At 44.9% G+C, this 50,916-nt stretch carries 41 protein-coding genes, 1 tRNA gene and 1 other RNA gene; 38 read left to right on the top strand and 5 right to left on the bottom strand.

Features of this window, described 5'->3' with window-relative positions; genetic code table 11:
- The first annotated feature begins 237 nt into the window (after positions 1–237).
- The 10 genes from rapZ to AAEO50_RS15585 all read left to right on the top strand — a co-directional run bounded on the left by rapZ (position 238) and on the right by AAEO50_RS15585 (position 14,208).
- Entirely contained in the window at positions 238–1,134 is an 897-nt protein-coding gene (gene rapZ / locus AAEO50_RS15630; protein WP_341985231.1) for an RNase adapter RapZ, read from the top strand.
- Positions 1,131–2,093 carry a YvcK family protein gene (locus AAEO50_RS15625; RefSeq protein ID WP_341985229.1) on the top strand — a complete coding sequence of 321 codons (963 nt, stop codon included), beginning with the start codon at positions 1,131–1,133 and terminating at the stop codon, positions 2,091–2,093. Before rapZ ends, AAEO50_RS15625 begins: the two co-directional genes overlap by 4 nt.
- Before the next feature lie 57 nt (positions 2,094–2,150).
- Positions 2,151–3,098: a DNA-binding protein WhiA gene (whiA, locus tag AAEO50_RS15620; protein WP_341985227.1), complete on the top strand. Its 948-nt coding sequence runs from the start codon at positions 2,151–2,153 to the stop codon at positions 3,096–3,098.
- Positions 3,099–3,121: 23 nt separating this feature from the next.
- A complete protein-coding gene (locus tag AAEO50_RS15615; RefSeq protein WP_341985226.1) occupies positions 3,122–3,379 on the top strand; it encodes an HPr family phosphocarrier protein in 258 nt (85 codons plus the stop codon).
- A gap of 331 nt (positions 3,380–3,710) precedes the next feature.
- Entirely contained in the window at positions 3,711–5,312 is a 1,602-nt protein-coding gene (locus AAEO50_RS15610; RefSeq protein ID WP_341985225.1) for a diguanylate cyclase, read from the top strand.
- Between the two features lie 5 nt (positions 5,313–5,317).
- On the top strand, positions 5,318–6,358 hold the full coding sequence (locus AAEO50_RS15605; RefSeq protein WP_341985222.1) for a HEAT repeat domain-containing protein: 1,041 nt from the start codon (positions 5,318–5,320) through the stop codon (positions 6,356–6,358).
- Between the two features lie 32 nt (positions 6,359–6,390).
- Positions 6,391–7,770, top strand: coding sequence for a glycosyltransferase family 2 protein (locus AAEO50_RS15600; protein WP_425383208.1), 1,380 nt, complete (start codon positions 6,391–6,393; stop codon positions 7,768–7,770).
- Positions 7,767–10,985, top strand: coding sequence for a hypothetical protein (locus AAEO50_RS15595; RefSeq protein WP_341985218.1), 3,219 nt, complete (start codon positions 7,767–7,769; stop codon positions 10,983–10,985). The genes AAEO50_RS15600 and AAEO50_RS15595 overlap by 4 nt, the downstream gene beginning before the upstream one ends.
- A gap of 3 nt (positions 10,986–10,988) precedes the next feature.
- Complete coding sequence (locus tag AAEO50_RS15590; protein WP_341985217.1) at positions 10,989–11,360, top strand: response regulator; 372 nt, start codon at positions 10,989–10,991, stop codon at positions 11,358–11,360.
- Complete coding sequence (locus tag AAEO50_RS15585) at positions 11,347–14,208, top strand: ATP-binding protein (RefSeq protein ID WP_341985216.1); 2,862 nt, start codon at positions 11,347–11,349, stop codon at positions 14,206–14,208. The genes AAEO50_RS15590 and AAEO50_RS15585 overlap by 14 nt, the downstream gene beginning before the upstream one ends.
- A 432-nt stretch (positions 14,209–14,640) precedes the next feature.
- Here the strand turns inward: AAEO50_RS15585 and clpP are convergent, their stop codons facing one another.
- Positions 14,641–15,282: an ATP-dependent Clp endopeptidase proteolytic subunit ClpP gene (clpP, locus tag AAEO50_RS15580; protein ID WP_341985215.1), complete on the bottom strand. Its 642-nt coding sequence runs from the start codon at positions 15,280–15,282 to the stop codon at positions 14,641–14,643.
- 195 nt (positions 15,283–15,477) lie between these two features.
- On the opposite strand from clpP, the gene AAEO50_RS15575 reads away from it, so the two are divergent.
- The 16 genes from AAEO50_RS15575 to AAEO50_RS15500 all read left to right on the top strand — a co-directional run bounded on the left by AAEO50_RS15575 (position 15,478) and on the right by AAEO50_RS15500 (position 33,483).
- Positions 15,478–15,549, top strand: a tRNA-Arg gene (locus AAEO50_RS15575).
- Between the two features lie 595 nt (positions 15,550–16,144).
- Complete coding sequence (rpoN, locus tag AAEO50_RS15570; RefSeq protein ID WP_341985214.1) at positions 16,145–17,467, top strand: RNA polymerase factor sigma-54; 1,323 nt, start codon at positions 16,145–16,147, stop codon at positions 17,465–17,467.
- A 347-nt stretch (positions 17,468–17,814) separates the two neighbouring features.
- The gene (locus AAEO50_RS15565; RefSeq protein WP_341985213.1) at positions 17,815–18,060 is read left to right on the top strand and encodes a glutaredoxin family protein; all 246 of its coding nucleotides are present in this window, start codon (positions 17,815–17,817) and stop codon (positions 18,058–18,060) included.
- Positions 18,061–18,276: 216 nt separating this feature from the next.
- Positions 18,277–19,299 carry a sugar-binding transcriptional regulator gene (locus AAEO50_RS15560; RefSeq protein WP_341985211.1) on the top strand — a complete coding sequence of 341 codons (1,023 nt, stop codon included), beginning with the start codon at positions 18,277–18,279 and terminating at the stop codon, positions 19,297–19,299.
- Between the two features lie 57 nt (positions 19,300–19,356).
- Entirely contained in the window at positions 19,357–20,364 is a 1,008-nt protein-coding gene (gene gap / locus AAEO50_RS15555; RefSeq protein WP_341985210.1) for a type I glyceraldehyde-3-phosphate dehydrogenase, read from the top strand.
- A 176-nt stretch (positions 20,365–20,540) separates the two neighbouring features.
- Complete coding sequence (locus AAEO50_RS15550; RefSeq protein WP_341985209.1) at positions 20,541–21,725, top strand: phosphoglycerate kinase; 1,185 nt, start codon at positions 20,541–20,543, stop codon at positions 21,723–21,725.
- Positions 21,726–21,764: 39 nt separating this feature from the next.
- Positions 21,765–22,526 carry a triose-phosphate isomerase gene (tpiA, locus tag AAEO50_RS15545; RefSeq protein WP_341985208.1) on the top strand — a complete coding sequence of 254 codons (762 nt, stop codon included), beginning with the start codon at positions 21,765–21,767 and terminating at the stop codon, positions 22,524–22,526.
- The gene (gpmI, locus tag AAEO50_RS15540; RefSeq protein WP_341985207.1) at positions 22,519–24,054 is read left to right on the top strand and encodes a 2,3-bisphosphoglycerate-independent phosphoglycerate mutase; all 1,536 of its coding nucleotides are present in this window, start codon (positions 22,519–22,521) and stop codon (positions 24,052–24,054) included. The genes tpiA and gpmI overlap by 8 nt, the downstream gene beginning before the upstream one ends.
- A gap of 228 nt (positions 24,055–24,282) precedes the next feature.
- A complete protein-coding gene (eno, locus tag AAEO50_RS15535) occupies positions 24,283–25,575 on the top strand; it encodes a phosphopyruvate hydratase (RefSeq protein ID WP_341985206.1) in 1,293 nt (430 codons plus the stop codon).
- A gap of 552 nt (positions 25,576–26,127) precedes the next feature.
- Positions 26,128–26,355, top strand: coding sequence for a preprotein translocase subunit SecG (gene secG, locus AAEO50_RS15530; protein WP_341985205.1), 228 nt, complete (start codon positions 26,128–26,130; stop codon positions 26,353–26,355).
- A 498-nt stretch (positions 26,356–26,853) separates the two neighbouring features.
- Entirely contained in the window at positions 26,854–27,600 is a 747-nt protein-coding gene (locus AAEO50_RS15525) for a carboxylesterase (RefSeq protein ID WP_341985204.1), read from the top strand.
- Positions 27,601–27,627: 27 nt separating this feature from the next.
- Positions 27,628–29,955 (top strand): ribonuclease R, encoded by a 2,328-nt coding sequence (gene rnr, locus AAEO50_RS15520; RefSeq protein WP_341985203.1) that lies wholly within the window; start codon positions 27,628–27,630, stop codon positions 29,953–29,955.
- Positions 29,956–30,313: 358 nt separating this feature from the next.
- Entirely contained in the window at positions 30,314–30,784 is a 471-nt protein-coding gene (gene smpB / locus AAEO50_RS15515; RefSeq protein WP_341985202.1) for an SsrA-binding protein SmpB, read from the top strand.
- A gap of 158 nt (positions 30,785–30,942) precedes the next feature.
- Positions 30,943–31,283, top strand: a transfer-messenger RNA (tmRNA) gene (gene ssrA / locus AAEO50_RS15510).
- A gap of 530 nt (positions 31,284–31,813) precedes the next feature.
- Positions 31,814–32,776, top strand: a complete 963-nt coding sequence (locus tag AAEO50_RS15505; RefSeq protein WP_341985201.1) for a YafY family protein — start codon at positions 31,814–31,816, stop codon at positions 32,774–32,776.
- A gap of 74 nt (positions 32,777–32,850) precedes the next feature.
- Positions 32,851–33,483: a type 1 glutamine amidotransferase family protein gene (locus tag AAEO50_RS15500; RefSeq protein WP_341985200.1), complete on the top strand. Its 633-nt coding sequence runs from the start codon at positions 32,851–32,853 to the stop codon at positions 33,481–33,483.
- A gap of 401 nt (positions 33,484–33,884) precedes the next feature.
- On the opposite strand, the gene AAEO50_RS15495 is transcribed toward AAEO50_RS15500, so the two are convergent.
- On the bottom strand, positions 33,885–35,453 hold the full coding sequence (locus AAEO50_RS15495; protein ID WP_341985199.1) for an alkaline phosphatase family protein: 1,569 nt from the start codon (positions 35,451–35,453) through the stop codon (positions 33,885–33,887).
- Between the two features lie 142 nt (positions 35,454–35,595).
- Between AAEO50_RS15495 and AAEO50_RS15490 the strand changes: the two genes are divergently transcribed.
- The 3 genes from AAEO50_RS15490 to AAEO50_RS15480 all read left to right on the top strand — a co-directional run bounded on the left by AAEO50_RS15490 (position 35,596) and on the right by AAEO50_RS15480 (position 36,901).
- Positions 35,596–35,733, top strand: coding sequence for a hypothetical protein (locus AAEO50_RS15490; protein ID WP_341985197.1), 138 nt, complete (start codon positions 35,596–35,598; stop codon positions 35,731–35,733).
- Positions 35,734–35,827: 94 nt separating this feature from the next.
- Positions 35,828–36,214 carry a cupredoxin domain-containing protein gene (locus AAEO50_RS15485; protein ID WP_341985195.1) on the top strand — a complete coding sequence of 129 codons (387 nt, stop codon included), beginning with the start codon at positions 35,828–35,830 and terminating at the stop codon, positions 36,212–36,214.
- A 126-nt stretch (positions 36,215–36,340) separates the two neighbouring features.
- Positions 36,341–36,901 carry a hypothetical protein gene (locus tag AAEO50_RS15480; protein ID WP_341985194.1) on the top strand — a complete coding sequence of 187 codons (561 nt, stop codon included), beginning with the start codon at positions 36,341–36,343 and terminating at the stop codon, positions 36,899–36,901.
- A gap of 3 nt (positions 36,902–36,904) precedes the next feature.
- Here the strand turns inward: AAEO50_RS15480 and AAEO50_RS15475 are convergent, their stop codons facing one another.
- Positions 36,905–38,317: a PQQ-dependent sugar dehydrogenase gene (locus AAEO50_RS15475; RefSeq protein WP_341985193.1), complete on the bottom strand. Its 1,413-nt coding sequence runs from the start codon at positions 38,315–38,317 to the stop codon at positions 36,905–36,907.
- A gap of 300 nt (positions 38,318–38,617) precedes the next feature.
- Between AAEO50_RS15475 and AAEO50_RS15470 the strand changes: the two genes are divergently transcribed.
- The 3 genes from AAEO50_RS15470 to AAEO50_RS15460 all read left to right on the top strand — a co-directional run bounded on the left by AAEO50_RS15470 (position 38,618) and on the right by AAEO50_RS15460 (position 41,670).
- Positions 38,618–39,394 (top strand): LysM peptidoglycan-binding domain-containing protein, encoded by a 777-nt coding sequence (locus AAEO50_RS15470; RefSeq protein WP_341985192.1) that lies wholly within the window; start codon positions 38,618–38,620, stop codon positions 39,392–39,394.
- 142 nt (positions 39,395–39,536) lie between these two features.
- Positions 39,537–40,967: an aspartate ammonia-lyase gene (gene aspA, locus AAEO50_RS15465; protein WP_341985190.1), complete on the top strand. Its 1,431-nt coding sequence runs from the start codon at positions 39,537–39,539 to the stop codon at positions 40,965–40,967.
- A 205-nt stretch (positions 40,968–41,172) separates the two neighbouring features.
- Positions 41,173–41,670, top strand: a complete 498-nt coding sequence (locus tag AAEO50_RS15460) for an undecaprenyl-diphosphatase (protein ID WP_341985189.1) — start codon at positions 41,173–41,175, stop codon at positions 41,668–41,670.
- A gap of 445 nt (positions 41,671–42,115) precedes the next feature.
- Here the strand turns inward: AAEO50_RS15460 and AAEO50_RS15455 are convergent, their stop codons facing one another.
- The gene (locus tag AAEO50_RS15455) at positions 42,116–43,030 is read right to left on the bottom strand and encodes a superoxide dismutase (protein WP_341985188.1); all 915 of its coding nucleotides are present in this window, start codon (positions 43,028–43,030) and stop codon (positions 42,116–42,118) included.
- Between the two features lie 266 nt (positions 43,031–43,296).
- Between AAEO50_RS15455 and AAEO50_RS15450 the strand changes: the two genes are divergently transcribed.
- Complete coding sequence (locus tag AAEO50_RS15450) at positions 43,297–44,832, top strand: BCCT family transporter (RefSeq protein WP_341985187.1); 1,536 nt, start codon at positions 43,297–43,299, stop codon at positions 44,830–44,832.
- Positions 44,833–44,891: 59 nt separating this feature from the next.
- Here the strand turns inward: AAEO50_RS15450 and AAEO50_RS15445 are convergent, their stop codons facing one another.
- Complete coding sequence (locus AAEO50_RS15445) at positions 44,892–45,383, bottom strand: hypothetical protein (protein WP_341985186.1); 492 nt, start codon at positions 45,381–45,383, stop codon at positions 44,892–44,894.
- A gap of 161 nt (positions 45,384–45,544) precedes the next feature.
- On the opposite strand from AAEO50_RS15445, the gene AAEO50_RS15440 reads away from it, so the two are divergent.
- The 5 genes from AAEO50_RS15440 (at position 45,545) to qoxD (ending at position 50,563) form a co-directional block, all read left to right on the top strand.
- Positions 45,545–46,372, top strand: a complete 828-nt coding sequence (locus AAEO50_RS15440; RefSeq protein WP_341985185.1) for a DUF2935 domain-containing protein — start codon at positions 45,545–45,547, stop codon at positions 46,370–46,372.
- A 269-nt stretch (positions 46,373–46,641) separates the two neighbouring features.
- Positions 46,642–47,664 (top strand): cytochrome aa3 quinol oxidase subunit II, encoded by a 1,023-nt coding sequence (gene qoxA / locus AAEO50_RS15435; RefSeq protein ID WP_341985184.1) that lies wholly within the window; start codon positions 46,642–46,644, stop codon positions 47,662–47,664.
- 19 nt (positions 47,665–47,683) lie between these two features.
- On the top strand, positions 47,684–49,648 hold the full coding sequence (gene qoxB, locus AAEO50_RS15430) for a cytochrome aa3 quinol oxidase subunit I (RefSeq protein ID WP_341985182.1): 1,965 nt from the start codon (positions 47,684–47,686) through the stop codon (positions 49,646–49,648).
- A gap of 2 nt (positions 49,649–49,650) precedes the next feature.
- Positions 49,651–50,262 (top strand): cytochrome aa3 quinol oxidase subunit III, encoded by a 612-nt coding sequence (gene qoxC, locus AAEO50_RS15425; protein WP_341985181.1) that lies wholly within the window; start codon positions 49,651–49,653, stop codon positions 50,260–50,262.
- A gap of 1 nt (position 50,263) precedes the next feature.
- Positions 50,264–50,563, top strand: a complete 300-nt coding sequence (qoxD, locus tag AAEO50_RS15420) for a cytochrome aa3 quinol oxidase subunit IV (RefSeq protein WP_341985180.1) — start codon at positions 50,264–50,266, stop codon at positions 50,561–50,563.
- Positions 50,564–50,916: the final 353 nt, after the last annotated feature.

The raw sequence follows: 50,916 nt of genomic DNA, 5'->3' as shown, positions 1-50,916 counted from the left end.
GCTCTGGGGCTTAGAGGCACATGTCATAAGTCAAACCGACCAAGAAGGCAAAGAACGCCTTCGTGGTCGATTCGCCTTATGCCACCCGCCTCTGATCAAAGCCCCTCCGCTTTTCGGCCCGCAGGCGTAGCCGAGGAGGCTCACGGGTCACCCGCGGAAAGCGAAGCCTTGGACGGAAATCAACTGCGGTATTGAGAAGTGCTAAACATAAATTTTAAAATAAAGCGGGGGAAGAGTATGAGTACAGGTTCTACGAATGAGGTACAATTGGTGATCATAACAGGAATGAGCGGGGCCGGGAAAACAGTCGCCATTCAAAGCTTTGAAGATTTAGGTTTTTTCTGCGTAGATAATTTACCGCCGACTCTTCTGCCTAAATTTCTTGAACTGATGAAAGAGTCCGGCAATAAAATGAATAAGGTCGCGCTTGTAATGGATCTTCGCGGAAGGGAATTCTTTGATCATCTCTTCAAGGCCCTTGATGAATTAGCGGAAACGTCCTGGGTGACACCGCAGATTCTCTATCTGGATGCAGATGATTCTTCTCTTGTCAGACGTTACAAGGAAACGCGCCGTTCACATCCTCTTGCGCCTTCGGGACTCCCTCTTGAGGGAATCCGCCAGGAACGTGAACTGCTCGAAGAATTGAAAGGCCGCGCACAGTTGATTTATACCACATCAACAATGAAGCCGAGAGAACTGCGCGAAAAAATCCTCACAGAGTTCTCTGTGAACAAGAAATCGATTTTTACGGTGAATGTGATTTCATTCGGATTCAAGCATGGGATCCCGATCGATGCGGATCTCGTATTCGATGTGAGATTCCTGCCGAATCCTCACTATATCGATCATATGCGTCCGAAAACCGGGCTTGATGAAGAGGTTTCAACCTACGTGCTGAAATGGAATGAAACCCATAAATTCCTTGAGAAAGTAACCGATTTGCTTTCGTTCATGCTTCCTCATTATAAACGTGAAGGGAAGAGCCAGCTCGTGGTGGCCATCGGCTGTACAGGCGGGCAGCATCGCTCGGTTGCTTTAGCGGAACACATCGGCCATCATTTCCAAGGGGATTATCATACGAAAATCTCTCACCGCGATATCGAGAAGAGAAAGGCTGTTCAGACACCATGACAAAGCTGCCAAATGTTGTCGTCATCGGAGGGGGAACAGGTCTCCCTGTCCTCCTGCGCGGACTGAAGCGTCATCCGGTCGATATCTCGGCGATGGTGACAGTCGCGGATGACGGCGGAAGTTCAGGACGGCTGAGGAATTCGCTGGACATCCCTCCGCCCGGGGATATCCGGAATGTGCTGGCCGCACTATCAGAGGTGGAACCACTTGTGGAACAGATGTTTCAGCATCGTTTCGAAACAGAGAACGAGTTATCAGGGCATGCATTGGGAAACCTGATCATAGCCGCTCTTGCTTCGATTACGGGTGATTTTGTACATGCGATTCAGGAAATGAGCCGGGTCCTGAATGTAAAAGGCAAGGTCCTCCCTTCTGCGAATCAAAGCGTCATTTTAAATGCCGAGATGGAAGATGGCACGATCGTGACAGGGGAATCGACTATTCCGAAGGCAGGCAAAAAAATCGAGCGGGTCTTTTTAAAACCTGATAACATCAAGCCGCTCGCAGAAACGATTCGGGTCCTCAAAGAGGCCGATTTGATTGTCATGGGACCGGGCAGCCTTTATACAAGCATCATACCGAATCTCCTCGTACCGGGGATCGGTGAAGCTGTCTGCCAGTCTAAGGCCAAGAAACTGTATATTTGCAATATCATGACTCAGATGGGTGAAACCCTCGGGTACACGGCAAGTGATCACGTGGAGGCCCTGTATAAACACATGGATGCTTCCTGCATTGATGCGATCCTCGTCAATAACAAGCAGGTGCCTGATGATGTGCAAGCCCGTTATGATGAAGAACAGGCGAGTCCGGTACATTTTGATATGGATCGTTTGAATTCCATGGGACTAGAGGTTCTTGCCCATGATATTCTCTCATATAATAATGGACTGGTACGTCATAATACGGAAAAAGTAGCAAGAATCATTCATTCCTATATGGATTCATTCAATAAATGACAATAGAAAATTTCTGTTGTATTAGGTTGTGCAAGCGTTTGCTAGGAGGTGATGGGGATGTCGTTTGCGTCAGAAACAAAAAAAGAACTTACCAATATTGAAGTCAAAGATTGTTGTGCGAATGCTGAATTATCAGCGCTCATCCGGATGAATGGCTCACTCTCCTTCTCGAACCAGATGCTGGTTGTCAATATCCAGACGGAGAACGCCGCGATTGCCAGAAGGATCTATACATTGATTAAAAAGGGATACGACACCCCAGTGGAGCTTTTAGTGCGGAAGAAAATGCGTCTGAAAAAGAACAACGTCTACATCGTGCGGATAAAAGAAGATACGAAAAAAATCCTCGAGGACCTGAAGATCCTTGGCGAAGGATTTACGTTTATCCATAATATTTCAGAGGACCTCATCAAAAAGAAGTGCTGCAGGCGCTCCTATTTAAGAGGAGCTTTTCTGGCAGGGGGATCGGTGAACAACCCGGAAACCTCTTCCTACCATCTGGAGATTTTCTCCCTTTATGCCGAACACAACGAAGCGTTGTCGGAGTTAATGAACACCTTTGGATTGAACAGTAAGACGCTCGAGCGCAAAAAAGGATTCATTACTTATTTGAAAGAGGCTGAGAAAATTACCGAATTTCTCAATATCGTCGGGGCGCATAATTCCCTCCTTCGATTCGAGGATGTGCGGATTGTCAGGGATATGCGCAACTCAGTGAACCGCCTCGTCAATTGTGAGACGGCCAACTTGAATAAAACAATCGGTGCTGCCTTAAGGCAGGTCGAAAACATCAAATTTATCGAAAGGCACGTCGGTCTGCAGGTGCTTCCGGATAAATTGCGTGAAATAGCGGAACTGAGAGTGAACTATCAGGACGTCACGCTGAAGGAACTGGGGGAAATGGTATCAGGCGGTACCATAAGTAAATCCGGAATTAACCACCGCTTACGAAAGATCGATCAAATAGCTGAGAAAATCAGAGCCGGAGAGAGACTTAGCAAATAATAGAACAAAGGGGAGAAATGACAATGGTAGAAAAACAAGTCGAAGTAAAACTGAAAACGGGTCTTCAAGCGCGTCCTGCAGCTCTATTCGTTCAGGAAGCAAACCGCTTCTCATCCGAAATCTTCTTAGAAAAAGAAGGAAAGAAAGTGAATGCGAAAAGCATCATGGGCCTTATGAGCCTGGCAATAAGCACAGGTTCAGAAATTACATTGGTTGCTGATGGAAGCGACGAAGAAGAGGCGCTTGCTGCGCTTGAGAAGTTTGTTGGGAAAGAAGGATAAGATCGACTTCACACGATAAAAGCCGGCAGTCCGATAGGGCTGCCGGCTTTTTCTGTGCGTTCTTTTACCGTCTATATTTTAAAAAAACGGAGTAGAATAGATAAAATGATTCATCAAACTGACATTTTTAGGGGGGGAAGATCATGGAAGTGTCTGGTATTTTTTGTTACATTAAGGTTTTAGGGAAATTTGTGAATGACTGATGAGGAGTTGACTCACTCCGTTGCAGAAACCTTACTATAAAACCAATAAAGTCACTAGTATAGTAGTGAAAACTTTAGGATTGGTCACCACCCCGAAAGTACTCCAACAAAAAGGCAGAAGATGAGATATGGAAAAATACCAGAAGCATTTTTTAAATAACTTCAGAAAGAAATTAGAGGAATGGGAAGCGGGACCCGAAATTCCCCATACGGAACTTTATCGATTTGTCCATTCCCTGGCAGGAACCGCTCCAACCCTCGGCCTCGATCACATCGGAGGTCTTGCAAGGAAGCTGATGGATACGATGGATGAAGGGGATGACCGGATGCTCGCCATCCCTGAATGGAGAATCATGCTGTTTGACATCATAGAAGCGTATTATCATCTGGAGGAAGGAGAGGCAGACACCCAGTTTGGAAAGCGTGAAAGAAACGGGGAAAAGCCTGTTCTCCTGATGATCGATGATGATACGTCCTTTCTGATGTATATGAAAGAACAGCTTGAGAACATCGGATGGTATGTCGTAGCGATTGCCAATCCGGAAAAAGCCGTGATGTCCTTTTATGATGTGAGACCGGATTGCGCCATCATCGATATTTACATGGAGGAAACGGATGGGTTCGAGGTGCTGGATTTCTTTAAACAAAAGCTGAAGCAGCAGTTCATCCCGACCGTCATGGTCAGTGTCAATGACCGGAAAGATACCAGGATGAAGTGTTATGAACTGGGAGCGGATGATTTCATTCCTAAACCCTTTGATATCGATGAATTCATCGTCCGGGTAAAGAGGCAGATCGAGCGGAAGAAACAGATTGAAGAACTGATATTAATTGATGAATTGACCCATGTGTATAATCGCAGATACCTGACTCAAGCGTATGACCAAGTCAAGAGCATGTTGAACAGCAGGAGAGAACCTGCCTCCATAGCCGTACTTGATATTGATCATTTTAAAAAGGTGAATGATCAGTATGGCCATCTTGCAGGGGATAAAGTGTTGACGGAATTTGCCTCCTTTCTGCAAAAGAGAGTGAGGGTGCAGGACATTGTCGTCAGGTATGGCGGGGAAGAGTTTGTCATCATATTCCCTAACACCTCCGCTCAAGAGGCATATGGACTTCTCGAACGCTGCCGTAAGGAATTCGGCGAAATCACGTTTGGGGACAGCGGTACCTTCACCTGTACATTTTCTGCAGGTGTCTCCGAAATCACTGACCCGACCAAGTCGATGAATGAGTGGATCAGATTAGCCGATCAAGCTCTTTATGAGGCGAAAGAAAACGGAAGGAACAGGGTGGAACTCGATTTGGAATCCGCCGATATACACCATATAAAGACGATCAAGGTTGCAATCGTCGATGACGATCCAATCATCCGGACGGTCATGAGGGACATCGTTTCCAAGCTGCCGTCCGAGCAGAATGTTCAGTATGACATCCAAAGCTTTAAGGACGGAGCTTCTTTTATGGAATCTGATTGGCACATTGAATCCCTTTGCCTGGTGATCCTGGACGGGGTGATGCCTAAGATGGACGGACTTGAAGTTCTGGAGAGGCTCCGCAGCCGGGAAGATGCCGACCGCTATAAGGTCCTCATGCTGACTTCGCGCAGCAGTGAAAAAGATATTTCAAGATCTCTCCAATTGGGAGCGGATGATTATATGACAAAGCCATTTAAACTGCTTGAGCTGGAAGCGCGCCTGGCGCAAATCTTAAAGAGGATGGGGTAAAGAACGTGTTTACTAACGAGATTTTTTATTTCTCAGTCGTGCTGATCAGCTCACTGATCATTTTATTTTTGTTGTTCGGCTATCTCGTCATCACGAAGGTAATCGGGAATGACAGGCGGACAAAGGTGGAGCGGTATAAGGAAGAGTACCGGCTCCCTCTTTTCCAGTATTTGAATCATGAAGCCGGTGAAGAGGTTCTGAGCCTCCAATCACCGCTCGAATTAAAAGCGTTCATAGAATTGACGGCCGGCTTTGCAAAGGTACTTGGCGGTGACGAGATCAACGGGCGGATCAGGGTATTTGCGGAAACCCATTTCGGGTCCTATATCCAATCCTGTTTGACCCATCGGCGCTGGAGCATGAGAATGAACGCCCTCTATTGGATCGAGGAATTCGATATGAAAAATATGTTCAGAGAGCTGGACCAATTATATGAATCAAGAAAACTTACGAAGAGTGAAGAGATTCAGCTGCTTAAGATTTATATTCTGAATGAGGATGAAACGGTCATAAATAAATTGACCAGCCCGAGACATCCGTTGACTGAGTTTGATTACAGTCTGCTGTTTGCTTCCTTCAATGAGGAACAGCTCGACCGGTTCATCCGGATGTTTGATGAATTGACCGTAGAGATGAGGTATGCCCTGATCGATTCGATCGGCCTGCGGGGCAGGCAGGGGGACAGTCCGTTCCTTAAAAGGCTCCTCGGTGATCCTGCGGTGGAAAACCGTATCCGCGCCTTGAAAGCGATTGTGGAAATGGAGTATTTCCTTGCTCCTTCGTCACTGACGAAACATCTTCTGTCATCATCCTGGCAGGAGCGCCTGATGGCCATAAAAGCATGCGAATATATCAGGAGTCCTGAACTCCTCCCGTATCTTGAAGACCTTATGTCCGACCAGTCCTTTTATGTCCGGTCCCAGGCAGCTAAAAGCTTATTAAGGCTGGAAGCAGGCAGAGAGGTTCTAAAGCAGGTCGCTGCCGCCAATGAGGATCAATACGCAAGGAATATGGCGGAACAATGGCTGGAAAGGGGGTCGGTATGATGGATCTGACATTACAATGGGGAGAGGTCCTCATGGCCATCGGATGGATGGTCCTTGGCTATATGGTCCTCGTCATATCCTTTTATTCTCTTTTACTCTTGACCTCCTTCGTCCAATTAAGGAAGAGCTATCAGCTGGATGAACGGGAACCCTATGAGGAACTGCTGCAACTGCATCAGACCAAACCAGTATCGATCCTGGTGCCGGCCTATAATGAATCGGTCGGCATCATGGCCACCCTCCGGTCCCTGCTCAGTATCGAATATCCGGAATACGAGATCATCATCATCAATGACGGATCGACTGATGATTCCCTGGAGAAGCTCATCGAGTCTTTTCAACTCGTGAAAATAAAATGGGTCATCCGCCAGCAATTGAAGACGAAACAGGTGAAGGCTGTCTATCAATCTAAAATTTATAAGAATCTCCTTGTCGTCGATAAGGAAAACGGCGGGAAGGCAGACGCCTTGAATGCCGGCATCAACGTATCCAACTATCCTTATTTCTGTTCGATCGACGGTGATTCCGTCCTCGAAAGAACGGCATTCCTGAAGGTGATGAAGCCGATCATCGAGTCGGACGGCGAAGTCATTGCCTCAGGCGGGAGCATAAGGATCGCCAATGGATGCGAGATTGAAAGCGGTGAAATCGTCAAGGTCGGATTGTCGCGGTCACCGATCGTCGTCATGCAGGTGATCGAGTATTTGCGGGCCTTCCTGATGGGAAGGATCGGCCTGAGCCGGCATAACCTCCTCCTCATCGTTTCAGGGGCGTTCGGCGTTTTCTCGAAACGGTGGATCGTGGAAGCGGGGGGATACTCGCATACAGTCGGTGAGGATATGGAGCTCGTCGTACGGCTGCACCGCTATGTAAAAGAGCAGAAAGCAGATAAAAAAATCGTATATGTTCCGGATCCCGTCAGTTGGACGGAAGCTCCGGAATCATTAAAGTATCTGCGAAGGCAGCGCAGGAGATGGCACAGGGGACTGTTTGAAAGTCTCTGGATTCACCGCCGGCTCATTTTCAATCCGAGATACGGATCCATCGGCATGGTGTCGATTCCGTACTTTCTCATTATTGAATTCCTGGGACCCGTGGTGGAGCTGATGGGGTATTTGGTGATGATTCTGTCGATTTTTTTCGGAGGGGTCTACCTCGAATTTGCCATTCTATTATTCTTGCTGTCGGTACTCTACGGTTCTATCCTTTCGATGGCTTCCGTCCTCCTCGAGGAGTGGACTATCCGAAAGTATCCGAAGGCGTCCGATATCATTCGCCTGTTCTTCTATTCTTTGACGGAAACACTCTGGTACCGCCCATTGACTGTCCTGTGGCGCTGTGAAGGGATCCTTGACGTGCTGCGCAGAAAGACAGGTTGGGGAGAGATGGCCAGAAAAGGAGTATCAAAATGACAAAACTAAAACTCTATGGATTCCTGTTGTTCATTGCAGGAATCGTGCTCGTTATTTCCTCCCCATTCTGGCTCTGGCAGTTGAAGGATGATCGGGAACTCGACGTCCTGATTATCGATAAGACCGTGCCTGATAAGGATTACCGTGAACATAAGGGATTGATGTGGCTGCTCAATCAGCAGAAATATACGAAGGCTGACGGAAAGCCTTATAAGCTGGATGAAGATTACATCGGCTATGTCCCGGACGGTCAATCGACAAGAGGGATGCCTTCTTCCCTGGAACATTATGACGCTGTTTATGTGGCAGATACATACGGTGTGTACGAGGAAGACCTCAATAACGAAAATGTATCGGGGGAGCGTTCTTCCAAAGTGTACGGCGGTCTGACCGATGAAGATATGGACGCCCTGACGGACATGGCGGTGAATGACGGGAAGACGCTCATTGCAGAATTCAACTCGATGGCACACCCGACGACGGAAGAAACCAGGCAGTCCTTTTATTCGCTGTTCAATCTAGAATGGTCAGGATGGATCGGCCGCTACTTCCCTGAATTGGAGGGCAGTGAGGTCCCGGAATGGGTCCGTGGAAACTATAAGGAACAGTACGGGGAATCCTTTGCGTTCAACGGCCCCGGGTATGTCCTTGTCGACAAGAACGACAAGCTGGTCATCCTTGATCGTGATGACATCGGGGAAGAAGGCGTCGTCTTTTCCACGACTTCAGAAGGTGAAAAACAGCTCGGGCAAAAATTGAACGTCCCGTACTCCTACTGGTTCGATATCGTCAATCCGGTCGAAGGGGGAGATGTGCTGGCCAAGTATACCTTGTCCCTTTCGGAAAAAGGGAAGCAAACGCTGAAAGCCCTGAATCTTCCCGGAACGTTCCCTGCGGTCGTTCACGGAACGAATCAGGTGTACGACACCTATTATTTCAGCGGCGATTTTGCCGACCATCCGGATGTCCCGAATCTCTATCAAACGGCCGGACTTCAAACATGGAGAAAGTGGACGGAAGAGAGGGATCCGGATAACTTGTCTGCTTTCTACTGGAGGGCATACGTCCCGATGATGACAAGCATCTTTGAAAAGATCGAGAACGAAAAAGACCGGGTCCCGCCTGAAAAAGTGGAAATTAGATTGGAAAATGATATAAAGATGGCCGGTAAAGCAGGCTCCGACTACATCCAGGTCAATGAAGACGGAAAATGGGAAGACCTCCTCATAAAAGGAGTAAATATGGGAATCGCAAAGCCCGGTTCATTCCCGGGTGAGACGGCCATCACGAAAGGGGAATATTTGAGGTGGTTCAAGCAGATCGGGGCCATGAACGCCAATGCCCTGCGTGTCTATACGATCCATCCGCCTGCTTTCTATGAAGCTTTTTACGAATACAATCAGATGGCAGAAGAGCCCCTTTATCTGTTCCACGGTGTATGGGTGAACGAGGAAATTTTCCTGGAGACCAATGATTCCTTCGCTAAGAAGAATACGGACGAATTCCGCGCTGAAATGAAGCGCACGATCGATCTCGTGCACGGGAATGCCGAGCTTCCCAAAAGAAAAGGGCACGCATCTGGTGTGTATGACAAGGATATCTCCCCCTATGTGCTTGGCTGGATCTTCGGGGTGGAGTGGGATCCCGGCGTCGTCATGGAGACAAACGAAAAGCACACAGGTCTTGAAGACTTCAAGGGGGAATATTTGACGACGGATAAGGCGGAGCCGTTCGAAATTTGGCTGGCAGGGATGATGAACGAAGGGATTTCGTATGAAACGGAGACGTACAAGTGGCAGCGCCCCGTCAGCTTCACAAACTGGGTGACGACAGACCTGCTTAACCATCCAAGTGAGCCATCCGAAACGGAAGATATGGTTTCGGTGGACCCGAACGTGATGAAGGGAACCGGCAGCTTGCACACAGGCTTATTTGCCTCTTATCATATTTACCCTTACTATCCGGACTTCCTGAATTATGAGCCCGAATACGTCAACTACGTCGATCACCGCGGCGAGAAGAATAACTACGCCGGCTACCTGAATGATATGAAAAAAGCCCACTCGATGCCGCTCTTGGTGGCGGAATTCGGTGTCCCGGGCTCCCGCGGCCTCACGCACCGAAACGTCTATGGATGGGATCAGGGCCATCATTCTGAAAAGGAACAGGGAGAGATCAACAGCCGTCTGTTCGAGGATATTGTGGAAGAAGGCGCGGCCGGCGGACTCGTCTTTGCCTGGCAGGATGAATGGTTCAAGCGGACCTGGAACACGATGGACTACGATAACCCCGACAGACGTCCATACTGGTCGAATGCCCAGACGAATGAGCAGCAGTTCGGGCTATTGAGTTTCGATCCCGGACCGGATGGGGCAACGATGATCAAAGTGGACGGCCGTCCGGAAGACTGGGAGCTGAACGGGATCCAGCCTGCGTTTTCAAATAGCGGCCGTGCCATGTATGTATCCAGTGATGAACGCTATCTCTATTTGAGGGTGGATACGGAGCGCATTACGAAAGAAACTGATACCTGCGTTCTATTTGATACCCTTGACGGCCAGGGGATGTCTTCCCTTCCAGGGGCTTCCGGAGTGAAGACATCCGGTGTGGATTTTGCCCTGCATATCCAAGGCGGGAAAAAAGCCCGTCTGCTTGTGGACAGCTATTATGATACGTTTCATTATCATTACGGCGAAGTCCTGGGTATGATCCCGCGCGAGACATATGCGGATCAGAAGGACAACGGAACCTATCACGGGATCAGACTTACGCTGAACAAGGAGCTGAAGATAGGCGGAAAGGTGCTTCCGTTTGATTCCTATGAAACTGGGAGTTTCAAATTCGGTACGGCCAACCCTGAAGACCCGGACTATGATTCTCTCACGGATATCAGTATCAGCCCTTCAAAGGGCCGGTATGAAATCCGGATCCCGTGGCAGCTCCTGAATATAAAGGATCCGAGCCAGAAAGAAGCGATGGGGGATTTCTGGAAAAATGGGCTGGAGGCAGGACAAACGATTGACGGCATCAACATAGGGCTGTATGAATCGGATGGAAGCTCGGTATTCTCTTATCCGGAATTACAATCAAACAACCTGGAACATTCCGGGTTTTATCATTACTCTTGGGAAACATGGAACGAGCCGACTTATCATGAGAGGCTGAAACAGTCCTATTTTGAAATGAAGAAGGCTTTCGAAAAAGGGGAGGAATAAATGGTGGCCAAAATTTTAGTGGCAGAAGATGAAGAAGTTCTGAGAATGCTGGTGGTTGATACACTGGAGGACGAGGGGCATGAACTCCATGAAGCAGCGGACGGCCGCGAAGCCGTCGCAAGTATCATGGAACATGATTATGACTTGATCCTCCTCGATTATATGATGCCTTTATATACAGGGCTTGAAGTCATCGGAAAGGTAAGGAACACACCGGAGAAAAAAGACGTGAAAATCATGATGGTGTCGGCCAAAAGCCAGCAGGCGGATAAAGAACGGGTATTGAAATCCGGTGCCGACTACTTCATTGCGAAACCATATAGCCCGATGGAACTGGTTCAGCGGATCGAGGATATTTTGAATGAAGAGAATTAGCGGTTATTTCCAAACAAGTCTGCGCAATCAATTCATCGGCGTGATGAGCAGCTTCATCCTGATTTTCCTGATCGGGGCTGCGTGCTTATTTCTCTACAATCAATACATCACCGATGAATATCAAGTGGAACGCGAAAAACTCAATGAAAAAGAAGCAGTGGCTGAGCAGTTGGACAGGGCCATCAACAAAGCCTTCTTTGATGCCCGCGGTTACGTTGCATTCGGGAGGCGGGAGCTGAAAGAAAGCATCTACCGGCAGGAGATCGTGATCGAGGATACAATCGAGAAATTCAGGACGCTTGCGATCAAAGCGGATGATCAATCGTTCATCAAGGATGTAGAAGAATTTTCTGCTTACTATTTTCAACAAATCGTCGCGAATGCCATAGCAAATTACGACAACGGGAACATCGAAGCGGTAAGGAAAGCATCTGCAGACGGCGGAACCGCCACGGTCGACACATTCCAAAACCAGATGAATGACTATAAGGATTCAATAGAGCAAAAGAGTGATGAGGCCTATGAAGAGGTGAAACGGAAGGAATCCCTCAGCCAGGGAGCATTTGTCCTATTCATCTTCCTAATGCTGCTGGTGTTGATGAGAATCATGAGGATGCTTGCAAGACAAATCGGCACCCCGCTCAATCAGGTAGCAACGGCAGCCGAGCAGATTGCCGAGAATGAAACGTACCAGCGATGGTCGTTTGAAAACAATCGGAAAGATGAAATCGGGAAGGTCTCGCGGGCATTTGAAAAAATGATCCATCGGATTCAATTGAAGGAAGAAGATTTGCTTGCCCAGAATGAGGAGCTGGTCGCCCAGCAGGATGAACTTGAATCACAGCAGTCGAAGCTTGAGTATCTGCTTACGGTTGCCAAACTTCGCGAGCAGCAGCTCGAGCGGCGCAATGAATTCATCAACGGGATTTCCCGTTCACTCAACAAGCAGGAAGTGCTTGATAGTATCGTAGACACAATGTGCGGGGTCATGGACGCCTCGCGCGGCATGATTGTCCTCCTGGACGAGAGGAAGTCACGTGCATCATGCGGGATATCTGAAACGGGAGTGGAGCAGTTTGTAAACTATATGTATAACGGACTGCACCAGCGTTTATTCCAGCAGAAGGAGCCTTTTTCGGTTAAACGTGAGCTTATAGAGGCAGAGAAGGGCTATCACCTTGAAACGATGTATTCCTATGATCTTTTCATCCCGATTTTATCACTGAGTAAAGAAGTCGAAGCCATCATGGTATTCAGCCGCTTCGGTCATGATTTCAACTCGGAGGAACTCAAAGAATACAGAAGTCTCAGCAAACAGGTTTCCATTTCCCTTCAAAAAATCCACCTGTTTGAAGAGTCGGAAAAAGACCGTCATATGAACCAGGATATCCTGAATAACATCCAGGAGGGCATCCAGCTTGTCGATAATGACGGGAACAGCATGCTGATGAATACGAAATTATCGAAAATCATCAAAGGCGAGCTGTGCGCCCTGCAGCAGGCTCCGTATCCGGTGTGGAAACAGGTACTTTTAAGTCAGGTGGACAATGAAAAAGGGCTGAATCGTTATTATGAAATGGTCATTGAAGGTGAAAAAGCCGGCAGGCATCTCCATACGTACCATCTCCGTGATAACAGGAACGTCTATCAGGTATATTCGGAGTCCCTGTTCCGCGGTGATGAGAAAGTCGGGACCATCTTCGTCCACAGGGATATCACGAAGGAATTCGAAGTCGATCAGATGAAATCGGAATTCGTCTCGACCGTCAGCCACGAACTGCGCACACCGCTGTCGAGTGTACTCGGTTTCACCGAATTGATGCTGACGAAAGACTTGAAACCGGAAAGAACGAAGAAGTACCTCACAACCATCTATCAGGAAGCCAAACGATTAACATCCCTCATTAATGATTTTCTTGATGTCCAGCGGATGGAGTCCGGCAGGCAGACCTTTGATAAACGGTATGAAGACATCATCCCGATCATCCAGCATGTCATCAATACTCAAAAAGTCAATGCGCCCCATCATACATTCACGATTGAGAAAGATACGGATTGTACGATGGTTCTCGGTGATAAAGATAAATTATCACAGGCGTTTACGAATTTGATCAGCAATGCGATTAAATATTCACCCGACGGCGGAACCATCACCGCACGGGTTTATGAAAAACAGGATATGGTGTTCATCAATATCATCGATGAAGGACTCGGCATCCCAGATGACGCCTTTCCTAAGCTGTTCACAAAATTCTACCGTGTCGACAATTCAGAGCGCAGAAGAATCGGCGGTACGGGACTCGGCTTGACGATCGTGAAGGAGATTATCGAAAATCATGACGGCAGTATCAGGGTCGCTTCTGAAATCGGGAAGGGAAGTACGTTTACGGTCTGTCTCCCGATGGTCACCCTCCAGACCTTTAAAGAGGAAGAAACCAGCGGGGACGGCATGACGATCACGGTCATAGAAGATGATATCAATCTAGCATCGCTACTGACCACAGAGCTTTCCGGCAGTGGGTTTCAGGTCCAGCACGCGAAATCAGGAGAAGCCGCGATTGAAAAAATCAACCGGCATACACCGGATGCGGTCGTCCTCGATATCATGCTCGAAGGAACCATGTCGGGATGGGACGTCCTCGAAACCCTTAAGGCAAATGAAAAACTGTGTGACATCCCGATCATCATCTCATCCGCACTGGATGAAAAAGAAAAAGGCATCACACTAGGGGCGGTGGATTATCTCGTGAAACCCTACCATCCTAGTGAACTATCCAAGACCATTCTGCATCTGCTTCTGAAAAACGGGAGGAATGGGGAAGTACTGATACCTTTAAAAGAGGAATAAAATGAAGGCCCGTCCACCTATGCAGTAACGCGCAGAGGGACGGGCATTTTTTTATTCAGGAGTAAGGGCGTTTGTGGTTGTTAAGAGCGATTTTTAGTTTGATAGTAGTGGTTTTTCCGGGAGTTTATCGCTTTTGAAGGTGGTTGATTGTTGAATGTGGGGAGTGTTTGGGAACATGGTTTTGTGAGAAAAATAGAAGAGATATGTTGTGAGGAGACCGGTTTAAGAGCGAAGTGTATCGGATAAGAGCGAAATATTTCATATAAGTGCGAACTATTGATTTTATGTGCGAAATCTGGAATATATGTGCGGGCTGGTGATTATCCGACAGTAATAGACAATTTTCGCATACCATCACTGGTACCTCATCTCCAAACCAAAATAAAAACCCCGCCGGCCAAAGCCGACGGGGCAGACTCTCCAATAAGAGTATTATTTATTGTTCATTTCGTTACGAGTGATGATGCGATCGATCAATCCATATTCAAGCGCGCGTTCAGCAGTCATGAAGTTGTCACGGTCTGTATCTTTCGAGATTACTTCAAGAGGCTGGCCGGTGCGGTCTGCCAGGATCTGGTTCAGTTTTTCGCGAAGGAATAGAATGCGCTTCGCAGCGATTTCGATTTCCGTCGCCTGACCTTGAGCTCCGCCAAGAGGCTGGTGAATCATCACTTCTGCGTTTGGAAGTGCAAGACGTTTGCCTTTAGCACCTGCAGCAAGAAGGAATGCACCCATTGAAGCAGCCATACCGATACAGATCGTTTGTACATCAGGCTTTATGTACTGGATAGTATCGTAGATCGCCATTCCGGCCGTGATGCTTCCGCCAGGGGAGTTGATGTAGATCGAGATATCTTTCTCAGGGTTTTCAGACTCCAAGAAAAGAAGTTGTGCTACAATAGAGTTCGCCACATTATCGTCGATGCCGCTTCCGAGCATGATGACACGGTCTTTCAAAAGACGTGAATAAATGTCGTAAGCACGTTCACCGCGGTTTGTTTGTTCAATAACTGTAGGAATTAAGTTCATCCTTCGTTCCTCCTTAGATACGCATTTTCTTTTTATTAAATACATATTCACTTTGTACTGTAATCATACACTGTTGGTCAATAAAGGTCAAACCTAACGCATCAGTGATTCTTACACTATGTAATCCTTTCTACATCATACCCATTCATTCCTTTTTTAAACAGAGAAAACGTATTGCATTCCTGAAAAAAGTACCTTATAATATACTTTTGTACGATAGTTTTCAATTACCTTATACATGCCCTCGTGGTGCAACGGATAGCACGTAAGATTCCGGTTCTTAAAATGGGGGTTCGATTCCCTCCGAGGGCGTACCAAGATGCCGCTGCGTTTATATAACGCGGCGGTATTTTTTTGGCTCCACCTTTATCACCGCTGTTGATTTCCGTGCAGGACTTCGCTTTCCGCGGGTGACCCGTGAGCCTCCTCGGCAAGCCTGCGGGGTCTCACATTGGCCACTTCTCCCGCAGGAGTCTTCGTCCTGCACTCCAATCAACAGCTGGAAACGTCCCCACAATAAAAATTAGTTTTTTTGTACCAACATTCTAAAGAAAGATAAGGATTTAGGGTTAAATCTCCCCTTTTTGCACTTTATTACTTTCCCTCCGAAAATATGAATTCAACATAAATACACAGAGTGGATTGGAGCGGAAGGCACTTGACTCCGGCGGGAAATAGAGGAAAAGTTGAGACCTCGCATACGGAACGTCGAGGAGGCTCAACTTCCTCCCCGCGGAAAGCAAGTGCCTGCAGCGGAAAGGAACGGTCTAAATACTTACTGAAAGATTTATAAAGGTATCTTCCCCAAACGATATTCATAGAATTCTATAAAGCAACTTGTCTTCCAAACAATTCCCATTAACGAAACCCCTATTTTCATGTAAAATGGAGGGAGGAGGTTAGAAGGATGAATTTGAACACAGGATTATGGCAAAAGCAGCAAATGAAGATTCAAATGACACAACAGCTTTCGCAGGCCATCACCATCCTCCAATATTCCACGATGGAACTGAATGCTTTCCTTGAATCGAAAGCATTGGAGAATCCCCTCATACAATTAGAAGACCCCGTAATGGACATTCCCGATCAAGGAGAGTCTTATCAATATAAAGGTAAAGAAGCAAACGATTTCACAGAGTATCTGTCAGTATCGAAGAAAACGATAGAGGACCATCTTTTTCTTCAATTAGATTTGAAATCGCTTTCTAAATTTGATTTAAAGGTCATGAAGGATCTGATGTACTGCTTGGATGAAAACGGATATTTGCAAATCGAGACGGAAGACTTCCTGTCACGGAACGATTTGCAAATGCCTCAACTGGAATACTATATTAATAGTCTGCAGGAATTAGAACCAGCCGGAATTGGAGCGCGTTCCCTCCAGGAGTGTATTTCTCTCCAATTAAGGCGCAAGCATTCCTCGGAGCTTGCCTTAAAGATAGTGGAAGAGCATTTCGATGATTTTGCCGCGAAAAAGTGGAAAGGAATCACGAAGGAATTGAATGTCGATTTAAAGGATATCCAAAAAGCCGCCGATCTCATCCAGCAATGTCACCCTCGCCCGGGCGCTATTTACAACGATGGCCCCGCTCACTATATCGCTCCTGAGTTAGTGGTCAAAATAATGGACGAAAAGGAAGTATCGGTCTCGTTGTTTGACGGCACTACTGTCAAAGTGATTTATAATGATGAGTACAAGGATTTTCTTGAACATCATCCGGATAAGGAAGTCGGGAGCTACCTGCGGGAAAAAGACCAGGAATTCCAGTGGCTGCTTCAAAGTTTGCAGCAGCGCAAGCAGACGATTTTAAAAGTGGGGAAATTGATTGTTGAGAAGCAGAGGTCGTTTTTCCTTGAAGGACCAGCCGGTTTGCAGCCACTGACGCTAAAAGAAGTAGCGGAAGAAGCAGGAGTCCATGAATCAACGATCAGCCGTGCTGTAAAGGGGAAGTATATGCAGACACCGTATGGCATTTTTGAAATGAAGTATTTCTTCAGTGCTGCAATCAAATCCGTCCATTCAGAAGACGGTGGAGCCGCTTCTTCCACGTCGATAAAAAATGAAATACAACGCCTTGTGGATGAAGAAGACAAGAAAAAACCACTATCTGATCAGAAAATCGTCAATATGTTAATAGATAAAGGATACGATGTCTCGCGCAGAACCATCGCAAAATACCGCGATCAGCTCGGCATTTCTTCTTCTACTATGAGGAAGCGATATGAGTAGAATAGGCTAGCGAGGAGAGGATGGACAATGTCGCTATTTGCGGACGATTTTTGTAAAATGCGGACAAATTGGTGAAATTACAGTCATTTTTTCTTAAATACGGACGAAAACTATTATTTGCCGGCAATTTTACAAAAACCGACAAATTTCGCCGGCCTGGTTGTATGCCTATACCATTTCGACCGTACCAACATATATAATAGTATCAGCTGTACCTGGTACAAACAGCCTGGGATGTACCAGGTACAAAGCATTCAATTTGTACCAGGTACACAAAACCTGATTTGTACCAGGTACAACCCTTATAATCTATCCAACAACATAACCACTCAACGGAGGACCACCCAATGAACCCAGTCATTTTCTACACCAGAAACCAATGCCACCTATGCACCGACGCAAAACTCAACCTGAAACTCGTGCAGGACGAGTTGAAATTCGACATCATCGAAAAGGATATCGACCAAAGTGATGAGCTGACGGAACGTTTCGGGTTGATGATTCCGGTGGTGGAATACGACGGTGAAATCATCCAGTACGGGCAAATTGACTATTTTACACTCAGTAAACGTTTACATGAAAAAACTCAGTAGTTTCTAGTTGAAATGCGATTTCCATACTGATAAAATGAACGTTGAAAGCAGGGATGAATTTTTTTTGGAGGTAGTGGGACATAATATGTCTATGCGGGACTTTTTTAGTCCAGTGTAATTCCGCGCTATGTGATAAGCGTTGTTTAAACGTCGAAGACTGGTGGAACTACATTTGCAAGAGACAGTCACTCACTTCCATGTAAGGAGCTTTTACCGATGGAATCCATTATTGATATACAAAAGCGATTATTACCCGACCTGCTTGAAGTTATGCAAAAAAGGCATCAGATTCTCCGTTCGATTCAATTCTTACAGCCGGTCGGCCGCAGGAGTCTCGCGCAGAACCTCGGACTGACGGAACGGGTGCTGAGAAGTGAAGTGGAGTTCCTGAAGAATCAGGATCTCATCTCGATCAAAACATCCGGGATGATCATGACCGAAGACGGCATGAAGCTATTGGATAAGATTGAAGACATGATGAGAGAGATCTCGGGACTCAACGAAATGGAGAAAAGATTACAGTCTTTACTCAATCTTAATGAAATTGTCATCGTTCCGGGGAATAGTGATGAGTCTCCTTGGGTAAAAGAAGAATTGGGGCGTGCGTCAGCTTTTAGTATGAAACAGCGCCTTGAGGGGAATAATATCATCGCTGTGACTGGCGGTTCGACCATGGCGGCTGTCGCAGAAATGCTGACACCCGACTTTTCCGGATCCGATACCTTGTTTGTTCCTGCGCGGGGTGGAATCGGGGAAGATGTGAAGAATCAGGCCAACACGATCTGCGCGAAGATGGCAGAGCATACAGGGATGCGGCACCGTGTTTTGTATGTCCCCGATCAGGTTAGTAAAGAAGTTTACAAGTCCTTTTTAAAGGAACCGATGATTAAAGAGGTCTTAAATTTAATTCAATCAGCAAACATGGTTCTTCATGGAATTGGAGATGCTATTACAATGGCAGAAAGGCGCAAGACGCCGCCGGCTGATTTTGAAAAAATCACTGCAGGTAACGCGGTCGGCGAAGCATTCGGCTATTATTTCGATGAGTCGGGGGAAGTGGTACATAAAGTGCCGACCATCGGGCTCCAGCTTGAAGACCTGAAAGACATCAACCATGTATTTGCCGTTGCTGGCGGCAGCTCGAAGGCGAAAGCGATTCGGGCGTATCTGAAACGGGCTCCCTCTTCAACGATCCTGATCACCGATGAAGGAGCAGCAAGAGAGCTTTTAAAAGGCTGAGGCCTTTTGAAATACAAAATAATCATCCTTACAATCACTAAAGGAGGAAATAGTATTATGGCAACTAAAATTGGTATTAACGGATTTGGACGTATCGGACGTAACGTTTTCCGTGCGGCACTTAAAAACGATAACGTAGAGGTAGTGGCAGTTAACGATTTAACTGATGCAAACATGCTTGCTCATCTTTTACAATATGATACAGTTCACGGAACTCTTACAGAGAAAGTAACTGTTGACGGTGACACTCTTGTTATCGGCGATAAAAAAGTAAAAGTATTAGCTGAGCGCGACCCTGCTCAACTTGGCTGGGGAGACCTTGGTGTAGAAGTAGTAGTAGAGTCTACCGGCCGTTTCACAAAGCGTGCTGACGCTGCGAAACACCTTGAAGCTGGTGCGAAGAAAGTCATCATCTCTGCTCCTGCATCAGATGAAGACATCACAGTTGTTATGGGTGTTAACGAAGACAAGTACGATGCAGAGAACCACAACGTTATCTCTAACGCATCTTGTACGACAAACTGCTTAGCGCCATTCGCGAAAGTTCTTAACGATAAGTTCGGAATCAAGCGTGGAATGATGACAACAATCCATTCTTACACAAATGATCAGCAAATCCTTGATCTTCCGCATAAAGACTACCGTCGTGCTCGTGCGGCAGCTGAAAACATCATCCCTACAACTACGGGTGCTGCAAAAGCTGTATCACTAGTGCTGCCTGAATTAAAAGGTAAACTGAACGGTGGAGCAGTACGTGTTCCAACTCCAAACGTTTCTCTTGTTGATTTAGTTGCAGAACTTGACAAGAACGTAACGGCTGAAGAAGTTAATGCGGCATTCAAAGAAGCTGCTGATGGCGATCTTAAAGGAGTTCTTGCTTACAGCGAAGAGCCATTAGTATCAACTGACTACAACGGAAGCCCGGCTTCTTCAACAATCGATGCACTATCAACTATGGTAATGGAAGACAACATGGTAAAAGTAATCTCTTGGTATGACAACGAGAGCGGATACTCTAACCGTGTGGTTGACCTTGTTGATTACATCGCTTCAAAAGGTCTTTAATCCGTCATTAACGTAAATTGACATTATCAGCTCGGTGAGGATGGATAAATTCTGTCCCACCATCTATAATGGAAAGGGATGAAGGGGAGCGGGGAAGATTCCCCACTCCCTTTTCTCATTCTATTACTGAAATTTCTCTTCAATCTGTAGAGAATACTAAAGGAGGCCTTTTACGAATGAATAAGAAATCAATTAAAGATGTTGATGTAAAAGGGAAACGCGTATTTTGCCGAGTGGACTTCAACGTACCGATGTCGGAAGGCAAAATCACTGATGAAACCCGTATCCAAGCTGCACTTCCAACAATCAAGTATTTAGTAGAAGGCGGCGCGAAAGTCATCCTGGCGAGTCACTTGGGACGTCCTAAGGGTGAAGTAGTAGAAGAACTTCGTTTGACTCCGGTAGCAGAAAGACTTTCCGAGATACTTGGCAAGAATGTTGCGAAGGCAGACGAAGCGTATGGTGAAAACGTACAATCGAAGATCAGCGAAATGGCTGACGGTGATGTACTCGTTCTTGAAAACGTGCGATTCTATGCAGGTGAAACAAAGAATGACCCAGAATTAGCGAAAGAATTCGCGGCACTGGCAGACCTTTACGTAAACGATGCATTCGGTGCAGCCCACCGTGCGCATGCTTCAACCGAGGGAGTGGCAAAACATCTTCCGTCTGTAGCGGGACTTCTTATGGAAAAAGAGCTTGAAGTACTTGGTAAAGCACTTTTAACTCCGGAACGTCCATTCACGGCAATTATCGGCGGAGCGAAAGTGAAAGATAAAATCGGTGTCATCGATAACTTATTAGACAAGGTGGACAACCTGATCATCGGAGGCGGACTTGCTTACACATTCGTGAAAGCACAGGGCCACGAGGTTGGGAAATCCCTTTTAGAAGAAGATAAAATTGATCTTGCAAAGCAATTCATGAAAAAAGCTGAAGAAAAAGGCGTTAACTTCCTTATGCCTGTCGATGTAGTCGTTGCTGATGACTTCTCAAACGACGCAAATACGAAAGAAGTAGATATCGAATCTATTCCATCTGATTGGGAAGCACTTGATATCGGTCCTAAGACAAGAGAATTATTCCAGGCGACAATCAAGGATTCTAAGCTTGTTATCTGGAACGGACCTATGGGTGTATTCGAATTGGACACATTTGCAAACGGAACGAAAGCCGTGGCGGAGGCGTTAGCCGATGCAGCAGATACATACTCTGTTATCGGCGGCGGTGACTCTGCAGCAGCTGTCGAAAAGTTTGGCTATGCTGACAAGATGAGTCATATTTCTACAGGCGGAGGCGCATCCCTTGAGTTCATGGAAGGGAAAGAGCTTCCAGGTGTTACAGCCCTAAACGACAAGTAATTCAGCATAATAAACACGATAAAAGAAAGGATGAGCAGTATGCGTAAGCCGATCATTGCAGGTAACTGGAAAATGCACAAAACTGCATCAGAAGCAAAGACTTTTACAGAAGAAGTAAAAGGATTAGTGCCTGACACAGACAAAGTGGATTCTGTCATCTGTGCCCCAGCCCTATTTTTAGAAAACCTGGTTGAACAAACAAAAGAGAGCAAGGTTGCAATCGGAGCTCAAAATATGCACTTCGAAGAAAGCGGAGCCTTCACTGGCGAAGTAAGTCCAGTGGCACTAGCTGACATCGGCGTAGAATATGTGATCATCGGTCACTCCGAGCGCCGTGAAATGTTCAATGAAACAGATGATTCTGTCAATAAGAAGACGTTAGCTGCATTCAAACACAACCTGACTCCAATCGTGTGTGTCGGTGAAACATTGGAACAGCGTGAAAACAACGAAACGAAAGATCTAGTGGGAGCCCAAGTGAAACAAGCACTTACAGGTCTTACAGAAGATCAAGTGAAGCAAACAGTGATTGCTTATGAACCAATCTGGGCAATCGGCACAGGTAAATCTTCCACTGCGGAAGATGCCAACGAAGTTTGCGCTCACATCCGTCAAGTTGTGGCAAGTGAATTCTCACAAAGTACTGCCGACTCTGTACGCGTACAATACGGCGGAAGCGTGAAACCGAACAACATCAAGGAATACATGGCTCAATCTGATATCGATGGTGCTCTGGTAGGCGGCGCAAGCTTGGAACCTCAATCGTTCCTGCAACTACTGGAGGCAGGTTCACATGAGTAAGTCACCAACAGCTTTAATCATCTTAGATGGTTTTGCATGCCGTGATACAAAAGAGGGGAACGCTGTTGCACAGGCGAACAAGCCAAACTTTGACCGCCTTTGGAACAAGTACCCGCATAACCAATTAACAGCCAGCGGAGAAGCGGTGGGGCTGCCTGAAGGACAAATGGGCAACTCCGAAGTGGGCCACCTGAATATCGGTGCCGGCCGTATCGTCTACCAAAGTCTCACGCGTGTAAACTTGGCGATCCGCGAAGGTGAATTCGAAACGAATGCAACCTTCCTTGATGCCGTCAATCATGTGAAAAAGAAAGGGACAGACCTTCATATCTTTGGTCTTCTTTCAGACGGAGGGGTTCACAGCCACATTGAACACCTATACGCACTCCTTGGCTTAGCGGCACAAGAAGGCGTAGAAAATGTTTATGTGCATGCGTTCCTTGATGGACGCGACGTCGGTCCGCAGACAGCACCAAAATACATTGAAGAAGCAGAAGCGAAGATGAAGGAAATCGGAGTCGGTCAATTTGCCACGATTTCCGGACGCTACTATTCAATGGATCGCGACAAGCGCTGGGAGCGTGTAGAAAAGTCTTATCGTGCGATGGTGTACGGTGAAGGACCTGATTACACAGATCCAATGCAGCTCATCAACGATTCGTATGAAAAAGGGATCCATGACGAGTTCGTCCTTCCTTCTGTCATCACGAAAGAAAATGGTGAACCGGTAGGAACGATCAAGGACGAAGATGCCGTTATTTTCTATAACTTCCGTCCCGACCGCGCCATCCAGATTTCAAATACATTCACGAACGAGGATTTCCGTTATTTCGTCCGCGGTGAAAAGCATCCGAAGAACATTCACTTCGTGTGCCTGACAAAGTTCAGTGAGACGGTTGACGGCTTCGTTGCCTTCAAGCCGACAAACCTGGATAACACGCTTGGTGAAGTACTGTCTCAAAACGGCTTGAAGCAGCTCCGCATTGCCGAAACGGAAAAATATCCTCACGTCACGTTCTTCATGAGCGGCGGCCGTGAGAATGAATTCCCAGGGGAAAAACGGATCCTGATTGATTCTCCTAAAGTGGCAACATACGACCTGCAGCCTGAAATGAGTGCGTATGAGGTTACGGAAGCATTACTTGCCGAGATCGAAGCAGATCAGCAGGATGCAATCATCCTAAATTTCGCAAACCCTGACATGGTCGGACACTCAGGCATGCTCGAACCAACGATCAAAGCAATCGAAACAGTTGATGAGTGCCTTGGCAGAATCATCGACCTCATCGAGAAAAAAGGCGGCACTGCCATCATCACAGCCGACCACGGCAACGCTGATGAAGTGCTCACTGAAGCAGGCACACCGATGACCGCCCACACAACGAACCCGGTTCCAGTCATCGTAACAAAAGAAGGAATCGAACTTCGTGACGGCGGCATCCTCGGAGACCTGGCACCGACAATGCTTGAACTTCTGAACGTGGATCAGCCGAAAGAAATGACGGGGAAATCATTGATTAAAAAATAAATTGCAGAAACAGTACTTTGTAGGGGTTAGTGGGTTCATACCCAGAGTTGATTGGAGCGGAAGGCACTCGACTCCTGCGGGATATGCGGGACAGGTGAGACCCCGCAGGCGCAATGCGCCGAGGAGGCTCACCGCCCGCCCCGCGGAAAGCGAGTGCCTGCAGCGGAAATCAACGGCCCTTATTAGAAGAGTATGATAAAAACCTAACTATAAAGGAGAGTTATTTTTATGCCATTCATTACAGACGTATACGCTCGCGAAGTATTAGACTCACGCGGTAACCCAACAATCGAAGTAGAAGTTTACACACAATCAGGCGCTTTCGGACGCGCACTTGTTCCATCCGGAGCATCTACAGGTGAATACGAAGCAGTAGAACTGCGCGACGGCGACAAAGGCCGCTACCTTGGTAAAGGGGTAGAAAAAGCAGTCGACAACGTAAACAACGAAATCGCTGAAGAAATCATCGGTTTTGACGTAACTGAGCAAGTAGCAATCGACCAAGCAATGATCGCGCTTGACGGTACAGAAAACAAAGGTAAACTGGGTGCGAACGCAATCCTTGGTGTATCAATGGCTGTAGCACGTGCAGCAGCTGACTTCTTCGGAGTGGAATTATACCAATACCTTGGCGGATTCAACTCTAAGCAGCTTCCAGTACCAATGATGAACATCGTTAACGGCGGTGAGCACGCTGACAACAACGTTGATATCCAGGAATTCATGATCATGCCTGTAGGAGCTCCTACTTTCAAAGAAGGACTTCGCATGGGTGCTGAAATTTTCCACAGCCTGAAATCAGTTCTTAAATCTAAAGGCTACAACACAGCTGTAGGTGACGAAGGCGGATTCGCTCCTAACCTTAAATCAAATGAAGAAGCACTTTCTACCATCATCGAAGCAATCGAAAATGCAGGCTACAAGCCAGGCGAAGAAATCCTTCTTGCAATGGACGTAGCAGCATCTGAAATCTACAACAAAGAAGACGGTAAATACCATCTTTCCGGTGAAGGCGTTGTTCGTACTTCAGCTGAAATGGTTGACTGGTATGCTGAAATGTGCGACAAGTATCCAATCATCTCAATCGAAGACGGACTTGACGAAAACGACTGGGAAGGTTTCAAGCTTCTGACTGACCGTATCGGTAACAAAGTTCAGCTTGTCGGTGACGACCTATTCGTTACAAACACAAGCAAGCTTGCTCAAGGTATCGAACAAGGAATCGGTAACTCAATCCTGATCAAAGTGAACCAAATCGGTACACTTACTGAAACATTCGACGCTATCGAAATGGCGAAGCGCGCAGGCTACACTGCAGTCATCTCTCACCGTTCAGGTGAAACAGAAGACAGCACAATCGCTGACATCGCTGTAGCGACAAACGCCGGCCAAATCAAAACAGGTGCACCATCACGTACAGACCGTGTAGCGAAATACAACCAATTGCTTCGCATCGAAGACCAATTGGCACACACTGCACAATACCTTGGTGTGAACACATTCTATAACGTTAAGCGCTAATTGAATTGAAATTAGTGAGGAGAAGCAGCCCCGTTGGTGACGGGGCTGTTTTTTTGTTTTTGGGGATTTTTTGTGTGGACTGAGCGCTCGGTCAGATTTGATTTGCGGATCCTTCTTTATCGGGGTAAATACAATTATTCAGGTCAAACCTATGTCCGTTATACCAGATTTTAGCTTAAAAAAGGCTAATTTACCTTTTGAAATATCATTTGAGACGTGCAGCATGGTCCTTTAAGTGTGAAACTTATTCCAGATAAACTAGAGAAGAGGACTTCAATTGAATATATGCTGATTTTTCACGATATACGCTGACTTATTTGGATTTATGCTGGAAAAATCATTTTTATGCTGAATTTTTCCGATATATGCTGAAAAATTTCGGTTTATGCTGAATTTAACAAAAAATCCCAACCGTCACAATCCAATCACAATCCTCAACAGATTCGACAAATCCCCAACACTTTCCACAATTATGCGAATATTACCTTGTACGCACCATATCCCTATGGTAAACTAATAATGTTGTAATGTTCGTATCAGGAGGTGGGACTCATGCACGCTTTATTAGTCACTTTACTTATTATTGATTCAATCGCCCTTATCGCTATTGTTTTACTTCAATCAGGTAAGAGTGCTGGACTTTCAGGGGCCATCTCTGGTGGTGCAGAACAGCTTTTCGGTAAACAGAAAGCACGTGGTATCGACTTGGTACTTCACAGAATAACAATCGTGTTGTCTGTTTTATTCTTTGTTCTAACAACTGCAATCGTAGCTTTATAATACAAAACCTGATCTCTCATAGGGTCAGGTTTTTTTATTTTTGTGCAGGTAGTTGATTTCTTACGAAACGAATTTGGTAGTAAATCGTATTACCGATTCCAGCAGTTGATTGGAGTGCAAGACGAAGACTCCTGCGGGAGAAGTGGCCAATTCGAGACCCCGGAGGCGATAGCCGAGGAGGCTCACGGGTCACCCGCGGAAAGCGAAGTCTTGCACGGAAATCAAATGCGGTCTATAAACCGAAATATTGGATTATAACCGCCATTTTTGCTAAAAATAAAGAGTAAATCATTTAAACAATCGTTTAACATGACGAGCCTATACGTATCAAGGGCTCACAGATGTTAACCAAACGTTTGTTTAAAAAGATGAATCAAAATCCCATTACATAAACAATCTGGTTAAACATCTGTTTGAACCGATTAAGTCAGCAGCCCCAAGGCTTCCGCAAACTTAATCAAACGTTTGTTTAAAACCAGAGAAAAGGAGTTCTTATAAATGAAGACCGTTTTACCAAAACCATTTACATTCGAAGCAGGCCCGAGAGCCGTCCTTCTGCTGCACGGGTTCACAGGGAATTCGGCAGATGTGAGAATGCTCGGCCGTTATCTGGAGAAGAAAGGCTACTCCTCGCATGCACCGCATTATAAAGGGCATGGAGTCCCGCCTGAAGAATTGGTCCATACAGGTCCCGAGGACTGGTGGCAGGATGTCATGGATGGATACCAGCATCTGAAGGATAAAGGCTATGAGGAAATTGCGGTTGCCGGACTTTCATTGGGTGGGGTATTTTCCCTTAAATTAGGTTACACTGTACCTGTAAAGGGTATTGTACCAATGTGTGCGCCTATGTATATAAAAAGTGAAGAAGTCATGTATAAAGGGGTCGTTGAATACGCCCGCGAATTTAAGAAATTTGAAGGAAAACAGGAAGATCAAATTGAAAAAGAAATAGAAGAGTTCAAGAAAACACCAATGAACACATTGAAAGCTCTTCAGGAACTGATAGCTGATGTACGGGAAAATGTCGACATGATTTACTCGCCGACGTTTGTGGTACAGGCAAGGAATGATCATATGATCAATACTGATTCTGCCAATATCATTTACGACAATATTGAATCAGATGAGAAGGACTTGAAATGGTATGAAGAATCAGGCCACGTGATCACACTTGATAAGGAAAAAGAACAGCTTCATGAAGATGTATATCATTTCTTGGAAAAATTAGATTGGACTGTTTAATGATTAGGATGACCAGGAGGGATTGTCATGGACGAAAATATTAAAGAGCATGTGGATAAACTCCTTTCCTACATGAAAGAAGAGGCCTATAAGCCGCTGACGGTGCAAGAACTTGAAGAAGCATTCGGAATCGAAGGCTCGACAAACTTCAAGGACTTCGTAAAGGCACTTGTCGTCATGGAGGAAAAGGGTCTTGTGGTACGCACCCGCAGCAACCGCTACGGCTTGCCGGAGAAAATGAATCTAGTAAGAGGGAAGGTATCCGCCCATGCGAAAGGATTTGCTTTCGTCATACCTGAAGAATCGGGTATGGATGATATCTTCATCCCTCCGAATGAAACGAATAATGCGATGCATGGGGATATCGTACTTGTCCGAGTTTCGTCGAACAGTTCGGGTTCAAGACGGGAAGGGACGGTCGTCCGCATCGTGGAACGAGGAGTCGACCAGATCGTCGGAACCTTTACGCAAAGCAAGCATTTCGGATTTGTCATTCCGGATGATAAGAAGTTTGCCAGCGACATCTTTATCCCGAAGTCTGCCCAAAAGGGTGCGATCGAAGGACATAAGGTGGTTGTGAAGCTGACGGCATATCCAGAAGGACGTAAGAGTGCAGAAGGGGAAGTTGTCGAAATCCTCGGTCATAAAAACGATCCAGGTGTGGATATTCTGTCAATCATCCATAAACACGGAATCACGGTCGAGTTTCCTGAGGAAGTGATGGAACAGGCGAATAATGTTCCGGATACGATTGATGAATCGGAAATCCCGAACCGCAAGGATCTTCGTGATCAAACCATCGTCACGATTGACGGGGCAGATGCAAAAGACTTGGATGATGCGGTAACGGTGACAAAGCTCGACAACGGCAACTACAAGCTTGGTGTACATATCGCCGACGTTACCTACTATGTAAAAGAAAGCTCTCCGATTGATGAGGAAGCTTTTGATCGCGGAACGAGTGTGTACTTGGTTGACCGGGTGATCCCGATGATCCCGCACCGCCTGTCGAACGGAATCTGTTCATTGAATCCGCAGGTGGACCGTCTGACGCTTTCTTGTGATATGGAAATTTCACCTGACGGGGATGTCGTAAAACACGAAATCTTCCAGAGCGTCATTAAGACAACGGAAAGAATGACGTACTCTGATGTAAATAAGATTCTTGTTGATAAAGATGAGGAACTTCGGAAACATTATGAGCCGCTTGTGCCGATGTTCGAGCAAATGGAGGACCTGGCTCAGATCCTTCGTACAAAACGGATGAAGCGCGGCGCAATCGACTTTGATTTTAAAGAAGCAAAAGTACTTGTCGATGATGAGGGTGAACCGACCGATGTCGTTCTCCGTGAACGTTCTGTTGCGGAAAAACTGATTGAAGAATTCATGCTTGTTGCCAACGAAACGGTTGCGGAGCATTTCCACTGGATGGAAGTACCTTTCATCTATCGTATCCATGAAGACCCGAAGGAAGACAAGCTTCAGCGCTTCTTCGAGTTCATCACGAACTTCGGGTTGATTGTAAAAGGGACTGCCAATTCCGTACACCCGCGTGCCCTTCAGGAAATCATTGAAGATGTACAGGGGAAATCGGAGGAAATGGTTGTATCGACGATGATGCTTCGTTCGATGCAGCAGGCGAAATACGACCCTGAAAGTCTCGGACACTTTGGGCTGGCGACAGAGTTCTACACTCATTTCACATCGCCGATCCGCCGTTATCCTGACTTGATTGTTCATCGCCTGATCAGGACGTATCTGATTGAAGGGAAGATCGATCAGTCAACGCGTGAAAAATGGGGAGCGCAAATGGGCAATATCGCTCAGCACACCTCAAGCCGTGAACGCCGGGCCGTTGATGCGGAACGTGAAACGGACGAACTGAAAAAAGCAGAATACATGGAAGACAAGGTCGGGGAAGAATACGACGGCATCATTTCTTCCGTCACCAATTTTGGTTTGTTCGTCGAACTGCCGAACACGATCGAAGGTCTTGTCCATGTCAGCTATATGACAGATGATTACTACCGCTTTGACGAACGTCATCTCGCCATGATCGGTGAGCGGACAGGAAACGTATTCCGCATCGGTGACGAAATCACGATCCGCGTAGTCAGCGTCAACAAAGACGAACGTGCCATCGACTTCGAAATCGTCGGCATGAAAAACAACCGCCGGGACCGCGGTACAGAAGTGCGATCCACACGTCCAGACAGCGGAAAAGGAAAATCCCCTTCCCGCAAAAAAGAAGACGGAGAATGGTCCACACGACCGCCAAAAAACAACAAAAAGAAAAAGAAAAACAAAAAACACTACGAAAACGCCCCAAAAAGCAAACGCAAAAAGAAGAAGTAGGATGTTTTTGTAATGGATATGCTTTACTTTTTTAAAATGAATAGGTTTAGCCAATGCAGGTTTGGAATTATAAGATATCTGTCTGTTCCAGCGATTGATAGGAGTGCAAGCCGAAGACTCCTGCGGGAAAAGCGGTGCTGGTGAGACCCCGCAGGCGCAGCCGAGGAGGCTCACCGCCCGCCCGCGGAAAGCGAAGGCTTGCACGGAAATCATTAGCGGTATTAAGGACAGGATTATAATAATATGCACGGCTGGGAGCAAAGCTGATCCTTTGCTCCTTTCCTTTTCATACAAATCTTCACCAAAATATGAGATAATAATAAAACAAACTCGACAGAAAGAGAAAAGAGGGGATCATATGCCAAAGGGAGAAGGCAAACTCATTGCCCAAAATAAAAAAGCACGCCATGACTTTTCAGTAGAAGAAACATACGAAGCGGGACTCGTGCTGCAAGGGACCGAAATCAAAGCCATCCGTGCCGGACGCGTGAATCTGAAGGACTCATTCGCCCGTATCAGAAACGGTGAAGTATTCGTTCACAACATGCACATCAGTCCATATGAGCAGGGAAACCGGTACAACCATGAACCTCTGAGAACACGTAAACTTCTGCTTCACCGCTCTCAAATCAACAAATTAATCGGTGAATCGAAAGAAGCGGGCTATTCAATCGTACCGCTTAAGCTCTATATCAAAAATGGTGTGGCAAAACTGTTGATTGGTTTGGCGCGAGGCAAGAAGAAGTATGATAAACGTGAAGATCTAAAGCGTAAAGAAGCAAATCGATCCATTCAAAGAGAACTTGCTCAAAGACAAAAAGGCATGTGATTGTACTGATTTCCGGAATCTTACAATTGCATTCTGCTGTAGATTTGTTATAATAGTATTTGTCGCGAGGTAATCAAGCGGCTGTAAGAACAATTGAATAAGTGACTTACACGCTGAACTTATTCTTTCCCGTTCTTCCCTTTCTAATATGGGGACGTTACGGATTCGACAGGGATAGTTCGAGCTTGGGTTGCGAGCCGTAGGGATCGTCTACGTTAAAACGTCAAAGCCAATAATAACTGGCAAAACTAACAATAACCTAGCTTTAGCTGCGTAATAGCGCTTTAGCTGTTCCTCCCTCCATCGCCTATGTGGTAGGGTAAGGGACTCACTCTTAGTAGGCTACGCCGGAGTCCACCGTCTGAGGACAAAGGAAGAGACTAATCAGACTAGCTGCACGGACGCCCGTCGATAGGCAGAAGCTGCAGTGAACTTGCGAATATATCGACTACGCTCGTAGACGCTTAAGTGGCGATGTTTCTGGACGTGGGTTCGATTAGTTAATAGTCGCCTTATGTGGCAACACATAAGTGAAAATTTGGCTTTATCGGTGAAACCTAAGTCACACACAGTGTGATAAGGCAATGCCGAGCGGTATGTGGAGCAATCCAACAGCCGTGTATCGACTTATAGGCTGCCAAGCTTTGGCAGTACTAGGATGCGGGATCCTATCTGACAACAGATAAATCTATATTTCGCATAATACGCCAAAGGACCTCTACTACAGGTTCAAGATATAGTCAGTGCCATGTCGAAAGCATGGAAGTGCACGTCCCACCGTCTCCACCAAATACATATTTGGTGGTTTTTATTATGTGAAATTAACCATCAAACTGCCGTTTTGGCAAGCTTATACTTCAAGTTTATATACAGAAAAGCCATGCTCTGTTTGAATGCAGAAGCATGGCTTTTATTATTAAAGGGCCATTTACTGGAATAAGGGGATTGCTCAATATTATAATATTTGAAATAATTGGTATTGTAAGATGGTTATTAATTATATATAGAGTGATATAGAGGTGGAATCACATGCCTAAAATTGACAATATGTTAGCGATTTTATGGATGCTTCGTTCAGGTAAAAAAATTACTGCAAAACAAATTTCAGAAAAGTTAGAGATGAATATAAGGACTGTGTATCGCTATATTGATACAATTTCAACAAGTGGCGTACCTATAATTTCAGAACCAGGACATAACGGCGGATACACTTTATTGAACAATTTTATTGAGGCTCCTCTTTTTTTTGATTTTGAGGAGCAAACTTCCCTATTTCACGCTGCTGTTTTTGCAGAAGAAGCCGGGTATTATGGAGGTGAAGCACTAAATAGGGCCATTTCAAAACTAAGTAAATACTCAAATCAAGAGCAGGAAACAAAGATAAACCAACATTTAACTAGTCTTGAAGTGATAAGCCGATTACGTTCAGTCTCTATGGAACCTTTTTTGAAGGAGTTGGAGCAGGCCGTAGCTGACGGGTACTCAGTAAAAATCCTTTACCATAAAAGTGGCGAAAAGCCATTAAATGATAGAGTAGTCGATCCGTACAGAATGATCTTTTGGAATAATAAGTGGTATGTGATTGGATTTTGTCACCTTAGAAATGATATCCGAAGTTTTAGAGTAGATCGAATGGAAAGTCTAATGCTAACCGAAAATACGTTTATCCGGCCAGAAAATTTTTCTGCACGGGACTTTTTTATAAAAAACCTACTTCCAACTATGGAAGATAAGGAAGAGATTATGGCTTTGGTTCTTAATGGGGAGAAAAGTGCATTGGCAGATATTTGCCAACATTGGTTTTTAGGACATTATTTACAAGAACGGACTTCAAATCAAGCAGTTTTTCTTCTTGAAAAAGATATGATACATACATATGTACCTTATTTACTTTTACCTTATAATAAATCTATTAAAGTTATTGAGCCGATAAGCCTTAAGAAAAGACTTATTGAAGTTCTGTCGGAATTAATAAAATTTCATCAAGTATGATAACTTCCCTGACGTTAACTGTCAGGGAAGTTATTTTATAATAGCTATATCAATTGTGATGGGAGTGTTATTGGATGCAAACTAAAAAAGCTTTTCTATATGTATTTAACACAATGTCGGACTGGGAATATGGATATTTAATTGCTGAACTAAACTCAGGAAGGTATTTCAAAAAAGATTCAGTACCTTTAAAAGTAATGACAGTAGGAGCTACTAAAGAAATGGTTACTACGATGGGAGGACTGAGCATAAAACCAGATATTTCTCTTGATGAATGTACTCTTGAGAGTAAAGATCTTTTAATCTTACCAGGAGGGACTACCTGGAGTGAAGAAATTCATCAACCTATCTTGGAGATAATTGGCCAAGCTTTAAAGCTTGGCACGATTGTTGCTGCAATTTGTGGTGCAATTGAGGCCCTTGCGAATATGGGATACTTAGATACTAGAAAGCATACAAGTAATAACTTAGAATATACTAAAATGGTATGTCCTAACTATAAAGGAGAAAAGTTCTATGAGTCGGGACCTGCGGTATCCAAGGCGAATTTAATTACTGCATCAGGAATAGCTCCTCTGGAATTTGCACTGGAGGTACTGAAAAAAATAGATGTATTTACACCAGATGCATTACATTCATGGTATAACCTAAATAAGACCCATAAACCTGAATATTTCTTCCAGTTAATGGATTCATTAAATAAATAAATGAAGTAACTGAAAAGTAGAGGCTGGTACATAAGTTTTTTATTTTCGTTAAATGTAGAATTAGAATTTAGTTCTTTCTTTCCAGCGGTTGATTGGAGTGCAAGAAGAAGACTCCTGCGGGAAAAGTAGCTTATGTGAGACTTGTCTAGCTGCGGGGCTTAGAGGCACATGCCATAAGTCAAATCGACCAAGAAGGCAAAGAACGCCTTCGTGGTCTATTCGTCTTATGCCAACCGCCCTTTTTCAAAGCCCCTCCGCTTTTCTTCCCGCAGGCTTGCCGAGGAGGCTCACGGGCTACCCGCGGAAAGCGAAGTCTTGCACGGAAATCAGTAGCGGTATTAAGAGCCTATACTTAATTGTTCGTCTTTATGTGGTGGTTTTTTAGTTTTGTCCTAGCCTCTTTATCTTTGAATAACCTCAATAATCCAGTCTTTTAAATCAACGATTCTTAAGTTTTCAATACTTTTATCTGTTCCGGACACGATGAGTGGAACCATTGAATCTGCCTTGTGCATCGAGCCATGCGCACCTCCGCCGGAATGCTCCGGTGAACTTTCTCCAATGAATTCATATCCTGGCTTGGCATCAGTGATAAGAAAGCGGCCTTTTTGTGATTCTGCTGCTCCATACAGCCTTGCTAAAGCATCGGGATAATTTCCAAAGCTGATTGTATTCTCTTTTACTTTCATATCGAGGATATCAATGTTTCCTTTTACTGACCATGTCTGATGATATTGATCCTTATAGGGGCCGCCTGGTTGAAATATTAGTTCTCCTTGGTGGTCAGGGGAAATTACGTTAATCCCTTCGTTGTCCTTCCATGCTATCCATGAAATACGGGACTCTTTTTGTAATTTTTCCGCCATTTGCCGCAGTTGAATGTCCTCTTTAAGAATGTAAAGATACGCCATTCGTTCATTTGCGGTGATAACAATTTCGTCTTTTGGCCGGACAGCTTCGCCCAGCTCCAATATATTATATTCTGAAAGTTCTTTTCTAAGGTCTATGAGAGCTTCTTTTTTATTTGATTTCACGATGGACTGGTTGCTGTCACCCATAACAACCCACACTAGGTTATCGAGTGCATCGTTCCAATCAGGGAAGCTGTTCAGAACGTTTTGAAGCTGTTTATCTGCATCTTCTATTCCTTTAATCGTGGAAGGACCTTTTCTGTGTACCGTAAAATCATTTTCCGGTAAATACAGGATGGTAAAGGAAGGCAACGTGTTGGTCTTAAGAAGATAGATCAACTCCTCTGCTGCAAAAGAATCATTCAGGCCGATCCGATTGACGATATGATGGTTTTCCTGATTCTCTCTGGAAAACACTCCTAATGACAGCGTTTCAGGGCCCATGGTTTGTATTTCATCAGGCAGTTTGGCTGCTGCCGAAATGAAGCCTGGGACCTTCAGGGTATGAGGATGATTTCCACGATAAATCAAAGCATTTATAGAAGCCGTCTTAAAGCCTGCATCGTCCAGGTCTTCATGTATGGTTTTTACATTGCTGCTTAAGTCTTTATTGTTATATTCATAAAGACCATTCTTTGCAAAATCAGAAACACCCAGCTTCAATATTTCAAACAATCCATTTCCATAGGTAATGATCCGTCTTTCTTTATCATCAAACCAGACAAGCCCCGGAATTTTATGCTGATCTGGATAAGTGCCTGTAATTAAAGAACTGTCAATCGTGACCGACATTGTCGGATACGAACTTACCAGTTCAGTGCTGTATTGACCGTTCTTTTTTAAAAATTCCAGGGCGGGAGCTTTACCGTCCTCAATTGCCTTGTTCAGCGATTTATCCATTAATGAGTCAATAACGAGGAGAATCACCTTCGGATTGGACCCGCTGCCGGTTTGCAGAGGGAACGATCTCTTGGTATCCAGTGGCGACACCTGGCTGCTTCCGGTACACCCGATTGCAAAAATAAGAAAAGAAAAAATGACTACTAACCGTTTTATCATGACTTCATCCCCAGTAATGGTCTGTTTCTTACCTTTTTAGTATGAACAGATCAAGTAAATTAATGAGTAAATAAGGACATAAAATCGCCGTTACTTCTGCATACTATTTTTATCAAATAATTTTCGAAATGAGGTTTTGAAAATGGATGAAATTAGAAATACCAATCAAGTAGAAGAAGTAAATAAACACCTTAAACAAATTCCTAAGGAAGCCGAAGAAAGAAGAATTGAAAATCAGCCTCAAACTGGTAAAAACGAGAAAGCCATTAAGCCGTTTTAAACCAAATCCCTGTTGAAAAGCCTTGAGGACTGATCAGGGAAAAGAAAGGTAAATCGATAAATCCATTAAAAAAATAGCGCAGGAGGGATTGCGAATGTCAGTCAAAAAGGTAACAGGATTGTTCGTAGTGCTCGCAATGGTTATGGTTACGACAACTCTGGGATCACAAGGCGTATTTGCCGAATCCAATGTTGTAAATCAGCCAGTGGAGACGGAGAAAACGATTGAGGTCGAGTTGAACGATGATTACTTTAATCCGAAAGATATCACGATTCCAAATGGAACAGCCACAACATTGATATTAAAGAACAAAGGTGTGAAAGAGCATACGTTCACAGTGGAAAAGCTCGGAGTTGACGCCGAGGTCCAGCCGGGAAAAGAAAAAACCATTACCGTGAACCCGAAACAGCCAGGTACATATGAACTAATATGCCGGTACCATTTCCGGGAAGGTATGGTTGGAAAAGTAATCGTCAAATAAGAAGCGGGCCAGTATGGCTCCGCTTTTTTTTGGTTAATGTTTTGATCATTAATAATAGTTCCATCTCTAATAAATGGTAAATAGAATGTATGGTAACGTATAAACCATTTAGAACGAGGTGGCAAGGTGAATTTTTTTAAAGCTGTTTCTGATGACGTTCGTTCATCGCAAATGATATTCAATAAACATAAAAAAACGATGAAGGTCAGTGTCGTGTCTGTTTTTGCCTGTATTGCGGCCATCCTGCAGGCTGCTGGCGGCTTTTTGCCAGGGGTGGGATATTTAATAAGTCCGCTTGCCACTGCTCCTATTCTGTTAATTGCCATGTTTTCCATTCCATTTGGAGTTATGTCCTACTTTCTGACAATCATGTTGTTATTCATCCTTCAGCCGACTGAACTAATAATATTTCCTTTTACAACAGGATTGTTGGGATTTGGCATAGGAGGATCTTTTCACTTTTTCAGGAAGAGATTAAATATTATTGCAACAGGTGCCATTCTTTTAGTCGCAGGAATTATAAGTCTTCTATTCATTCTGAGATTCCCGGTTTTAGGTCCGGCATTTCCTGTTTCCTTTTCAATTCTTACAACCGGCAGTATCTTTATATTTGCATTACTTTATAGCTGGTTATGGGTTGAAATGGCTTTAATCCTGTTTAAAAGATTAAAAAGGAAGATCATTTAGCGATCAAGGGACGATTTCAAAAATTGTGCCTTGGTTAAAATCAGTCACTTTCGTAGAGCCATAAACCCCTAAATATAATCGGGTTTGATTAAGATTCGCTCCCAAATTGACATAATAGGCTGATTGAGATCCAAATTCATAATCGGTTTCTATCACACTAAAATCGTTTTGTTTTCCACTTGGTCTCACATTGGTGTAAGCCAAAGCCCCTCTAACCTGGGGGCTGGAATCCTTCTGGGCCAGATCGGTAAACACAACGCTTCCTGTTAAACCAGGGATTCTATTCCCCATATACGGCTGGACGCCTGTAAGTGCAGTTCCACCAAACTTATCCGGCCTGGTATCACTATGAAAATAACTGGTTAAAGGCTGAAGGCGGCTCCCTGAAAGTGTCACTGCTTCGTTGTAAAAAGCAATGATATTTTCATCCAAGTCGGGATTACTTGTGCAGTTTCTTACAATCGCTGAAGGAAAAGCACCTTCCCAACCTCGCCAGCCAAAGTTAATCAACCCTTTATTCCCAATGTAGGTATTCATGTGAGAAGCTCGGACAAGCTGCGTAACCGGTATTGGTTTATAATGGACAAATGAAAAAATCGACTCGACCAGATCTTGGCCGACGTTTCCCGCATATTTAATATATCCATTATAAAACCTTTGAAATGAAATGCCTGGTATATTGCGGACACCTTTGGCCATTACGGTGAGCGTTTCCTGAATAGATGCAGGAAGTTCATTAAACCGGGTGACAATGGGCGGGGTATCGATGTGTGTATTCCTGCTCACATCAATTTCAATTATTTTACCGGCGATTTCCAGGTCATCCTGGCTTAAGTTAAATGGATCGTAGCCAGACCCGCCATCTCCGGTAGTCAGCACAAGTTTTCCTGTTTCAGGTGAGAAATTTAAACTATTGAACCCATTGTGATTATAAAATGGTCTTCTTACATTAACTAATGTCCGTCGTTTCTTGGGTTTCCCATTCGATTGTAAAATCCATTCCTCGACTGTATTTATATGATCGTATTGCTTTTCTCTATTACTCCACTTTAGATTTAAAGTTGATGGGTCGCACGGGTCAGGCTCAAAAGATTGGGAAAGGGCACCTGGTCCTTGTGTTCCAGCTTCTGAATAATGAAGATAAAACAGACCGTTAGAATAAAACTCTGGATGAAACGCCAGCCCCAACAATCCCCGTTCGTCATAACCACGGCCAGAAACACCCAGCTCCAGAACTCGACCCCTAATGTCTAAAAATGTCCTTATCTCCCCATTTCCTATGTAAAAGATTTCTCCCACCTGGGTTGCGATAAATAGTCTTTCCTTTGAGTCACCTGGGAGTATAGCTGTCTTCAAAACAGTGGGTAAATTTATCTTACTTACAATGGGCTGTAAACCAACCTTTATTTTTTTCAACTGACTTTGCACCCCTTCTTATTGGTTTCTTTTAATAAGAGTATGATTTGAACTGTCTATTCATTCAAATTCAGGCCGGGGACTTCCCGGATGCCTCAAGGCTAAGACTCCTTCTTCAAAATGAAACTCATTCCACGTGATACCTTTTTAAAGGTGGCTCACGCAAAATAAAGGATATTAATGGATTCAAAGGAATATTTTTATTTAACGCCCTCAAAAAGACCCCTGTCATTCGAATGGTATAGAGTTGATGACACTTAAACGAGCACATTGGGGGATGTAAAATTGACTGCAATCACGATGAAGAGAAAACATAGAATAGCAGAAGCGAGAAAGATCAAGGTAAGAGCGAGAAATAAAAAGATAGCTGCGGCAGCTGCTGCGGGCACCATAACTGCACTCCTGCTGGCGAACGGCAAGGCAGGCGCAAGCAGTACAGAATACACGGTCAAAAAAAATGACACGCTGTATAGTCTTGCTCAGAAACATAAAGTGACTGTCGAACAGTTGATGGAAGCGAACGTCTTGTCATCGGATAAGATTGTCGCCGGCCAGCAGCTGCTTGTTCCGGATAGACAGCACCATCATGAACATATCACCTATAAAGTTAAGAAGGGAGATACCCTCTATTCCCTGGCGAAACAATATGGCACCACAATTGAAGAAATCACATATATAAATAAAAAGGATTCAGAACAGATCAAAATTGGCGAGAAGCTTTCTTTACCAGCAGGACAAGCCTCAAGCGAGGTTGGGGAATATTATACAGTAGTGCCGGGAGATACTCTTTGGGGAATCTCTCATCGGTATGGCGTGAAGCCGGCAGATGTAGAGAAGGCAAACGAGCTGGAATTGGACATGGTCCTGATTGGCCAAAATCTCTTTATACCTGGGGAAGCTGAAGTGTCCCAAGCGGTTATCATAGGAGCGGTTGATCGTTTTTCAGTGGAGTTTATGGATGAAGACCAGGAATTTGTCTTAAAGGTCCTATATGGAACGTCCGAATTATATCAAAAGAGGACTGGGCAGATGGTCACGATTATCCATAAAAATGGGGCTGTCATTTCTACATATTAATTGTTTTTATTATTTTCAGGGGCGTATTTCTTTTAGAAATGCGCTTTTCTTTATGTCTCCCATTAAAAACCGTTGCTTCCTCCCCCATAAATTGATAGAATCTCGAATGATGATACTGAAAACGAACAAGAGGGGTAGAGACATGTTAACTGCTGCTAGTGGATATAGAATTGAAAAAGATTTCCTTGGGCAAAAGGAAGTGCCTGAGCATGTATATTATGGAATACAAACGTTACGGGCAGTGGAAAACTTCCCGATAACCGGTTATAAAATTCATAAAGAGATGATCGATGCGCTTGCCGTAGTCAAAAAAGCGGCTGCACTTGCAAATATGGAAACAACGCGGTTGTATGGGGGAATCGGACAAGCGGTCGTTCAGGCTTGTGATGAGATCCTCGAAGGGAAGCTGCATGAATATTTTATCGTCGATCCGATTCAGGGAGGAGCCGGGACTTCGATCAACATGAATGCAAACGAGGTCATTGCCAACCGTGCTCTTGAACTGCTTTCTCATCAAAAAGGTGAATACGGGAAAGTCAGCCCGAACAGTCATGTGAATATGGCTCAGTCGACAAATGACGTATTCCCGACGGTCATCCATATTTCGACGCTTACATTATTGGATAAGCTCCTGATCACGATGGAAGATATGCTGTCTGTTTTTAAAAAGAAGGCGCAGGAATTTGATCACGTCATTAAAATGGGCCGTACCCATCTTCAGGATGCCGTTCCAGTCCGTCTTGGTCAGGAATTCGAGGCATACAGCCGGGTCGTTGAGCGGGATATCAAGCGTATTGGCAGGACCCGGGAGCATCTGTATGAAGTGAATATGGGGGCGACCGCGGTAGGGACGGGCTTGAATGCCGACCCGGAATATATCAAGAGCGTCGTAAAGCATTTGGCTGATATCAGCGGCCTGCCTTTGACGGGAGCAGAGCACCTTGTTGATGCGACGCAAAATACTGATGCCTATACAGAGGTTTCTTCAACATTGAAGGTATGCATGACGAACATGTCCAAGATCGCAAATGACTTGCGGTTGATGGCTTCAGGACCGCGTGCAGGCTTAGGCGAGATTTCGCTGCCGGCGAGACAGCCTGGTTCATCCATCATGCCTGGAAAAGTCAATCCGGTCATGCCTGAGCTTATCAATCAGGTAGCATTTCAGGTAATGGGGAATGATCAAACGATCTCCCTGGCTTCTGAAGCGGGCCAGCTTGAACTGAACGTGATGGAGCCTGTCCTTGTGTTCAATCTCCTGCAATCAATCAGCATCATGAATAACGCATTCAGAAGCTTCACAGACAACTGCCTGAGCGGCATCGAAGCAAATGAAACACGCATGAAGGAATATGTGGAAAACAGCGTGGGCATCATCACGGCAGTCAACCCGCACTTAGGGTATGAAGTGGTTTCGAGAATTGCCAGGGAAGCGATCCTGAAGGGGAAATCAGTGAGGGAACTTTGCTTGGAATACGATGTTCTGACAGAGGAAGAACTTGATCTGATCCTGAACCCTTATGAAATGACCAACCCGGGAATCGCGGGCCGGGTGCTTTTTGATCGGGAATAAATAAGAAAATAATAAGCTGCAGATAGCTTCTGCAGCTTTCAGCTTGTAGACTAAGTCCGGAAGTGGACTAGGTCTACAAGCTTTTTTGTATTGTGATGTAAGCTTTTCCATCAGCGCTCAGTTTTGATTGTTCTAATAAAGGATTTTTACATACTTCCTGCTTAACAGGGAATTTTAAAGGTATCTATGAACAGGAGGTATACTTATGGACTATAGACTCTTCAGGGCAATCAATCTGCTTTCTGGACGCTCGGCCCCAATTGATTGGCTGATGATCTTTTTTTCAAAAAAGGTTCGTTATGTGTATATATTCGTTTTGATTTACATGTGGTTCCGAAATGATCATTATAGAAAAGTGTCTTGGAATGCAATGATGTCTACAGGGGTATCTCTGGTTCTTCATACGTTGATCAAGTTGTTTTACTTTAAGCCGCGTCCATTTGCCAAACGGCGTGTCGGCATACTTATCCCATCAAAAAAGGATTCTTCATTTCCGAGTAAGCATACGGTGCTTGTATTTGCGGTATCTACTTCTATTTATCTTTATGACCGTGCTCTTGGTTCGGTGATGTGGTTATTATCCTTATTGACAGGCTTCTCCCGTATCTGGGTGGGGCATCATTATCCATCCGATATTATCGGAAGTGCTTTTATTGCGACCATGACCAGTATGATAGTGGGCAGACCTGCTGGTAAAGGATAAAGAGGATTGGGACCAAACTAAGAAACCACAGAGTGAAGTCGAACAATTTTAAATTAGTCTCTTAATACCGCTAATGATTTCAGTGCAAGACTTCGCTTTCCGCGGGTAGCCCGGGAGCCCGCCGGAGCTGGACAGGTCTTCCATGTCCAGCTGCAGGGCTTAGAGGCACATGTCATAAGCCAAACCGACCAAGAAGGCAAAGAACGCCTTCCAGGCCGATTCGTCTTATGCCACCCGCCTCTCTTCAAAGCCCTTCCGCTTTTCTAATAAGCTACTCTTCCCGCAGGAGTCTTCGTCTTACACTCCAATCAATCGCTGGAAAGAGCTAAATATAAATATCCATTGGAACAAATTAAAAACCCGAACTAATTTGCCCCCTAGAAGGCTAATTAGTTCGGGTTTTAATTAGACTAGAACACTTTTGTCCCAGCTCTCATTGTTCTGTTCAATAAGGCTTCCATTTTACTTTTTTGGCTTCGTTATATCGTTTTTCGACTTCGTTCCAATTGACGATATTCCACCAATTGTCTACATATCTCCCTCTGTTATTTTCATATTGCAGGTAATAGGCGTGCTCCCAGACATCCAGCACAAGGAGGGGAATGACGTCCCATTGGCTCAGGTTTTGATGTTTTTCCGCTTGCAGTATTTCGAGACGGTTTGCCCGCGGCGCCCAAACGAGAATCGCCCATCCGACCGCTTCTACATTTTTTGCCGCTTCTGAAAAATGACGCTTGAATTGATCGAAACTCCCAAATGATTGATTGATTTCTGATAAAAGAGGGCCTTTAGGCTTTCCGCCGCCCTTTGGGGCCATTATACTCCAGAAGATGGTGTGCAAGTAATGCCCCGCGCCATTGAAAGCCGCTTCCCTTTCCCAATGCTTGATCAACGAGAAATCATTGTTCTTTCTGGCCTTCTCCATTTCCTTTTCCGCTTTATTGAGCCCATCTACGTAGCTTTGATGATGTTTATCATGATGGAGTTTCATGATTCTCCTGTCAATGTAAGGTTCGAGGGCATCGTAGGAATAAGGGAGCGGGGGAAGTGTATGTTTGCCAATGGGGACAGGGGAGCGATTTCTCTCTTCATATGTTTCCCGTAGGTCCCATATTTTTTTCCATTGTTCGGTTAAGCTGGTGCAGGTTTGTTCCAGTTGATATGCGGTATGATGATCAAACAGGTTACGGTTCATTTTGATTTGTTCTAACTGGTTGAGGAAATCGTCCAACTGGTCGCTGTATTGTGTTGTCTCTTCACAGACCGGAAGCTGGTTGAGGTCGCATGCTTTGTTCCATTCTTCGATTAAAAGCAAAGCCCGCTGGTCCATGCCATCCAATAAATTCTGTACCTCGCTCATGTATATCCCGCCTTTCTCCATCGTTACACTATATGTACTTCAGGCAATTTTTAATTCCTATAAATACTTTTCGTGATATTCCATTCAATGTCCCCAACCTATCTTAAGGTACATTAATCTTGCTGGGGACGGTATCTGATCATGAATAAATTGGAAGAACCATAGATTTACTTTTCTTCGATTTTCTTGTTTTTATCTATTATGAGAGGGTAATGGAATATGTGGAATAGTCGTAGATTTACGGAAAGAGGAGGATTTAGGTTTACATGAGTCACAAGAGTTTGATCGATTACAGAATTTTTCTTCCTGCATTATTGATTGTAGTAGGGATCAGTATTCCCTTTGCCTTTTATGAGGCAGAGTCCTTGGAGCTGCTGAACTCTATTTTTAATTATATTGTAGACGTATTCAGCTGGGGGTATCTCTGGTATGGGGTGATCCTCGTGGCAGCGGCCTTATATTTTTCTTTTTCAAAATATGGACAGGTCGTCTTAGGAGATCCGGCTGAAAAGCCGCGGTTTACCTTATTCGAATATGCGTCGATTTTGATTGCGATGGGAATTGGATCGACAATTATGAGAACAGGTATGCTGCAGTGGACTTCAGTTGCAAACGATCCGCCTGCAGGAGTGGACCCAGGGTCGGCCGAGTCTCTATTGTGGGGTAATTCCTACAGCATGTTCCTTTGGGGATTCCAGGTGTTCGCGATTTTTGTGATGATAGCACCGGCAATGGGGTATGTCCTGCATGTTCAGAAACGCCCATTGATGAGGATCTCTGAAGCATGCAGGGTCCTGTTTGGAGACAAGTTTACAGATGGATGGGGCGGAAAGGTCCTTGATATCTTATTCCTTATCAGTATATTGACGGGTGCTGCAGTCACACTGGGGCTTGGAGCTCCGATCATCACGCATAATGTATCTGTCCTCTTACATGTAGAAGTGACCTTCACCATGACGATCATTGTCACTGTTATTTGGGTATTCTTATTTTCACTTAGTGCTTATTTGGGAATCGAGAAAGGAATTAAACGCTTAAGTACCTTTAATATGTATTTAGCAGGCCTCTTTGCTTTATTGGTGCTCATTGCAGGACCAGGCGTCTTTATTTTAAATTATTTCACAGACAGTGTTTCCTTTCTATTAAGTCATTATCTTACATTTTCATTAAACACCGATTCCGTCCATCAGGGAAAACCGTCCCATATCCAGAGCAATACGGTGTTCTGGTTTGCCTATAGTGCCACATGGGCCATGCTGCACAGTGTGTTTGCTGCAAAAATCTCGCGGGGGCGTACGATTAAGGAGATGATCCTTACCTATCTCTTGGCACCGACAATGATTTCATGGATTGCGACCGGTGTTCTCGGTGGATTGGGGGTTCACCGCTATCTGACAGGGGAACTGTCCATCCTGAAGCTTGTCAAGCAGGATGAACGGATGGCGGCGATTCCTGAGATTCTTCATACACTGCCTTTTGGCGGCATCATGATTAGCATCTTTATTATAGTGGCACTGATCTTCTTAACGACTACACTTGATTCGACAACCTATACGGTAGCTGCCTATACGAGTACGAGGGACATGAGTGAACATGAACCTGCAAAGCTGCTTCGCATTGTGATCGCAGGGGTGATCGCAGCTCTGGCATTATTACTAATGCGCATCGGCGGTCTGGCGCCGCTCGAAGTAATATCAGGTATGATGGGGCTGCCGATCATTGTGGTTCAATTCATCATGATCTACGCTGCGAAGAAGATGATGGATAAAGATAAGGCGTGGAAATATAATATACGGAAATAGTAAGGTTATAACCTCTTATCGCTAACTGCGATAAGAGGTTTATTTTTTGAAGGGGGTCCTTACATATTTTTCGACCGATCCTCCTTTTTACCCCTGGAGGAAAAAATCGTTTCATATACATATTGAAACCCGTACATGGCGATTGATTTTAACATAAAGAGTAATGACAGCTGGAATCTCGTGAATCTGATCAAGGAGACATATCCGATTTTCTTGAACCAATTCAGCATGACCGTGGTGAAAAATGAATCAACAATCAAATTTACTAGAAAGTAGATAGAAAATTTGCCATAGGTGTACTTGAAAATCCATAGTGAGCCAACAAAGAAAGGACCCAGGATTAGTGGCAGTTCAGCTAATACATTCGGTTTTAATGAAAAAGGGAACCACCACCATTTCCTGCGCGTTGCTAAAGTACCTTCTGCAAGGAGATACAGGCTCATGAAAATTGTCCCGGGTAAAAATCTTCTAAACGTTTTATTACCCAGAAGTGAGATGGATAACCAGGGAAGCAGGGCCATTAACGTGATCATTACGTTTCGATTCTTCATAAAAGGACACCCTTTACATCATTGTGGTACACCTATTTTTCCTTTTTTATGAAAAAATTATGTATCTGAGCAGGGGATTCTTTCAATTGATGAATTTGCAAATCAAGTCCTTCTTTTTTGACTCCCCATTAAATATATAAATATAAAAGGGAGGTAAAAATGTGGCTAATCAAATGATCACGATATGGGAAGAGCACCTATTCTGGCTTGAGGTACTACAGGATCATGCTTACTTCATCAGGGACCACTTGTCTCCGGCGGAAGAAGAGTATGTGGAAACATCTCAGCAGTACATTCAACTATTCGGGGAGCTTATCGAACAGTTATACGGTGTTCCGCGTACAGCAGGTCATAGGGATGAAACGATGGTTCAGTTTTCAAATAAAGTGTGGCCAGTGGCGAAAGGCTATTATGAATTTGAAGGGATGCTGCAATCGTTAAGGATTGATAATAAAGTGAATTTAAATTTCTCACCTACCTACTTAAACGGCACACTTTCAGAAAATCTGGAATACTTGCGGTTTTTAGGGTATCTGATGAAAGGGGAAGAGCCGGAGCCGCTGCCGCTGGTGGATTTAATGGATTTATGGCTTGAAGATCAGCTGGGGCATGCCCTATTATTTCAAAACCTGCTGGATCCCATTGAAATTAACGCGAGCAGGCAGGCTGAGGCTTATATTAACCAATATCAAGTGTATATCATTCAAAACCGGCATCTGAAAAGATATCTCAGATTTAAGCAGCCCGGCTTCGCACGGCAGAGGGAATTTGCCTATGAAGTTGGTCAGACGACGTTGGAAATGAGTCAGTATATCTCAGGAATGGTTGTGAAATATAATAAGAAGAAACTGCTGAATAAAACCACTCTCCGCTTTTTGGAGCATCACTTTCCAGAAACATGTTATTTCTTAAAAAAGCTCAGCTATTTTTCTCCAAAGCTAAAGGATGCAGCTGGGGCATGTTCGTTAAAAAGAGCTTCTTACTTATAATTTTTGAAGGGGATGCTTGAAAAGAGACTTCTAGATTATTCTGAATAATGAATCCATAAAACGCTCTCAACGTTATTTGAAAATAATGTTGAGAGTTATTTTTTTGCGGATGGAACAATTCTTTCCAACAATGTTACCGTTTTGTGAATAAACTTCGTCTAAAATTCGAAAATCAGTTTACAGTTAGGTTAAATGAGGGTACCTTCATTAGAGAATTTGATAGTATAGTGCTACAACTGATAAATACGAGATAAAGGAAGGTGAACCCTTTGTTTGATAAATTCAAGCCATACTTGATTGTACTGATAAGTTTGGTTTCTTTATTTTTCATCATCATATTCAGTTCGGGAAGTGAAATGATCATTCTCGATCCGAAAGGGCCAGTAGGGCAGGTACAGAAAGATTTGATCATGTTGTCGATTTATTACATGCTTGGCATTATGATCGTTGTTCTATCATTCTTTACATTTATTCTATTAAGATATCGAAGCAGCCGGAAAGGTGATTACAAGCCTGAGATGCATGGAAGCACAAAGCTTGAAATCATCTGGACGCTGATTCCGGTACTGATTGTCGTTGCCTTGTCGATTCCGAATACAAAGGCATTGTATGAATTGAAAGAGGCTCCCAAAGCGACAGCACATAAAGATCCGATTGTGGTACATGCAACGGCTGTCGACTGGAAATGGATCTTCAGTTATCCGGAGGAAGGGATCGAAACGGTGAACTATGTCAATGTGCCGGAAGATCACCCGATTCTATTCAAGGTGACAGCTGCAGACTCCATGGCTTCATTCTGGGTGCCGCAAATTGGCGGACAGATCTACGGGATGCCCGGCATGGTGAATGATTTATACTTACAGGCGGATGAGCCTGGAACATACGCCGGACGCAACTCCAACTTCACGGGTGAAGGAATGACGCACCAGAAGTTTGATTTTGTTGCGATGGAAGAAGGGAAGTATCAGAAGTGGGTGAAAGATGTTCAGGCCAATGAACCTAAGCTTACTGAAAAACAATATGAACAACTTATTCTTCCAGGACATGTTGAAAAGATGACTTTCTCTTCCACTCACTTGTCCATTGTCGATCATGGTAAGAATTCCGAATATGCATTTGCGATCCGTGAGAAGTACGGTATCACTGAAAGGTCGCATGGTGCGGATGCGGATGCCGAATCCAGCCACAGCGGACACGGGGACCATGGAAATGAAAACGGAAGCCATCAGGACCAGGAAGGTCATGATGGACATTCAAAAGATGAAGAAAAAGAAGAAGGACACGAGCATTAAGAAAGGAGGACCACTCTAGATGTTTGATTTTATAAAGGATAACTTAATCCTCAATGATCCGTTGATCCTTGGAGCCAACATTTCGATTGTTTTCACAGTAATCGGGGTTGTCGCAACCCTGACCTATTTCAAGAAGTGGAAATGGCTCTGGAACGACTGGATTACGAGTGTTGATCATAAAAAGATAGGTATCATGTATATTCTCGCTGCATTGGTCATGCTCTTCCGCGGAGGGGTCGATGCACTATTGATGAGGGCACAATTGACGGTGCCGAATAACGAGTTTTTGTCATCTCAGCACTACAATGAAATTTTCACGACTCATGGTACGATCATGATCCTGTTCATGGCGATGCCATTTTTACTTGGATTGATGAACGTTGTTGTACCTCTTCAGATCGGTGCAAGGGACGTTGCTTTCCCGTACTTGAATAACTTGAGTTTCTGGTCATTCATGTTCGGGGCGATCCTGTTCAATATGTCATTCGTATTCGGTGGTTCACCGGATGCGGGCTGGACGAACTACGCGCCGCTTGCAATCGAAGGAAGCCCTGGACCGGGTATCAACTATTATCTGCTCGGATTGCAAATTTCAGGGATCGGTACGTTACTGACAGGAATCAACTTTGTCGTTACGATCATTAAGATGCGTGCGCCGGGCATGACGCTTCTTCGCATGCCGATGTTCACGTGGACGACATTGATCACGGCATTCATCATTGTGTTTGCGTTCCCGATCTTGACGGTTACCCTTGCACTGATGACATTTGACCGTTTGTTCGGCACACATTTCTTCACGCTGACGGACGGCGGGAATCCAATGCTTTGGTCGAACCTGTTCTGGTTATGGGGACATCCGGAAGTATATATCGTTATTTTGCCTGCTTTCGGTATTTTCTCAGAAATCATTGCCACTTTTGCAAGAAAAACATTGTTTGGCTATAAATCTATGATTATATCACTTGCTGCCATTTCACTGCTCAGCTTCGTCGTGTGGGTTCACCACTTCTTCACGATGGGCGGAAGTGCTGCGGTTAACAGTGTATTCTCAATCTCGACGATGGCGATCGCCATCCCGACCGGTATCAAGATCTTTAACTGGCTTGGGACCCTTTATAAGGGAAGGATCGAGTTTACGACCGCGATGATGTGGTCTGTCGCGTTCATCCCGACATTCCTGATCGGCGGGGTGACTGGGGTCATGCTCGGTATGGCTGCAGCCGACTTCCAGTATCATAACAACTACTTCCTGGTTGCTCACTTCCACTACACACTGATTGCAGGTGTCGTATTTGCCTGCTTCGCAGGACTTGTTTACTGGTATCCGAAGATGTTCGGTATCAAGATGAACGAACGAATCGGGAAATGGGCTTTCTGGTTCTTCTCGATCGGATTCAACGTATGTTTCTTACCGCAATTCGTACTGGGATTCGCGGGTATGCCAAGACGTGTGTACACGTACGGACCTGAAGACGGCTGGACTGCATTGAATGTCATTTCTTCTGTAGGGGCATTCGGTATGGGTGTCGGATTCCTGGTCATTGTGTATAACGTATACTACAGTTACCGTTACGGGAAGAGAGAGGTATCAGGCGATGCCTGGGATGGCCGCACACTAGAGTGGGCAACAAGCTCAGCGATCCCTCCTCACTATAACTTTGCTCATGTACCTGAAGTGAAGGGTGTGGATGCATTCCATTACATGAAACAGGAATGGAAAGAATCCGGCAAACCTGAAGATCCGGATTATAAACCGATCCACATGCCGAACAATGCAGGTGTACCGTTCATCATGTCCGGTCTCTTCTTTGTCGCAGGATTCGGGCTGGTGTTCGAGCTATGGTGGATGGCGATCCTCGGCCTTGTGGGTATCATCGGAACCATGGCCCACCGTTCACTTACTTCACACAAGTATGATAAAGGCTACTATGTAAGTGTGGATGAAATAGAAAAGACTGAAAATCGGTTCAAGAGGGAGGCGTGAGTATGGCACATAACACAAATGTAGATCCAAACACGCCACTGGAATATCAATCGGAAATCGGCAGACTGAATATTTTCGGTTTCTGGATTTTCATAGGAGCGGAAATGGCGCTGTTCGCCACCATTTTTGCCACGTTCTTTGCCCTTGAAAGCGGGACGGTAGGCGGTCCGCTTCCTGGTGAAGTGTTTGATCTGAAGAACACGATCATTATGACGTTACTACTGCTAACCAGTAGTTTCACGTCCGGTTTATCGATAAATGAATTAAGAAGAAGAAATGTCAAAGGGATGATGGTCTGGCTGGTCATCACACTCCTCTTCGGTGCAGGGTTCCTTTACATGGAGATAGCCGAGTTCCTTCACCTCATTCATGAGGGGGCTAATATGGGAACCAATGCATACTGGTCCTCATTCTATCTGTTGACCGGTACGCACGGACTCCACGTTTCACTGGGAATCCTATGGATCATCCTGGTGATGTTCCAAGTGAAGAAGCAGGGATTGAATCCTGATACTGCTAAAAAACTATTTGTATCCAGCTTGTACTGGCACTTCCTTGATTTCGTATGGATTTTCGTGTTTACAAGCGTGTACTTGTTAGGGATGGTGGGATAATATGTCAAATAATACATCAAACCACAGCCGTATACCCTGGACTCAAATCATTGGATTTTTCTTGTCAGTCGGATTGACTTTCCTTGCTGTCTACTGGGGACTGTACACTGACCTTGCACGCGGAGCCATCGTGGCAATCGTCTTTGTCCTTGCATTCCTGCAGGCGGCAATCCAGCTGTTCATGTTCATGCACGTAACAGAAGGCGAAGGAAAATGGCAGGTCGGAAAAATGCTCTCGGCAGGCTTCATCGCCATCGTCATCGTCGCTGGATCCGTCTGGGTCATGAACAGCATGCACTAAGAGCGGTTCATGGGGACGGGTTCACTGTCCCAGTGAGCTAATATAAGAAAAGGAAGCTTCTTTGTTTTTAGGAAGCTTCCTTTTTTTATTGTGGGGCGTCTGCACACCACAAAGATGAAACAAAATATGAATAATGATTAAACAAAAAAAGAGGCTGGGACAAAAGTGTTTTAGTCTAAGTAAAACCCGAACTAATTTGCCTTCTAGGAAGCAAAATTAGTTCGGGTTTTTAGTTTTATTTAAATGTACAATCAGATCTAGCTCTTTCCAGCGGTTGATTGGAGTGCAAGACGAAGACTCCTGCGGGAAGAGTAGCTTATGTGAGACCCCGCAGGCAAAGCCGAGGAGGCTCA

The sequence above is a fragment of the Rossellomorea oryzaecorticis genome (genome assembly GCF_038405515.1).
In the GTDB taxonomy this organism is placed as follows: Bacteria; Bacillota; Bacilli; order Bacillales; family Bacillaceae_B; genus Rossellomorea; species Rossellomorea oryzaecorticis_A.
Note: the sequence above shows the minus strand (reverse complement) of the source record. Positions and strands in the feature narration are given on the sequence as shown.

Coding starts and splice junctions, on each gene's coding strand:
- rapZ (WP_341985231.1), top strand. CDS start 238: ATGAGTACAGGTTCTACGAATGAGGTACAATTGGTGATCATAACAGGA.
- AAEO50_RS15625 (WP_341985229.1), top strand. CDS start 1,131: ATGACAAAGCTGCCAAATGTTGTCGTCATCGGAGGGGGAACAGGTCTC.
- whiA (WP_341985227.1), top strand. CDS start 2,151: ATGTCGTTTGCGTCAGAAACAAAAAAAGAACTTACCAATATTGAAGTC.
- AAEO50_RS15615 (WP_341985226.1), top strand. CDS start 3,122: ATGGTAGAAAAACAAGTCGAAGTAAAACTGAAAACGGGTCTTCAAGCG.
- AAEO50_RS15610 (WP_341985225.1), top strand. CDS start 3,711: ATGGAAAAATACCAGAAGCATTTTTTAAATAACTTCAGAAAGAAATTA.
- AAEO50_RS15600 (WP_425383208.1), top strand. CDS start 6,391: ATGGCCATCGGATGGATGGTCCTTGGCTATATGGTCCTCGTCATATCC.
- AAEO50_RS15595 (WP_341985218.1), top strand. CDS start 7,767: ATGACAAAACTAAAACTCTATGGATTCCTGTTGTTCATTGCAGGAATC.
- AAEO50_RS15585 (WP_341985216.1), top strand. CDS start 11,347: ATGAAGAGAATTAGCGGTTATTTCCAAACAAGTCTGCGCAATCAATTC.
- clpP (WP_341985215.1), bottom strand. CDS start 15,282: ATGTATTTAATAAAAAGAAAATGCGTATCTAAGGAGGAACGAAGGATG.
- rpoN (WP_341985214.1), top strand. CDS start 16,145: ATGAATTTGAACACAGGATTATGGCAAAAGCAGCAAATGAAGATTCAA.
- AAEO50_RS15565 (WP_341985213.1), top strand. CDS start 17,815: ATGAACCCAGTCATTTTCTACACCAGAAACCAATGCCACCTATGCACC.
- AAEO50_RS15560 (WP_341985211.1), top strand. CDS start 18,277: ATGGAATCCATTATTGATATACAAAAGCGATTATTACCCGACCTGCTT.
- gap (WP_341985210.1), top strand. CDS start 19,357: ATGGCAACTAAAATTGGTATTAACGGATTTGGACGTATCGGACGTAAC.
- AAEO50_RS15550 (WP_341985209.1), top strand. CDS start 20,541: ATGAATAAGAAATCAATTAAAGATGTTGATGTAAAAGGGAAACGCGTA.
- tpiA (WP_341985208.1), top strand. CDS start 21,765: ATGCGTAAGCCGATCATTGCAGGTAACTGGAAAATGCACAAAACTGCA.
- gpmI (WP_341985207.1), top strand. CDS start 22,519: ATGAGTAAGTCACCAACAGCTTTAATCATCTTAGATGGTTTTGCATGC.
- eno (WP_341985206.1), top strand. CDS start 24,283: ATGCCATTCATTACAGACGTATACGCTCGCGAAGTATTAGACTCACGC.
- secG (WP_341985205.1), top strand. CDS start 26,128: ATGCACGCTTTATTAGTCACTTTACTTATTATTGATTCAATCGCCCTT.
- AAEO50_RS15525 (WP_341985204.1), top strand. CDS start 26,854: ATGAAGACCGTTTTACCAAAACCATTTACATTCGAAGCAGGCCCGAGA.
- rnr (WP_341985203.1), top strand. CDS start 27,628: ATGGACGAAAATATTAAAGAGCATGTGGATAAACTCCTTTCCTACATG.
- smpB (WP_341985202.1), top strand. CDS start 30,314: ATGCCAAAGGGAGAAGGCAAACTCATTGCCCAAAATAAAAAAGCACGC.
- AAEO50_RS15505 (WP_341985201.1), top strand. CDS start 31,814: ATGCCTAAAATTGACAATATGTTAGCGATTTTATGGATGCTTCGTTCA.
- AAEO50_RS15500 (WP_341985200.1), top strand. CDS start 32,851: ATGCAAACTAAAAAAGCTTTTCTATATGTATTTAACACAATGTCGGAC.
- AAEO50_RS15495 (WP_341985199.1), bottom strand. CDS start 35,453: ATGATAAAACGGTTAGTAGTCATTTTTTCTTTTCTTATTTTTGCAATC.
- AAEO50_RS15490 (WP_341985197.1), top strand. CDS start 35,596: ATGGATGAAATTAGAAATACCAATCAAGTAGAAGAAGTAAATAAACAC.
- AAEO50_RS15485 (WP_341985195.1), top strand. CDS start 35,828: ATGTCAGTCAAAAAGGTAACAGGATTGTTCGTAGTGCTCGCAATGGTT.
- AAEO50_RS15470 (WP_341985192.1), top strand. CDS start 38,618: ATGAAGAGAAAACATAGAATAGCAGAAGCGAGAAAGATCAAGGTAAGA.
- aspA (WP_341985190.1), top strand. CDS start 39,537: ATGTTAACTGCTGCTAGTGGATATAGAATTGAAAAAGATTTCCTTGGG.
- AAEO50_RS15460 (WP_341985189.1), top strand. CDS start 41,173: ATGGACTATAGACTCTTCAGGGCAATCAATCTGCTTTCTGGACGCTCG.
- AAEO50_RS15455 (WP_341985188.1), bottom strand. CDS start 43,030: ATGAGCGAGGTACAGAATTTATTGGATGGCATGGACCAGCGGGCTTTG.
- AAEO50_RS15450 (WP_341985187.1), top strand. CDS start 43,297: ATGAGTCACAAGAGTTTGATCGATTACAGAATTTTTCTTCCTGCATTA.
- AAEO50_RS15445 (WP_341985186.1), bottom strand. CDS start 45,383: ATGAAGAATCGAAACGTAATGATCACGTTAATGGCCCTGCTTCCCTGG.
- qoxB (WP_341985182.1), top strand. CDS start 47,684: ATGTTTGATTTTATAAAGGATAACTTAATCCTCAATGATCCGTTGATC.
- qoxC (WP_341985181.1), top strand. CDS start 49,651: ATGGCACATAACACAAATGTAGATCCAAACACGCCACTGGAATATCAA.
- qoxD (WP_341985180.1), top strand. CDS start 50,264: ATGTCAAATAATACATCAAACCACAGCCGTATACCCTGGACTCAAATC.